The sequence below is a fragment of the Paenibacillus sp. FSL W8-0187 genome, assembly GCF_037969755.1.
Classification (GTDB): domain Bacteria; phylum Bacillota; class Bacilli; order Paenibacillales; family Paenibacillaceae; genus Paenibacillus_AQ.
Map to the genome: position 1 here is coordinate 5,180,401 of NZ_CP150206.1, position 57,671 is coordinate 5,238,071.

Genomic DNA, 57,671 nt, shown 5'->3' on the forward strand with positions numbered 1-57,671 from the left:
CTTTGGCGCCTGTGTTTTTCTCCTGCGAAGTACCAAAGCGTATGGCTTCTGCAGCGGATATGTTCCGAAAACGTTTCAACATTGCGCTTACATAGGCGATGATGGCAAGAAATACAAGCAGTATGCCGATGATTCCGAACAATAAAGCATAAGCTGAATTTTCGCTTTCCCCCATATACAGCCTTATATTTTCAAGAAGCATGCCTTGGAACATAACCGACAGTGCAAAACCGAGCATACTACCCGCCGCGGCAATCGCTGCGTATTTCGCAAGATACATCTTCTTTATGTCGGAAACACGCAGCCCTATTGCCTTCATCACGCCAATCTCGCGGTAGTCGTCTTCGATTTTCGCCAGGAGCGTAAAACGTATGCACATCAATGCGATGGCCACGACAAGCGCGCTCACAAGAAGTATAACCGCGATCATCAACCCATCGGAAAGTGCGTTCATCATTTTAAAAAGCTTATATGTAACGGTTGGTCCATTTCCTTCAAGTCCTGCGGAAGCATAAGCCGTTTCAAATGAACCGAGCTCAGATAAATCCTTTAATCTAAACTCAATCAGATACTCCATGCTGCCGAGGGCCTTGATTTCCGCGTAATCATGTTCATGTACAAGAAATCTCTTGGATGACGAGAGTGTAGAATTCATTTGCGAATCCCGGAGGAATCCCGCAACGATAAACTCCTTCCCACTAATGACCGCCTGATCACCGACCTTGGTGGTGCCATCCTTCATATAGCTTATTGGAACATACAACTCGCCGATGGCGGGTTTAATGATGTTACCGTCGAGATCAAGAAGATAATCGAATTTTTGACTCTGCATGCTAAATCCGTTATCCTGGACACTATTCGCAAGTGAATGTTCGCCTAATCGTATCCGCGCACCATCCATATTGAGAAATTCTATCACTTGTACATCATCCACATTGCTATGCTGCTCCGCAAAAGCCGAAAGCCGCGCAGTATCTATTTCACCGGAATGCATCTGCATAAAATGCGGGGTTTTAGCTTGCGTCATCAATGTGTTAAGCGCACCCGAGAGATTGACGACGAGGATCGCCGCTAGCGAAACAAGCATTGCCGCAGCAGCGACAAATACCATAGTTGTTAGCGTAGTGGCTTTGCTTTTTAAAAGATCATTGCGGATTATTCTGGAGTACATAAGACACCTCTGTTTTCAAGCATTTTTACCGACTTTAATTTATACAGAATGACCGAAGTTACACATAACAGCATCCCGGCGATGATAATGAGAAATCCCATCCCTCTGCCGAGTCCCGTACCGATGATTTTTCCCACACTGTCAGAAAGCACGCCACCTTCAACTAAAAAAGGGGTGAACACATAATCCGCCAAAACACCCGAAAGGGCATAAGCCACTACAAATCCAAGCTGGGAAAGGATTCCGATCAGTGCCCAGGCTCTGCCTTGAACGGAATTATCAATGTTGGTACGAACTAGAAAATCCAGGCTTGTGTTGGCAAACGGAAGCATTGCAAAAAACAGAAATCCCGAAATACAGATCAAGGCAATATGTTCTCGAAATCCGAACGCCATCATAAACACGCCTACACCAAACAAAGAAATCGAAAGAATGTTCACATAACCCTTTTGAATGGGAAGAAATCCTATAATGACACTGGATACGAGCATTCCCGAAGCGATAATGGTTTCTATCATCCCTACGACGGAGCTGCTTGTAAACGTCAGCAGCATAGGAATGGAGAGTGTTTCAATAACTCCAAGGTAAAATGTCAGCACCGATGTCATAATCACAAGAACAAGCACACCTCTGTTAGTAGAGACAGCGTTCCAACCGGCTTTGATTTCGTGGATGAACGATTGCGTGTGTTCGTATGTCTTGGAGACAAGGCCCCTGCGGACGGCAAGCGTAGTTGCAACGGTGACAAAAAAAGTGCAAATGTCGATGACAAGCAGCAGCTTTATATCCGTAACGGTGAGCAAAAATCCCGCAAGGATCGGCGAAATCAGAAATTTTGCCGATCCTGCCACCTGAACAAAACCGCTTGCCCTTGTATACTGCTCCTCGGTCAGCAAATCCGTAACCGTAGCCTTGTATGCGGGGTCAAGCAGCGATGAAAACACCGAGCTTATGGTAACACCCACACAAATTTGCCATAGCTGTGCTTCTCCGCGAAGCATGCATATGAGGATGAATACAAGACCGATCGCAGAAAGACTATCGCCTAGCACCATTAACAGTCTGCGGTCATAGCGGTCCGCAAGCACTCCGGCAAATGCGCTTAAGAGTAACGATGGCATGAACGCAAGCAAGGTTACAAGCGCCATGGCCGAAGCCTTTCCCGTCTGTTGGAAAACATAAATCCCAAGCCCGAACGATGTGAGCCCGTTTCCTATGGTTGAAATAAGCTGTCCCGACCACAGTAGGAGAAATTTCTTGAAAGACTTCTCTGGTTTATTCATGGCCGCTCTCGTCTCCTCCACCAAACATCTGCATGACGTCCATCAGACTTCCGCTTGCTGCACCGAGCAGCCTTTCTACGTTGCAAACAAAGGCCAGCATTCGTGAACCGCGCTCCTCATTCGTCAAGGTAATCATATCGTCATCAAAAACGGTATTCGCATAGATCACAACCATTTCCATGCATTCATACGGAAACGGTGTGCTGAACATTCCCTGCTCAATGCCTTCGAGGATGATTGCTGTCAGGATCGGCGGAAGGCCGTTGATGATGACCTTTTGTATTTTTTGATGCATCAGCGCGTTCTGCGGCTTGTGAATATGCTCCATAATTTCCTTGCTGCTTCCGCCGCTTAAGTTCATTGCCATCACAACGCGGATAATGCGTTCGACTACGGGTATCGTCTTGTCGGCGGCAATGACCTGTGCCGCATCCAGAAGAGCGTCACTATACCGATCAATCAACGCATCCATAATATCCTCCTTCGACTTGAAGTGATGATACAAGGTTCCCCGCGCAATCCCGACCTTTTCGAGAATATCGTTTGTACTTGTGCCGTCAAAACCCTTCTGACCAAAGAGCTCATCCGCGGCTTCAAGGATTTCGTTCCTGCGTTCTTCCGCTTTTTTTACAACTCTCATTGTTACACCTCCTCTACACCGACCGACTGACTGTCGGTTATAGAATAACAGGTTTCCTGTTATTGTCAAGATGTTGTTAGCTGAAAAACAAAGCAGCCCATCCTCTATTGAGGAATGAGCCACTTTTAGTTATCCATTTCACCCTATTACTGTCTAATGACGAGGATGTCTTGAGGTGGTCTGGCGGTGCTTTGGATTTGGGATATTTCAGCGTCAGTAAGATTGCGTCCTACAACAATGAACGAAGATGTTACATTGTTAAAGTTAAAATTCCCTAAGTTCGCTACGTTTTGGCTGCCGCGGAACACACGGAACGATCCCTGAAAGTTAATTCTCGAAAATAATACAAGCGTTATTTCAGAGCTCTGCACAACATTTCGGAGTCGGAAACTCGAGAGAATATTGTCAAACCGAAACGCACCCAGATCACGGACCGCAACGCCTCCTCGTCTGAAGAGAATCCGACGAACTGAAAAATTAGTGCCTGACCAAAGTGCAAGACGTATATCACTGTTTGCCATCTATATCACTCCTTGTATGAGAATGATATAGTATATTATTAGAGTAATAGAAAGGTGAAAGACAAAAACACCTGAATAATCGTTTGTTTTTCGGATTCTACTTCCCCTGCGATTTCTTAGCTGTTCTCCGAAATATATTCATCCCTTAAAAGGCCATAATACACGAGGTCTTCATATTGGTTCCATTTCCTTACATGCTGTCTTAAACGACCTTCATATTTCATTCCTAACTTTTCCATGACTTTACCCGATGCAGGGTTTTTCCCCAGATAACGGGCAAATATACGGTTCAACTTCATTTCGTCAAACGCATACCGTACGATACCTTTTGCCGCTTCCGTACAATATCCATTGTTCTTATACTGTCTCCCAATCCAATATGCAAGTTCACCATGATCAAAATTCCTATTACATCCAATACAGATAGCGCCTATTACATGCTGTTCTTCTTTATGTACGATAGCTAGTTCCAGTGATCGGTCTTCATTAAAGTTATGAGCATGTGTTTCTATCCATTGTTCTGCCATCCCATCCTCATACGGATGCGGGATATATAATGTTGTTTCCGCAATATATGGATCCCCTGCTAATTGTTGAACAACTTTGGCATCATCTAGACGGAAAGGCCGTAATGTCAATCTTTCCAATTGAATGGTCGGCAGTTTCTTCAAATGGTTCTCCCCCTTAGTTTTTCGGCAATCGAATCGTGAACGAAGTTCCTTGTGAAGGCTCACTTTCTACACTAATTGTGCCGTCATGAACCTGAACCAGCTTGTAGACAATCGCCATTCCGAGTCCCGTGCCCTCAGAGGTAGAATCCGTGGTCGTGCCCCGGTAATATTGCTGGAATAGGTGCTCCACCATATGGGCCGGCATCCCTACGCCATTGTCCTTGATGCGGATTACAGCATGCTCTCCTGTGTCCGCAATCTGTACATATATATTCGTATGTTCAGGATTGTGGAGGATGGAATTCATCATCATATTTTGCAGGATGCGCTGCATGAATTTCAAATCAAAATCAACATAAATGGCAGGTGGATCCGCTTGAAAATGCAAATGATAGCTGCTCGCTTGCGGACTATTGCTGATATCGGCAACTACCCGTTTTGTAAATTCTACGATATCTTGATTCGTCTTCTGTAATGGCAAAGCGCCGTCAGCGCGATTGAGCTGTGTGACGAGGCTTAAATCTTGAATCAATTCCTCCATATGCTTTCCTTTGTCGTCCATTTCCCGAATGAAAGAGATCGCCTCTTCTTTCGACCACTCGTACTGCTCATTCAATAAAAGCGCTGAGTAGCCTTTGATATAGGTTAACGGCGTTTTCAAATCATGAGAAATCCCCGCAATCCATTCCTGCTTGGCTTCTTCGATTTGGCTCCTCTCGATTTCGTTCGCTTGCAGTTTGACTCTCAAGGATTGAAGATACTCAAGCACCTCCTGATACAGGCGGAACCGCATGCGAAGTTTCCCTTTACGGGTATATATTTGAGGCAAATCGGCAGGTTGCTCATAGTTGTCCTGCGAGAGTCGATGAATCCAGGCCATGATGAATCCGATCGGTCCGCCAAAATACCATCCAAACAAGACGATGCACAGCAGCGTACTCGCACCAAAGATCCATCCGACAAACAGTCCTTCATCATCTAGACTGACATGGATACCGAGCAAGGGAAGAAGGCCTTCAAGGATAATAACAACGAGTACACCCGTGCCAAGCATCCATAGAATAAGTCCTAATGCCAAATGAATCGTAAATCGAGTTTTTATTCGCATGACAGTGCCTCATTCGGGGGGATGAATTTATAACCGATTCCCCGCAAATTCACGATAATTTTTGGTTTTCGGGTATCATCGCCGAGTTTTTTTCGCAGCTTGGCGATATGGATCGTGACCGTTTTTTCTTCCCCGTACACATCATTTCCCCATACCAATTCGTAAAGCTGAGCCGTCGTGAAGATATGATTCGGATGTTTACAAAAGAAATGCAGCAGCTCCAGCTCCTTCGCCGTGCATTCTACAGGTTGACGCTTCACGGTTAACGTTGCCGATTCCGGATGAAAAGAGAAGTACCCGTAATCGAACGCCGTGTTTTGTTGATGAGCATTCTCCATAAACCTTTGCCGGCGAAGGATCGCCTTGATTCGGGCAATGACCTCCAGTGGATTAAACGGCTTGGTAATATAATCGTCCCCGCCGATCCCTAGACCCGTTAATTTGTCGAAGTCGGTGGAGCGTGCGCTAATAAAAATAATCGGTGCATTCGTATGTTTCCGAATCTCCGCACATAGTTCAAAACCGCTTAGATCCGGGAGCATAATATCGAGCAAAATCATATCATATGCCTTTTCTTTGATGCGCTGCAGCGCGCCTTTGCCCGATGATGCGGTGTCGATATGCGTAAAATTCTCTTTGCGAAGCGTGATCTCCAATAGCTTCAAAATACCGATTTCATCATCGACAGCTAGTATGGATGCAGATTCCATTGCGATTTTCCCCTCACTTCAAGCTTTATCCTGTGTATTCACTTTTCTATCTTACTCTATTTACAAGATCCCGAGTTTACTCTAGTTAAAATGTTACGAGCTTTTTCCATTGTGTTTACTTTATTTTTACTTTCGTTCCCTAAGCTTAGTGTAGCACATCATTAAGGGAGGAAATGACAAGTGAACGCCGCCATTCAAATCAATCAAGTAAGCAAAGCATTCAAGGGCACGGAAACCATTACAAACGTCAATATGAGTATCAGCAGAGGGGAAATTTACGGATTTTTAGGTCCGAATGGGGCCGGTAAAACAACCATTATGAAAATGATCTTAAATCTGGTAAAACCGTCTTCCGGTGATATCCAAGTATTCGATCAGCTGGTTCTGCCAACATCGGTTCAATACTTAAAAAGAATCGGCAGCATCATTGAATACCCCGTGTTTTACGACCGGCTGACAGCGGAGGCCAACTTGGAGTTTCATTGTAGATACATGGACTATCGCGATAAGACAGCGATCAAGGAAGCGCTGGAGATCGTAGGTCTTCAGGGTGTGGGGAAGAAAAAAATCCATGAATTCTCTTTAGGGATGAAGCAGCGATTAGGGATTGCGCGCGCGATTGTTACGAAACCCGATATTCTTATTCTGGATGAACCTATCAATGGGCTTGACCCGATCGGGATTAAGGAAATGCGGGAGCTTTTCTTGCATTTAAAGGAGAGATACGGAACGACCATTTTAATTTCGAGTCATATCGTATCCGAAATCGAATCGGTCGCCGATACGATTGGCATTATTCATCAGGGAAAACTATTAAATGAAGTCAAGATGAATGATATTCGAAGACAACATGCCGGATCATTAGAAGAGTACTTCATCAATCTCATTCATGGAGGCAAACGCTATGCTTAAACTTATACAGCTGGAATGGCAAAAAAGTAACATATCCCGTTATTTTAAAGGATTGGCCGTTTGTATCGTGGCTATTTTCTCCGCCGCTGCATTGATGTCCCAGGGCCCTAGCGGTGATAGTGAACCGCTGTTTCAAAATTATACTGAATTCATTACTTTAACGGATCTTTTAATGCGCATCACTTATATCATTTTCGCGAGCGTTATTTTATCACGTTTAGTGATTGAGGAATACAAGAGCAACATGATCCAAGTGTTATTTACCTACCCCTTGCAGCGAAAAAAAATCATTCAAGCCAAGTTATCGATTGTGTTTGGATTTAGCTTCTTCAGCATCATCGTCTCTACGTTTGTGATCAATTTGTTAGTGTACTTCTTGAATCCGATGATCGGTTTATTCGAAGACCCGGTGCATATTGGTGACATGACGGCTACCCTTCCAGCAACGCTGATCCATGCATTTATGATAGCTGGAATCAGCCTGATTCCTTTATCTTTTGGCATGCGAAAAAAATCGACGGCTTCCACGATCACCTCGGCTGTCGTCATTGGATTCGTGGTTAACACAACGGTGTCTGACGGGGGAAGTTCGACCAGTCTGTTTCATTTCATCGCCATCCCGATTGCTCTCTGTCTGCTTGGCCTTATCCTTGGCTATCTTTCTTTTCATAAAGTAGATCGAACCGATGTAGCTTAAAATTTCACCGTATATGAATGGAGGACTAGAGCATGAGGAAAATCATAACCTCTTCGCTTGTTTTGCTTACCGTTGGCGGGTTAGTTATGGGCTGCCAAGGCATAGGGAAATCAACAAGTTATAACCATGAATCTTCCTACGAAGCTAACCGCATTGAAGAAATTGAAGTCAACAACGAATCTTGGGACATTGAATTCAAGCGTTCCGATTCCCCGAACATCACCATCGCTTGCGAAGGCAAGCGGCAGAACAATAAGAGCGCCCCTGTAACGATTAAACATGACGGGAATAAAATTGTTGTTACCCAGGAAGACCAGGGTAGTGCCATGGCAGGGTTCACTTTTGGCAAAAAAGGGACGATTTATATCTCGATTCCCGACCGTGAAGTCGATACGATTACATTGAACAATCATGCAGGTGACATCAAGATGAAGAATGTAGCGGCGCAAAACATTGTCATCGCCAACAATTCGGGGTCTGAGAACATCGAAGGACTTTCAGCAGAAAAGGGTGTGTTTACTTCCAAAGACGGGGATATCAAATTGAAAGACAGCTCGCTAAACGAATTAACGGTAACCACAGGCAGCGGCGCCAACTATATGACAGACGTGACCAGTCCCGTGATGAAGATCACTTCAACCTATGGGGAAGTATCCGTCAAAGAGATCGAAGAGGGAACGTTGCTGCGAGTAGAAACACAATCGGGAGATATCGCCGTATCTTATAAAACACCCCCTGCTTCGTTAAAGCTTACCGCAAGCAGCGACTCATCGGATATAAGCGTTGGTTTAAATGGCTTCAAGGTAAAACAGAGCACGGAAAAGATAGTGGAAGGCACGATTGGGGATGCATCCAATACAATGGAGCTTCTCAGCCGTGTCGGAACGATTGCTGTAAAATAGCTGCATCCATACGAGTAGCAACATATTTTTGTCGTCAACCCTTAATAACGCAGAAATCCCCCACGCTACCTTCGGTTGCAAGGTCAACTGAGTATATCCATAGCTTTATCATATTGTTGTGTCAGAGCCCTCCATGCTACAATATCCAAATGGAGCTATAACGCCTACAGGAGAAACTTTCATCCGCAAAGTTCTGGTGATAAATTCCGTTTCGTCCGGAGCATGCGGGTTGCTGTTGTTATTATTTCCCGGGTATGTTGCTGAATGGACTGGATTAGACAGTAGAACCGGTTTGGTATCAACTGGTGTTTTCCTGCTCGTATTCGTCGCATTTCTCGTAGGGATCGCATCCAGGAGCATTGTTTCTCCAGCGGCCGTGCTTGTTATTACAGTGCTAGACTTCCTCTGGGTTGTCGGCAGTGCGCTTCTGCTGGCGGATAAAGGAACTACAGTGACGATGACCGTTTTCGGCGTTTGGGCGGTTATTCTGGTCGCCGCAGTCGTCGGCGTATTCGGGATTTTCGAGGCAATATATTGCTGGCGCAACCGTGCTTTTGGAAGAGATCAAACGATCCGGTAAATGGCGCGGACTGTCGGATTTCTTCTTCGACTAGTGCTTTACAGCAAAGAGCCTTTGTCTTGCACGGGCTCTTTGCTCTTGGGTAATGAGATTGGCTTATTCAGAGTGCGTAAAGATTTTCGATGTCACCGCTTAGCTACAACAAGTGAATTAACGAGCTTCCGTTCATCATTTGGAAGCTGGGTACATCCGTAAATAAACACTTATTTCGATAGCTTGGCATCTGCAGCATGAATTGTACTCCTAATATTCCCCTCCCATTCAAATATCCTCTTCTGTAGAGCATGAATCTGGTTAGCATCATCAACGATCCGTTTCAATTCTGCAGCAGCCTTCACAGCATCTCCCTCCTTGACAGCTGCTTTATAACGTTTATTCACTTCATTTTTATTTTTATTGAAGTCTGTTATTTTTTTGTTCTCGGCTGTGATTTGTTTCTTTAGCGTTTGCACTGGTAATAAAGCATCTTTGACGATTTTGGCTTTTGCGGCAGCCTGCTTCTTCGCAGCTGTTAGAGCATCCTTTTTCAATTTGATTTCCTGTCGCGCCGTATTAACAGCACCCTTTATACGGTTTCGCTTGAGATCATACAGAAGAGCGGACTTTCGATCTTTGCGTTTCCTTGCTTCTGTCGCTTTCTTGCCGAGATCAGTATATTCCGCAAGCATAGGAGCGTATTTTTTCTGAGTCTGGTCTGCTTCTGTCTTTAACTTGTCGAGCTTTACCTTGTCAATGAGCTGTACTTTCGAATTAATTTCTTTAAGTTTGTCATTGTTTTGTTTGCGCAGCACCTGTATTTGCTGCTTATCCTGTTTATTGGCTAATTCCAATGAGGTAAGGCTGTCATGCAACTGATCAATTGTTGTTAATGCAGCATCCCACCCTGTATTTGAAGCCTCTGCATAAGCTGGTCTAGCGACAAAAAGAAAACACATGACTAGGACGGCTAAAGCGTTTAAATACCATTTAGTTCTTCTTCGTTGCAGCAATACAATCATCTCCCTTATCCATATCATCCTCAAAGGAAGAGCAAAAAGCACCCCACAAGAAAGGCTTCATAGCCTGTCCTGCGAGGTGCTTCTCCCGCTCTTCTTCCGATTTGATAATAGTATATATTTGATCTATTTAGATGTCAATCATTTCCTGGAACGTTTGTTCTCATCCCAGCCTCTAAATCGTTTATTGATTTTGGCATAGATTTCTGATATAAACGTGACTTTGAAACAACAAGTCATAGTTCCCAAAACACTCTTATTATTTGTGTTGCCAATATCAATTTCTCCTGCTTCAAAGAAACTGGAGTTGCATTCACTGGTAATGGTAGCAAGCTCCTTTGTTGATTCTAACGTTGTATCCTGCGGAAAAAGTGTTGGTTTATCAATCCTTCATTACATACAGCGCAGCAGATTATCCTGGACGATGCGGGTACCCGCTCCTCCTTCCAGAGCGAGGTCAGCCTGATCCAGGGAACAAATGATAGCAATGCCGCCCTTTTCTGCAAAGCCTATGGCTGATTCCATCTTAGGGCCCATACTTCCGACACTAAACTGACCCTCATCCGCATATCGCTTGGCTTCTTCCAGAGATATCGTTTCCAGTGATTTTTGATTCGGCTTTCCGTAGTTCACATATACATTGTGAACATCGGTCAGAATCATAAAGATATCCGCCTGCACATCCTGGGCCAGCTGATATCCGCTGCGATCTTTATCGATGACGGCTTCAACACCGACAAGGGTCCCGTCTGTCTGCCGGGATACAGGAATACCTCCTCCACCTGCTGCAATGACAATGGCTCCCTGACTAGCCAGGGACTTGATTACATCAGCACCAACAATGGATTGAGGCATTGGAGATGGAACAACGCGACGCCAGCCTCTGCCTGCATCTTCTTTGACAACCCAGCCTTTGTCTTCAGCAAGACGTTTGGCCTCTTCTTCACTGTAGAACACACCAATAGGTTTAGTTGGGTTTAAAAATGCAGGATCTTTCAACGACACTTCCGTTTGTGTCAGGATGCTTGTAACAGCCTGATTTAGTCCCAGTTTTTGCAGTTCATTTTTTAAGCATTGGTCCATCATGTACCCGATAAAGCCTTGGGATTCCGCACTGCACACATGCAGCGGAAACGGCGGGACCACTTCTTTGGCTTCGTCCTGCTGACGCAATATATTCCCAACTTGAGGACCGTTCCCATGCGTAATAATGACATCATAACCTTGCCTCACTATGCGGGCGATCACTTCACAGCTTTTCTGGATATTCTCAATTTGATTCTCATAGGTTGCCTGTTGTTTAGGTTGTAAAATAGCATTGCCGCCAAGAGCAATCACAACTTTTTGTGCCAATTTGAATTCCTCCTAATAATCAGCATACCGATCAGTATGCCGAATGCTGTATCCAGGCCTGAGCTGTGTCCTACAAGCAGCAATTCCCTGGTCCGCTTAATCAAGCTGTCTGCATCTCGTTGCAGAAGAGCATTCATGACACCTGTCACTGCTGAACTGAAGTTTCGCTTCAGCGCGTACTTTAGGTATTCCCGGCTGATATCGGTAGTTAGTGTTTCTTTCTCCACCAGTTCAGATAATTGTAAACGGAACGTATCCGTGAATATCCCTGCTGTTGCATCCACCGCGAGCATTCCCGCCAGTATGTCATCACCGGCAGGGGTTAGGCCTTTTCCGCGTCCAATCCAATATCTGAGTATTTCATCTATCTGTGACAAGTTCCCGGCTCGTACAGTATTTATTAGCTGCATCATTTTTTGTTCACTAACCGAACAAGTTGCATGTGCTTCGTTAATGAAACATTCAATGAAATGATCTATCGAAATCCCTGTGCCTGTCGGCTGATTATGGATAAGCAGCTCGGTTGCAAACGCATTCAAAAGATGAAGCAGCGATTCCGGCTGCTCCGTTCTCGGTCCTATCCCAGATTGATAAGTTGCCTGAGGATCTAATTTTATACAGAAGGAAGAGAAGAGAAGAGACGATGTATCGCTGTCATAATGAATCATCTGATCTTCTTCATCTTGTTGGAGCATAGAAATGAGCTTTGGCACTTGTTTGTCTTCCAGATGGATGCCGAAAGGAAGCTGCCCGTTCTTTGTGGTGCCTATAAAAATAAGCCCATCTCCCATCCGGATATTTCAGCCATTGTGAAATATACTATGCACACATCCAGGCTTACCGCCATGTAGGAGAGGGAGAACAGCTGCGCTGCATACTCCATCTACTTGGATTAAATATTTCATGCGACTGCCACTCTCCTCTGTTCCTTCGTGTTGTTTAGATTAGACCCAATTTTTGGGCATACGCTTCAAGCGCTTTTTCAAAACAAGCTAGAGGTGCGCGAACTGTACCTGCCCCGATTTGACCAACTCCTGGCTCTTTGTGGGCAATCCCGGTATTAATTACCGGTGTGATGCCTGTTTCAACGACTTTTCTTGCATCAATACCGAGACAGATTCCCTGGAAGTTCCAAGTTGGAATCGTAAAGTTAGGGTTATGGCCAATACAAATTTCAGCCATTTCGCTGCTGGTTGCCAGTGCATCGTCAAAACCGCCCGCACCTACGAAGCGGGTCACACCTGGAGCAGCCACCATGGCCATGCCTCCTACACCGAATGCCTCCGTAATGGCGCTATCACCGATATCAGGATTCGCCATGTCTTGGGAATAACCGGTGAAGAATAAACCTTGCGGCGTATTAACTGGAGCGGTAAACCATTCGTCTCCCATGCCGCTGATTCGAATTCCGAAGTTTTGGCCATTTCTCGACATCGCCGTTACGACAGTACCGTGCTCAATCATTCTTGCAGCATCCAGTACCGCTTTAGAGGTTGCCATAGCAACATTCAGGAAGAACTGATCGGTATCAGCCAGAAATTTCACTACAGCCAATTTGTCTGTTTCGGTTGCATCGGTTTGTAAAATATAAGGACTTATTTCTTTTAGAAATACGAGAGAAGCTGCGATATTCCGCTGATGGAATTCGTCACCCATTGTGATTGCCTTCGCGATCATCACATTAATATTCAGACCTTGCTCAGTCTGGCGTAGAGCTTTAGAAAGTATAGGGCCCAGCACATCTCTCATCCATTGCAGACGCTGAATGACCTCTTCGGAATAGGCTCCGAAGCGTAGCACTTTCCCGATCCCTTCATTCATGGTGCAGAATGCGCGGTTACCATCCGTCTGATTTTCTACCACTAGCAGCGGCATGTTAGCGGAGGTGATTCCGCCCATCGGCCCCACAGCTTTGACATGATGGCACGGAATGAAGGTTACCCCTCCTTGCTCCAACATCTTCATCGCTTGTTCTTCGTTGGCTGCCCAACCTTCAAACAAGACCGCCCCGATACAAGCGCCCTGCATGGGGCCTGTCATGTTTGCGAATGAAATGGGTGGACCAGCATGCAGAAGCACCTGTCCATTTAATTGCTCCACAACTGATTTGGCAGGAACGACATCCACCAAGAAAGGGGCACCGGCTACAATTTTTTGAATGACTGCCTGATTGGCTTCATCGATCGTTTGATATGGTCCATACATGCTGCATATCTCCTTTTATTTAAGAGGTTGTTCAAACTTTAATTTATTTGAGCAGGCTCAGAATTTTCCGCATCTTCTCATTGCCTCCAGCTATCGGGCGCCAGTCAAAGTGAACGGCATTTCCGCCGTGGCTGGTTACTGCATTTACAAATTTCTTAAGCCCCACATTCACAACTTCTGGCTTTCCGCTCAGCAGTTTAACAATGGATTCAGATACGTTGATGTTTCCTTGTTCGGTCTGCACTGCAGGAATGAATGATTTATCCTTATCCTGAAGCTGGATGCCCATCATCGCCAGAGCGGTTCGCACAGCCTGATTGTTACTGTCTTTAACAATAACGCCTGCTCGTTCAAGTTTGGCCTTTTGCTCTTGATAATTTTGCGGGTCTTGTTCGGTGCCACACACCGTTGCTACGAAATATAAGCTTTTGCCTTGTGCTGCAGCTTCACTCTGTGTTTTCTCAATGACAGGCAAAAGTGCGCCAGCCATATCTTCATGTGAACCGTACCCTAGAACGACATCCAGCATAATAATCGCTGTGGATTTATCCTGGGCTGCCTGCTCGATGTAATGGATTCTCGTTTCTGGATCAATCATCGGGTGTGGTTTACCTTGTGTATATTTGTCATCTCCCAGATCAATCACTTCATGACCTTTAGCTTTTAACATGTATCCATCTTCATGAATCAACTGTCCCAGTTCCAAGCCTTTGGACATAAGAACCGCAGCTTCGTAAGCGAGTGTACCACCGGAATACAGACCTTTAATCGTTGTCTGCTCCGGTGCCAGCTTCGTCTGTGGAACCTCAACGTTCAGTTTATTGTAGTTCGCTCTAACTTCTCTGCCTTTAGACAAATCCACGGCTATCATGGCAGTCTCTTCCAGCGTATAGGCATAATGTACTGTGCCTTCATGTGTTTCTGGCTCTTCGCCGACGAAGATAGCGACTACCGGTTTGGATATACGATGTAACAGTCGAACGACCTGATTCCGTACTTCGATGGCAGGCGGTTTGGAAATAACGACGATCACTTCAGTAGCTTTGTGATGTTCTAGTCCTTGAATCGCATCCAGCATCGTAATCGCTCCAATCGGTTCAGACAGATCGCGTCCGCCTGTCCCGATTGCCTGGCTCACGCCGCTGCCCAACCGGTCAATGAGGGTGGTAACTTCTTGAATGCCTGTGCCTGAAGCACCGATAACGCCAATGTTGCCTTGTTGTACTACGTTGGCAAAGGCTACCGGAACACCGGATACAATTCCGGTTCCGCAATCTGGACCCATGACCAGCAAGCCTTTGTCATGCGCTTTCTGTTTCAGACGCAGTTCGTCCTGGACGTCAACGTTATCGCTAAAGATAAAAGCGTGCAACCCACGGTCAATTGCTTGTTCCGCTTCTTCCGCTGCGTATTGGCCAGGGACAGAAATAAGAGCTAGAGTGGCATTCGGGAGCGCTTGCAGCGCTTTGTCCCAAGTCCGTACGGATTGGAATTCCTGCTTGTTACTGCTTACCGCCTGATTTTTCAGTTCCGCTTCAATAGTATCTAACACCTCGGATACGTGTTCTTGACTATCGGTCTTGATTACGATACACATATCATTAGGGCCCGCTTTATCGAGTTCATCCGTGTACATGGCGGTACTATGGAAAATATCTTTATTCGCAGGTGTCCCCATCATAATAGAGGCTTGCTCTACTCCGTCCAGCGTGGAAATTTTGTTTGTTAAGAGCATGAGGTTAACGGAATCTTGATAGGAATTTTCTTTAATGATGGAATATAACATAAGTACAAGCTCCTCTTCAGTCAGAATAGACAATTGGTGAAGTTACTTGGCAAATGGATCTTTGTTGTCATACTGATTTCTATGAACGACGTCTGATATCAGGTATTCATAAATATCGTCTACCATTTCAATCCCGTTTTTCTCGTATTGTTCTTGAATCAGATCATTATTTTGTCCGGGGAACAGCACTTGCTCAAAGCCAGGCGCCGGTTTGATCTGATTCAAATCGTCCATGGTATTCGAAATATGTTGTTTAAACATGTCAGGGTCCGTAAAAAATGCGGGGTTAATGACAAGATGAAACTGACCAAGATTTCGGTATTCGGTTAGATCATGGTACATCGATGAAACTTTATTCCCAAATGGCAGGCCGAGCAGAATACCTGAGAGCACATCCACCATCATCATCAGACCGTATCCCTTTGGACCGGCAATTGGGAGTAAGGCATTGACTTTAAAAGGATCTGTCGTCGAATGGCCTTCTTTATCGACTGCCCATGAATCCGGGATCGACTCGTGTCTTGATCTGGCATGAAGGATTTTGCCCCAAGCTTGTATCGTCGTCGCCATGTCCAGCGTCATGATCCGTCCATCCTGGCTAGGAGCGGCAAATGCAATCGGATTCGTCCCGTAATAAGGTTCTGAGCCGCCGAAGGGTACGACCATCGGATCGGATTGACACATCGAAATACCGATCATTCCGGATTTGGCTGCTTGCCGTACAAAATAGGATAGGGCTCCGCTGTGTCCGATTCTTCTGACGCCAACAGCTGCTATCCCGTGTTCCTTGGCCATCTCGATGGCTTCATCCATAGCTAGTTTGGCAGCGACATGACCTACTCCATTGTCCCCATCAAATATCGCTGTGCTGGGACCCGTTTTGTTAAATTTAAACTCGGGACTTGTATTTAATCCGCCTTTAGCGATTCGTTCCGCATAGTATTCCACTCGCATAGCGCCGTGAGAATGAATGCCCCTTATGTCGGCATGGACCAGAACATCTGCTACACCGGCGGCATGTTCTTCTGTTAAACCCGCCATGTGCAGCTTTGTTGTGATTAACTCGTGTAACTGTTGTCTGAATATTTTCAATGCTAACACCTCTGTTCATTCGATTTTCTACATGGCACGAGTTTAGAGATCCGCATCCCGATTGCAATCTTTAGAGTAAACATAAGCCAGTTTCTCGCGACCAACTGCATAGCAAGCTTGTTGTACATATGGACCCATGAAGATATAGTCGCCTTGTTTTACCGGAATCCACTTGTTATCCAGATTGTACAGTCCTTCACCAGACAGCAGGTAAGCTCCATGTTCTTGTACATGCGTTTCGATGAATGGATGACATGCGCCCGGATCGAAGGTTAATATGTGAAAATTCATATCGAAAGCAAGATCTTTCGGAAGTAAATCCTGAATTCTCATATTTGTCATTCCGTCATAATCTTCTTCAGGAATGTTGCCTGAATGCCCGGATACGACCCATGGTTTCAAGTCTTTTAACGGTTTATGCTTTTGTTTGTACAGGAACAGTTTGCTGTCGCCGTCTACCAAGTTGTTCAGATACATCTTCGTTCCTGGCGGACAGTACAGGTATCCACCGCTTGTCAGCCTATACGACTTGTTAGCAGCAGATGCCTCGACTTCACCTTCCAGCACATAAACGAAAGTTTCGATCTGTTCTTGTCCGCCAAAACCATCTGTATTTGCGCCGCCTTTGTGCATGGTAACCATATAATCGACAAAGCTTGCTCCAAGTTTTGGGGATGCCAGAATCGATATCGTGCAGTTGTCAAAGCCCGGTACTACGTTATTAACCAGGCCTTCCGGAGTGATTAAGGCATATTTGCCATGTTTAATGATAGAACGGCTGGACAGCAGATCAGTTGGATAACCCATTGTGTGTATCTCCTTTTTCTCTTAAGTTTGTGTGTGAAATAAATGCTATTGTTCTTTTACAGCGCAGGGCGCTTCCTTAAATTTGCGAAGAACAGGAATACAGTGCCTACAATAATGATGCCGATAGCTAGGTAAAAGCCCAAAACCTTACTGCCTGTAGCGTCTGAAATCAAGCCAGTTACGAACGGAGCGATGACCGAGGACATCATTCCGAAGAAGTTAAATACGCCGAATGTTGTACTATACCCTTGCTTAGGCGCAATATCTGCTACGTAGGAGATCATGATCGGATCAACAGCCAGTTTACCGAAGAAACCGTACATAATCAGGAACAACATCAGCAGTTCGTTGCTTTGAATAGCTACTGTTAGATACAAGGTAACTGCGGCAATCACTTGCAAAATAATTACAACCATAATCTTCTTGTTCTTGAACTTGTCGGATAACCGACTGAACAACAGCGCACCTGGCACAGATGCAAAGGCAACCAGTGCTGAGGCAAAACCGATAGCAGCACCTTGGAATCCGCGCTCCATTTGCAGGTAACTTGGCAGCCAAGTCACAATCATGTAATACCCGTAACATATTGCAAAGTAAATTACGTAAGCGGAGATCATTCGGATATCCCCAAAGAGCGTCTTCATCGTTGCTTTATCATCTGCATCTTTTTCCTTGTTAGCTGCAACGTTATTCGATGCCGGTTTTTCCTTAATTACTTTGGCAAAGGCGATCGCCATAATAATAATCAGGACAGTTGTGACAACGAGCAGCGGTCTCCAGTCCCAACCTAGCCCTTTCACCAAGTAAGAGGAACCGATATACCCGATAGCCATTCCGAGCGCTGAACCACTGTTGATAATAGCGGTAGAGAAGCCCCGCTTCTCGGCCGGGATTGTGGACGATGAGATCGAATAAGCAGGTCCGTAGTACGTTCCTTGTCCAAGTCCTGCCAGGAAGCTGCCTACCAGGAGGAAAATCAGAGACGGTGCGATTCCGACAGTAAAGACTCCGAAAGCAAAGATAAGGAAACCCGGAATTAACATTATTTTTTTTCCGAATTTATCAGCCATAAAGCCGGATGGAATCTGCATTGAAGTGTATGCCAGAAAAAACAAACTAGAGATCAGACCCATGCTGGCATCCGATTCAACGCCAAGTTGTATTTTGATTTCCGGTAAAATCGGATTCAGTATTGTTCTGTATATCCAGATGACAGTCCAACCAAGGCAAAATAAAATGACGACCTTTTTCCAATATTCAAGTCCACCTTGTTTAGGTGTAGTAGGGGTTTGTACCTTCATTTTTTTCTGCTCCTTATAATAAGGTTGTAGGCAAGTTATTTGCCAAGACGTCGTTTATTCTTTGTATGCCAGATTATACAAAGTTCCGATCAGAACCTTCACACCTTCGGCTAGATCATAAGGCTCGGTATATTCAGCCGGATTGTGGCTAATTCCTTGCCTGCTTGGTACAAAGATCATGGCCGATGGTACAAAAGGAGCCAGAATCTGGGCATCATGCCCTGCCCCACTATGCATCAGTTTATAATTCAAGCCTTGTTCCCGACACTCGCGTTCAATGACTTCTACGACATGTTTATCCATAGGAACCGGATTTGCATCCATCCACATATCGATTTTCAGTTCTACTTTCCGTTCTTCTGCAATGTTCTTAATGGAATTCGTAATTTCTTCCGTAAATTGAACAAGTACGTCTTTCTCGGTATGACGAATGTCCATCGTGAATAAGGCGTATCCTGGAACGACGTTAACTACATTTGGCTTCACTTCGATTTTGCCGATCGTTGCCACTAACGGATCTCCGTGTTTGTCCGCTCGGCTTATGACGTCAAAGATCATAGCGCTTGCAGCTTGGACAGCATCTTTGCGGTAACTCATCGGGGTCGTACCTGCATGGTTAGCCTCACCTATCACTTCTACGGTAAATCTGCGCTGGCCTACAATGCTGTGGACTACACCAACGGGTTTTTGCTCTGTTTCCAGAACACTGCCTTGCTCGATATGGATTTCTACAAACGCTTTCAGGTCTTTGCGAAGTTCTCTAGATTCCTGGCGGAAATTAAAGTTGCATTCTCTCATCGCATCCACGAAAGCTACGCCATCAAAATCAACAATGCTCTCTACTTCTTTGCGTTCTGCTGTGCCTACGATGTTTTTTGACCCCCAGAATGTATATGGGAAACGGCTGCCTTCTTCTTCAGCCATCGATACAACCTGAAGATTGCGCAACGGCTGACCATAGGTTTCTTGTAAATATTTAACCGCAAGCAGACCTGCGACAATACCGTATTGTCCATCGTATAAACCGCCATTGCTTACTGTATCCACGTGAGAACCGGTCAAAATCGTTTCATCCGGATACTTCGTTCCTTGTAGACCTCCAAACAGGTTGCCCACCTCATCAAAGTGAGCATGGAAGCCTTCTTTGTTCATCCAATCTTCTAGAGCTTTCTGAGCGTTGAGCCATTCTTTAGAATAAAGAAGTCTGGTAATACCTCCTTCAGGATCATTTCCGAAATATCCGAGCCATTCTAACATCTGCATGATATCTTTACTTAGTTCTCCCATACTTACCGTTCCTTTCTACGATGATAAAAGTGCTTCAAAAGTGCTGATTAACTTTCTTACACCTCAATTGTAAGCGCTTACCGATATAGGCGTCATTAACAGAGGTGGATAAAAGATTAACAGCTTCTTTATCCACCTTGGCTAAAAACAGGGGCTTTTTAGTTAAAATTTTTAGTGTTCTTCTTCGTTATTTATTAAATTCAGAATTTTTAGACCAACCCGGGTTTCCAGCATCTCTTCAGAATTATCGAAATCCATGTCGCTAATTTCTTTGATCCGTTCCAGTCGGTACATGACCGTTTTGTAATGGACAAACAAATCCTGAGCTGCTTTGGCAGCATTTTGGTTATGCTGCAAAAAGACCTCAAGCGTATGCAGCAAATCTTTTTTGATGGCACTTTTGCTTTGAACGAGCCTATTTAAAGAAGCGGGAATAAACGAGGTCAGTACGGCAGGATCTGGATACTGACAGAGCAGGCGGAATAAACCAAGCTCGGCGAAGGCGGTAATCGATTCGCTACCGTAGAGTGTACCGCCGAGGTTCAGGGCTTCTTGCGCCTCTTGATGGCTTCTCGAAATATCCATGACAGTTGCCACCACATTGCCGATGCCGACCTGTACTACAATATCTTTCGTTTTCGTGCGGATGTTGTCTTGAATCCCGCGGATTTTGTCTTTAACTGCTGGCAACCAGATTTTCTCTTTCCCTTCCTGCGAATCAACAGGCAGTAGCAGAATGATGGTATCGCTTCGGCTACGCGTAATAGCATCCGCAAAATGAGAGTCAATTGCTTCGTGTAAGTAAGTAAACGTTTTACTCTGCAGTCTGCGCAAGTTTTTAGGTTTAAACATTTCTTGTTGGTTGAACGAGATGAACTCTTCTTTCACATGAAACAAAAGCACGGCATATGATCGATCTAAATCCCAGCCGATCAGGTTAGCTCGTTGATACACCGTCTCCGACATCTGACCTTTACCTGAAAGCAGATCATCAATGATATCATTTTTATATTTCCGCTCGACTTCCGCCACAGCAAATTGCTTGACCAGTTCTAGAGACAGAGCAGTAGCGGCATTCTCTATTGCAATGAAATCTAATTCTTCTAATTGTTTATGGATTTCGGTGATAACGAGATGCACCTTAATACGGTTTACTGTACGAATAGGCACGACTACATGGTGGAGCGATTTCATCTCCGGTTCGGTAACTTGCGTAGTTATCCAATAATAAGGAAATTTGGTTTCGAATATTTTCTCGCGTTCTACAATATGCTCCTGTTGGTGTGTGGGAATCGTGTACAAGGAAGTATGAGTCATACAGACAAAATTTCGGTCATAGATGGCAACAGGGTTTCCGATTAATTGTTCCAATGTAGTGATTATTGGTTCCATACCGCTATCTGTTAAGGAGAGTGTAGTGAAGCGATCATGCACCTCTTTAAAATATTTGAGCTTCATTACCTGGTTATTAAACAGTTCTTCCATAACCGGATAGAGCACATCTACATAAGGGATGTCCTGTGGGATTTGGATAATTGGCAGCCCCGTCTGTTCGCCTATTTCTATGATTGCCTCGGGAATCTTCTTAACAAAACGGTGGTTTTTGATCAATATGGCGCTGACGCTTTTGTCAGCCAAGCGGAAGATAAATTCGCGCTGCTCTGCTTCTGTATAATTGAGGATCGGATATAGACTGGTCAGCAGCATCTCTCCGCCTTTCAGCCAATCTGCGATGTCGGGAGCTTCCATAATTGTGATGCCTTTTATTATATTCGTAAGCCCTTTGCTGCCCCCTAGCACTTTTGCATGCTGCAGTCGAGCCATCTTCAATACATGTTCTACTCTGAATTCCATATCTTTAACTCCTTATGATTGCAAGTCTGACGTCTTCTTAATTGTATTGCGTCGGAGTAAGGGTGGAGTATAGCATAATGGTGTATTCGTAATGGGTGTATTCGCTTACACTCATGCCCGATGGGTTGCCTTTGAAGTTGATGCGCGCGGATCAGCTCCTTTATATCTATGTATAAAGGATAAACAATGTAGAAAATGAAGTCAAAGATAGGGGGATTAACGATGAGAACGATTTGTTATAAAACAGTTGAAGGTGTTGATTTGCTTGGAGACTTTTACAGTGCTTGTCAGACTAGTTCCGCTGTGATTGTCTATATTCATGGAGGCGGATTAATATTTGGTTCAAGAAAAGATATTTTGCAAGAACAGGTGAAGCAGTACAATCTGGCTGGTTTGCACGTTCTGTCCATTGATTATCGACTAGCCCCTGAAACGCGGCTTCCAGCTATTATTGAAGATATTCAGGATGCTCTTCGCTGGCTACGAGAGAATGCTTTCACTCAGCTTGGCTTTGAGCCATCCGCTATAGCCGTCGTAGGGAGTTCCGCAGGTGGATACCTTGCTCTTCTCGCCGGATCCAGGGAGCCGGCTTTGAAAGCGGTTGTGTCTTTTTATGGCTATGGGGATATTCAAGCCAGCTGGTCTTCGCACCCAAGCTCGTTCTATCTGCAAAAACCTACTGTGCCTAAAGAACTGGCCGACCGGTTGATCACAAGGCGAACGCTTGCCGAAAGCTCCATCCAGCAAAGATTTGGGCTCTATTTATACTATCGTCAACAAGGAATCTGGGCTCAGGAGGTTACAGGGTTAGACTTTCATAAGGATAAGGAGAAGCTGGACTTGCTATGTCCGGCACAAGTTGTGAACGACTCTTTCCCGCCTACTATGCTGCTGCATGGGGAGGATGATCAGGATGTGCCTTGTGAACAATCTATCGGTATGGCGCGGCGGTTGCAAAGTGCGGGAGTTGAGCATACGCTTCTGACCCTTCCAGGTGAGGACCACTTATTTGACATGCAGCTGGACAAAGAAAATGTTCGGCAGGCATTTGCGCAGGTTCTGGAGTTTTTGCGGCGTCATTTTGTTTAATAATGGAGCTTTAAACTATGGAATGATTAGAAAAACGTCTATCGACGTACTTTCTACGCACAAAAAAGTTGATAACTTCCCGCATTCAAAAAAATCGCTCCGTGCTGTCATTGATCCAAGATTTAAAATGCCCAGTTTCCATTCCGGAATACCGCTTCTTTGCGGCCATCCTGCGTTATTCCATCAATGGAAAGCTTAGCGGATCCGATCATAAAATCGACATGAATCAAACTGTTATTTACTCCATGCTTTGCCAGTTCCTCTTCGTCCATATTCGTACCGCCCTTAGGGTTACAGGATAGGCTTGGCCAAGCGCAAGGTGACAAGATGCATTTTCATCGAACAAAGTATTGTAAAAAATAACATTCGAGTTTGAAATCGGAGAATCATAAGGAACCAGCGCTACTTCCTCCAGAACTCTTGCTCCTTCATCCGTATCCAACAGCTTCTCTAGCGCCTCAACTCCCTTTTCGGCACTGAAGTCAACGACTTTGCCATCCTTAAACGTCAGCGAGAACCCATCGATAATGACGCCGTTATTGTTAAGCGGCTTTGTGCTGCGCACGGTTCCGTTTACGCCATCCTTGCTTGGAAGCGTGTAGACTTCCTCAGTCGGAATATTGGGATTAAACCAAACTCCGCGCGTATTCTCTTTGGCTCCGCCAAGCCAAACATGTCCTTCCGGAAGATCAATGGTCAGCGATGTGCCCGGAGCTTCATATTGAAGCTGCTTGTAGCGTTTGTCATTCAGGAAGGTCACCATTCGCTCAGCTTCGCATTATGTCTGCCCCATGCTTCAACCGGATTTTCCTGGTCAATGCGGGTTGCATCGATAATACGTTCCCACAGTTTCTGTACCGCCGACTCCTGGCTTTCGCCCGGGAACACAATGCGGAATGAGAGTCTGATATCATAAAAAACCCACCTTTTTCAAGATGGGCTCAAACGAGAGGATTAGATAGAAACCTGCATACGTAAAAATAATATTCTGAAAAAAACCGCTATTATGACTCCTGAAGTTCTTCCTTCGGTTCCGGAGCCATCTTCTTAGCCAAAAACAGGGCTACAATAACCGCCGTAATTCCGCCGACAAGCTTCCCGACAATCATTGGGAAAATCATTTCCTTCGCGACCCCGGCCGTAAAACCAAGATGATCGCCGAATACAAATGCGGCTGACACGGCAAATGCGACGTTGATGACCTTGCCCCGCGCATCCATGTCTTTCATCATGCCAAACATGGGTATGACGTTAGCAAGCGTCGCAACCAGCCCGGCTGCCGCAATCTCATTCATGCCGAGCAACTTGCCCAGCTTCATAAGCGGTTTATTAAATACTTTCGTAATTACAAATACCATCGCAAAAGCGCCGGCGAGTACAATAGCAATATCGCCAACGATCTTGATTCCGTCTTCAACCGGAGCAAGCCCTGGAATGATGGTAATCCCCGTCAACTGCTGCGTGATGCCAGCTGCGAGTCCCAAAGTCGCAACGACAACGATGAATTGTCCAAAAACCGTGAACCCTTTGATCATACCCTGCGGAAATTTCCACAATCCTAGCACGATAAGTACAGCAAACAAAATAATTGGAACCAGGTTGGACAAAATCATTGTGATCGAGTAACCGGCAACCAATCCGCCAATCAAGCAACCGAGCGGTATAGTTACGATACCGGCCAGCACGCCGGTAGCCAAAAATTTCTGGTCTTCTTTTTTAATAATGCCAAGTGCAACCGGAATGATGAATACAATCGTAGGGCCAAGCATAGCCCCCAGAATCGTTCCTGCGAATAATCCCGCTTCCGGACTCTGCGCGAGTTCCTGTGCCAGCGAGAAGCCGCCCATGTCGTTCGCCAGCAATGTAGTCGCAAACATGGCGGGGTCTGCTCCCAATGCGCTGTATATCGGAACGACGACCGGACTTAGCACTTTGGCCAGGACCGGTGACAGGCAGATGATCCCCACCATGGCGAGCGTAAGCGAACCCATGGCCATAATCCCTTCATCGAATTGATGTCCCAATCCGAACTTGTACCCAATGCACTTATCGATGGCACCGAGAATCATGAAAATAACCATGCCGTATATGATAATTTCATTAATCTCCACGTACATGCTCCCCCATTCTATCGCTATATGATCCAAAGCAAATGGTTTTCATTGACCATCGTGCCCTGAAAACTCCCTACCGGAAGTGTTGTATAATTTCTTCGGACGGGGAACGAAGCACCGCATGATGAATGATCCGCTTTGGATCCATGGAGGATACAAACACCTTCATCCCCTGCTCCACATCGCTGACACTTCCTGTGAACACGGCGAGAAATTTGCCCCCAATCGCCATGCCAAGATTCATTTTTTTCACATGAATGTCGCATTGCTTCAAAGCTTCATTTAATGCAAAAATGCCGGGAGACACCGTAGCCGTCTCCACAATGCCAAGCGCATTCACAGGCAGGGAGGAAGGACGGCGTTTCAATCCATCGATGATATCGGGATGTACGCCATGCAGTTCAAAGTCGCTGATCCGGAAGTCGCCGGCTTCGACCTTGGCTGTCTCCATCGCTGCCTGTACGTCTGCGGTATCCCCGCTCATGACGATCAGAAATTTGCCCGGACAGATCGGCTTCATATGATGCACTTCAACAGGCGAAGTCTTCAGCATTTGGTCCGCTGTTTCGTAACCTTTACTAATGCTGCGCATCTCAACAACGCCTATTGCACTAATCATGTGTCACCTCGATCGAATCGACGATCCCTACGATGACCGCATCAACGGGTACGTCTCCATTGGCAAACGATGTTCGGGCCGCACTTCCGGTCGTTACCAATACCGTATCCCCTATGCCCGCCCCGGCATTATCCGCAGCGACAAAATATTCACGTGTGACGGGTTCTTTGGCATATGATAACGGTTTGACCACGAGGAAGGCCATCCCGTTCAGCTTATTATCCTTGCGGGTAGCCCACAGGCTTCCCATAACTTGTCCCATGATCATAAGTTCACCTCGCCCGTTATCTTCTACGTATCTGCATCTGCTGCATGCGTAAGTAATCCTGAGCAAGCGGCGTAATGATACTATGCCGGTCTATCACGATCTCTGTCCGGTTCTGCAGACGGTGCTTTTTCACTTCCGCTTCGGTAATGACTTTGCGGCTCAATACTTCCGCATCATGCGGTGCATAAACGGATTCGGTATGAGGCTCAACCTGAGTCATATCCTTAAGCCGCCCTTCCTCCATACAAGCCGCAAGCATTTCCGTTTCTTTGACCATCCGGATTCCGTAATCGCTCAGCTTGTCTGTAAATTCATCGTACATTTTGTACAACAATACTGGGGCCGTTGACTTGTATTTGCGGTAAAGCAATCCTTCCTCGAACGCAATCACCTTTCGTCCCTTCAGCAGCATCGTGAGCACGAACCGTTCACGCGGGCCTGCGCTTATGCCGTTCGCAAGGTGGGATAACAGCTGAATACATATTGTAGGAATAATCAGCACATCACAATCTCTGAGCGCCTCATCGTAATAACGCACCTCATAATATGGCTTCAGCTTATTTTCCAGTTCCGGCAGCGGTTCCACAGTCAGTAGAACCGCTTGCTTTTTCCATACATCCGGCTTCTCCGTCTGTGCCAGTTCCAGCCGTTTCATCACCTCAGCCGTTACGGTTTCGATAATCGCTGCCCGATCCAGAGCTTCTATGTTCATTTTTTCACGCTCCTAAACCTGGATGCCCTACTTCAAAATTTTCCCCTTCGTACCTTTCGTAAAGCCGCATGCATTTGCTTCGTCGTAGTCAATATGCATGTAGGTCTCAAAGTTCGGGCTCACTCGAACCAGCACATCGTCAAAAATAAGCGGACGTTTGCCATACACTTTTACCTGTACGATTTCGCCGTTTTTTACGTTGTATTTCTCCGCATCCTCCGCTTTCACGTGAATATGACGTTGTGCTGCGATTAATCCTCGATTGAGCCGAATCATATTGCTGCCCGAAGCGATGACGATTCCCGGGGTTCCTTCCAACTTACCGCTTTCTTTTACCGGAGCGGATATTCCGAGCACAACCGAATCTGTGAGCGATACCTCTACTTGCGATTCTTTGCGTTCCGGACCAAGCACGACGACATTATGCAAAGAGCCCTTGGGCCCGATCAGCGTCACGCGTTCTTTGCAAGCATATTGCCCCGGCTGGGAAAGATCCTTGGCTTTCGTCAGCTGATATCCCTTGCCGAACAAGACATCGATCGTTTCCCGATTCAAATGCACATGTTTGCCGGATGCTTCGATTTCGAAACAGGTTTCATCCTGCACCCGCTTAACCACTTCATTAATGATGCTCTCTACCAGTTGGTTATCCACCTTAGTCACCTCATCAGTTGTACTCTCCAACACGGATGCGGAACATGATAATCCAGAACAAGGAAGACAGCCTGTTCAGTGATCGAATGATATCTTCACGCTCTACATCTCCATGTTCCTTCTTGAAGGCTTGATAAGCCAGCAGTTCCGTCTCCCTCGTCAATGTGCGTAACGCATTTATAACAACAACCGCTTCGCCCATATCATAGCTGGGTTGAAAATGTTCCAGTCCAAAGTATTTCTTGGGAAAATGGGATTGCTCCCTGAGTTCCTTGGGGTTCAGCCCAAGCAAATGGAATTCTTCAATGCTTTCGCTAAGCACTTCGCACCGTACGATCCGCCTAACGAATTGCAAAATCTCTTCCAAATCGTTGACCAGCTTGGTCATATTCAGCTTGAAGCAGCTGATTTGCGCTTCCAATATTTTTGTTTCCAATGAGTCCAGCTTGCCGCGGAATAATATCCGTGGATGATCCTTAAAAACGAGCATATTTCCATACAAATGGGTCATATGCTCAGGCTTCGTTTCCAAAAATCCGCCGTACAGCGTCCGAAATCGCTTTTTCCCGCCGGTTGCTGGTTCAACATCCAGGTTGGTCGTCACTTGAAGCTTAACTTCGTTTTGCAGCGTCGATTCTTGCGCTGGTGCCGGTACCGGTTCCTTTACCGTATCCTTATCCGTCTCAGAAGCTGTCACATACCGCAGTTCAATCTGATGATCGGTCAAAAAGCTTTTGGCTGATGGCGTCAGTATCGTTCCCGCAGCCGTCTCATAAACGGCAACATCCTTCAAATTCCGATTTCGAAAATACTTGCGCAGCTCGCTTTCCGTAATCACAGCCATGTTTTCACATCCTTCTAAGGCGAATGCGTGTTCATATTTCCTTACGCGATCGTCCGAACTGTTACAAGCCAGGATAAATCGCCATAGTCAGAAGTGGAATGCGGGCGAAGTGCCCGCATTCTGCTGTCTTCCTCGTCCGGCTTGTCAGAGTAGTTTTATTCTGCTTTTGTGGTTTTAGGCAGGATTGCGTCCACTTCAGCATGAGGTCTTGGAATCACGTGTACCGAAAGCAATTCGCCAACGCGTTCTGCTGCTGCTGCGCCTGCGTCGGTAGCTGCCTTAACAGCACCAACATCACCGCGAACCATAACCGTTACGAGACCTGCACCGATTTGCTCTTTGCCGATCAGCGTAACATTTGCTGCTTTCACCATTGCGTCTGCTGCCTCGATTGCTCCTACCAAACCTTTAGTTTCTACCATTCCCAATGCGTTTGCGTTTGCCATGATAAAATTCCTCCTAATAATTTGTATTTATAATGAATTTTAGGGTTACCTATAATGGGTTGCTCGTCTTGCCGATGAAATCTACGAAAACTTACATTTTTTCAAGAATACGTGCCACAATCATGTCGATAAGTTGTTCTTTGTCTTCCGGAAGGCTGCATGCGGCTTTCGGCTGCGATTCTTCCTTTCGGTCTGCCAAATCTTCCATTTCTATTAGTCCATAAGCGATTCTGCGAATGTTAAGCAGATTAAAAGGACTGATGTTGTCGGATGTGGAGCTTCCGCCAACCGCACCGCAACCAAGCGTAAGCGCTGGTGCAAGTGCTGTCGTTGCGCCGATGCCGCCAAGCGTACCCGGCGTATTGACTAACAAACGGGATACCGGTTTTTTCAAAGCGAACTGGCGTACAATCTCTTCATTTTCGGAGTGAATGCACATCGTATGGCCTGCGCCTTCTCCATTCAGAATTTCGATGCAGCGTTCGCATGCAGCTTCCCAGCTATCCTCTGTGTAGAAAGCCAGAATTGGAGCCAATTTCTCTCGTGAATATGGAACATTGCGTCCCACGCGGGTTTCTTCGGCGATCAGCACGCGCGCTTCTGCAGGAATATTCAGATTCGCCAGTTTTGCGATATGATCTACGCTGCGTCCAACGATTTGCGGGTTCATGGTGCCATTGGCCCGCATAATGAATTTGCCAAGCTGATCGGCTTCCTCTGCGGAAAGGAAATAAGCTCCTTGCTTTTTGAATTCAGCCACAACCGCTTCCTTGCTGCATGCTTCGACGACGACGGATTGCTCCGAAGCGCAAATCGTGCCGTTATCGAAAGTTTTGGAGTCCATGATGCGTTTGACTGCAAGCGGAATATTCGCGCTCTTCTCGATAAAAGCAGGGCCGTTGCCTGGACCAACGCCGATTGCCGGCGTACCGGATGAATAAGCGGCTTTGACCATCGCCGTTCCGCCTGTTGCTAGAATCAAGGCGACATCGTTATGCTTCATCAATTGATCTGTTCCTTGAATTGTCGGAACCGTCATGACGCCAATGGCACCCTCCGGGCAACCTGCTTGCACAGCTGCCTCGTTAATGACCTTCACCGTTTCCAGAATACTCTTAAGCGCATTCGGATGCGGGGAAAACACGACACTGTTTCCTGCTTTAAGCGCAATGAGCGTTTTGTAGATAACCGTCGAAGTCGGGTTGGTGGATGGAATTAGACCGGCAATGACACCAACTGGGACAGCTACCTCCATCAACTTATTCTCTTTGTCATCTTTCAAGATGCCAACGGTGTTCATGTCCTTGATGGACTCGTAGACTTGCTGCGAAGCAAAAGCATTCTTGATGACCTTGTCCTGCCAGCGGCCGAAGCCAGTTTCCTCATTGGCCATCTTCGCCAGCTTCTCGCGATGGTTGTATCCGGCATCGGCAACCGCTTTGACGATCGCGTCGATTTGCTCTTGCGTCATGGCGGCGAGCTTAACTTGCGCTTCCTTGGCTTTGTTGATCAGATCACGGACTTCTTGAATGGATCTCAGGTCTTTATCCAATGTTTCCATCAATATTCCTTCTCTCTACTGCGTTTTTACATCGATAGATGTGTATTTGTTTTCTTTAGTAAAAGCGGTCGGTCTTCTTTGCATTTTCATCGATAGATGTTTCTCCTATGAGCTTGCCTTTTTTGACTTATTGCCGGATTTGGCTGCCGATTTGTGCTTCGGCTGCTCACGGAGTTTACCGTCATTGTGCTTGCTCTTTGGCGCATCGGCCTGCTTCTTGTCCGGAATTGCTGCCTTATCAACGGCATCCTTCTGCTCAGGGACAAGTTTTACTCCGGCTTTTGTTTCTTCTGTTTCCTTGACCTCGGGTGTGGATTTCTCCTCCGCCTGAGTTTGCATGTTCTTCATCAGTGAAGGTTTCCGCTCCGGCTGGGACCCAGCAGCATTCGCTACATTTGTCTTTAATGCCTGCGGCCAAGCCGTATCTGCCGCTTTGAGGTCTTCTGAACTTTCCCCTACTTCCGACAAATCTTTAGAAGCTGCGGTTTCTTTGATGGCATGGTGTACGGCCTCATCAGCACCGTCGTTGGGTACAACGATTTGTTCAGCACCGTCTTCAGCTGCTTCTGTCGTTTGTTCCTGCGCCTGTTCATCCATGGTTGCGACTGCCTGAAGCGGACTTTCGTCAGAATCATCCTGTTCTTCCACCAAAACTGCCGTTTCTTCATGCATTCTAGCAATCACATGGCGGGTCAGCAGCACATCTAATTGCTTCGCCATCTCCGCTCCCGCCTCAACAGCAGCCTGCACCGCTCCGACATCTCCATCCAGTTTGAGGGTCACCAGTCCACCACCGATGATCTCCATGCCGATACAGGTAACGCTTGCCGCCTTTAATGCGGCATCCGCTGCGGCGACTGCACCTAGATACCCTCTGACTTCAACTAGCCCTAACGCGCTATATCTCATGGTCCGCTACCTTAATAACTCGTTGGGTTATCCGCAACGAATTGGACAGCGTCTGCGAAAGCGTCGCATGCTGCCTTGCAGGCCGATTGACTTCCTGTCAGCAGTGCGCCAGCGAAGTTGGTCTCGGACGGTGGGCCAAAGAAGGTTGCAATCGTAACATCGGCTGCTTTCAGTGCTGCATCGATCGCATACATCGCTTCCAGCGGCGGAGCGATCAAATAAGCGAGCGCCTCACCTTCTTGGATCCCCGCAGTCTCGGATAAATAGGAGCCTGTTCGGGATACGCAGTGGGCGAAATAGGTGATGCTGTCATCCTCATTGGCGCTAACGAAATGAGCGCCACTTTCGATGAAATCAACGACAGCGTTCATGCCGCTGCGTACTTCCTCGGGATTTGGCCCAGCCAGAATCCCAATGACTTCACCTGCCAGCTTCGTTGAAGCATTAGCCGATCCGGCATACATGCTTCTTGCATACACAACATCCACAGCGGCTGCTTTCGTTGCTTCATCCAGTGCTGCGTAAGTTACGTCATCAATGTCAGCAGTAATGATACCCAAACTTTTATGGTGCGGCTTCAGCTCCAGCTTGTTTGCCATATCCAGGCTTACGTTGGAAATGAGCTTCATCCCGAGCACTTGTGCATGAATCGGTTCGTTTCTCATACGTGCCTCCAGCCTTTCCTATAGTTTTAAATCAATACCTGATGCTTTGCGATCAATCATGGTCTTGATCAATTCGGCAATATGCGCCCCTGCTTCTACGGCAGGGGTACCGCCGGAATGTATGTTGGAAATAACGGTACGTCTTGCTTCAGGCATGCCCACCGTAGGTTTATAAGCAATGTAGGCACTCATGGATTCTGCCGTTACAAGCCCCGGACGTTCGCCGACCAGCAGGCAAACCACATCTGCTTCCGTTACATCGCCAATGACGTCCATGGAAGGAACACGGCAATGCTTGACGAACAGGATATTGCCTGCATCGATGCCATACATCTTAAGACCTTGCGTAATGGATGGAATGATATCCCGCAAATTGGCTTCGATCGCTGCCGAACTTAAGCCGTCTCCAACCATGATTTGCACTTTGGCCTGCTTGGTCGTGTGCTGCTTGATGTACTCGATGGTCTCATCCGAGAATTGACGTCCCAAGTCCGGACGCGTAATATATTCATCCTTGTCCTGACACTTGGTGGCGATAGGCACAAGGTGCATCTCCTTGACGAAATCTTCGGATACATAGGAGAACACGGCGTCTTGAGCAGCGGCATGGTCAGCACGGAAACGCAGCGATGTAAACGTCTTGTACCGCGGACCTGCGCGCCAAACGCCAAGACGGGCCGGCGTTTTTGCTTTCATTCTCATGTATCCTTCGCGATCCGCCGGATCAGGCACGAGCAGCAGCTTGCGAAGGTTAATTTCCGTGATATCATCCAAGCATTCACCGTCGTCCTCTTGTACTTCCTCAGGTACAGTTTTATGTACGAGTCCACCTTCGTTCGGCTCCGCGCTATGCGCAATCGGTGCTGCAACTGTCACAGTTTCAACAGGCTTAGCAACTTCTTGCTCTGCCTTGTTTCCTACCATCTCGTTCAAAATCGATTCAATCATTGATTTCAGATCTTTTTCGTTCATGTGAGCTTCCTCCTTTCCTTACTTGAGAAATACTGACGCATCCCCGGCTTTTTTGGTCAGTTTGCCGTTTTCGATAAAGCCCATTTTCTCCATCCACTGCTCGAACTCCCGAATTGGACGCAAACCGAGCAATTCACGCAGCGTTGCCGTTTCATGATATCCGGTCGTCTGGTAGTTGAGCATGACATCGTCGCCATGAGGGATACCCATGAAGAAATTGCAGCCTGCTGTAGACAGGAGAACCGAAAGGTTTTCCAAGTCGTTCTGATCCGCCTTCATATGGTTCGTATAGCAAGCGTCGCAGCCCATCGAAACGCCTGTCAGCTTGCCCATGAAGTGATCTTCCAGGCCGGCACGGATAACCTGCTTCGCGTCGTACAAATACTCGGGTCCGATGAATCCGACAACCGTATTGACAAGGAACGGGTTATACCGCTTCGCGAAACCGTAACAGCGTGCTTCCATCGTCACCTGGTCGATGCCATGATGAGCTTCGGAAGACAGTTCGGAGCCTTGCCCCGTCTCGAAATACATTACATTTGGCCCAACCACCTGGCCTTGATTCAGCACAAGCTGCTGCGCTTCCTCAATCGTGGCCGCATTGAAGCCAAACGCCTCATTCCCTTTCTGCGAACCTGCGATTGATTGAAAAATAAGTCCTGTCGGCGCGCCTCGCTTAACAGCTTCCATCTGGGTCGTAACGTGAGCGAGCACGCAGGTTTGCGTAGGAATTTCCCACTTCTGCCGGAATTCCTCAAACCGTTTCAGGACACGCGTCACGCTTTCTACGGAGTCGTCGACCGGATTAAGACCAAGCACCGCATCCCCGATCCCGAAAGTCAGGCCTTCCATCAGGGAAGCCATGATACCGTCGGGGTCATCTGTCGGGTGATTCGGCTGCAGCCGTGCCGACAGCGTGCCCGGACGTCCGATCGTCGTGTTGGCATGCGCCGTAACCCGGATTTTTTTGGCCCCGTAAATCAGGTCAAGGTTCGTCATGATTTTCGCAACCGCAGCAATCATTTCCGCTGTCAATCCCCGGGAGATGCGTTTGATGTCGCCTTCCGTTGTGTTCTCGTTCAAAATCCACTCCCGCAGTTCTTCTACGGTCCAGTTTTGAATTTCACTGTAAATGCGCTCATTCACGGCATCCTGAATGATACGTGTTACTTCGTCCTCTTCGTAAGGAACCGCCGGATTATTGCGCAGTTCCGACAATTTGATCTGGGAAAGAACTACCTTGGCGGCTACGCGTTCTTCTGCCGAAGCGGCTCCCAATCCGGCCAGCGTATCCCCCGACTTTTCCTCATTGGCTTTTGCCATGACTTCCATGAGTGTTTTGAATTGATAGACTCGGCCAAACAATTTCGTTTTTAAAATCACAAAAGCTCCTCCTTCCAAATGCAACTCGCATCGTAAATGTGCAACTTCTAATGAAAAACAAGGGTTTTAATGACAACGGGCAGCACCTTGCCATCCGCAATCGGCTTGCCAATGTCGATATAGTCGCCATTGTCTACCTGTACGCTGTCGATGCAAATGACATCTTTCTTATAATCCAGCAGCGCGTACAGGGTTTGTCCCAGCACCTTCGCCAGATCGTGATGAACAATCACGATGAGCGGATACTGCAGTTCCAGCAGTTCAGACATTCCTTTGTGCAAACCTTGGGCATATTTCTGAACCTCCTGAAAGCTCGCGTTCTTCTTTCCCTCAAGCGCAATGGCCACCCGCTGCAAATCATTATTCAGCTTGAACCAATTCAGCTTATCGTTGATGGCCTTGGCCAACTGTTCGCTACTTCCCGACTCGTCGTCTGTTGCAAGCTTCAGAATCGGAATATTCTTGATTGGAAAGCTTTCATCCGTATAGGTAATCGTGCTCCCACTGATCTCCGTCGTATGGGATCCTGCTCCGACAACGGTAGCCCGGATGGTCTCGGCTGAACGGGCAACGGTCAGCTGCTGCGTTAGCGGAGAAGAGGCGATTGCTCTTCCAAGCAATATACCGATGTCTCCGAACTCGAATACGTCTCCTGTGGATTCATGATAAATGTAATCTGCAACCCCTCCTGAGAAGGAAATACACGGAATCGCAAGGTCCAGCTTCAACCCTTTGTTGGTGACGATGGTGTTATAGAAGTCTCCCGGTGGCCTGAGGCCGACGCTTTCTTCGAGCAGCTTGACCATTTCCCCGATAATCGGCTGAAGATCATCTGGAGTGACCCGCTGGCCTATAGCAAGACGGAATCCCCTTCGCTCGGCAAGCTGCTTGATTTTAGGCGCGATATACGTGATTTCATGCGAACTTTGATCAACCTTGATCAGGCGCCCCCCAATATCGAGGCAGCCCGTATCCAACAGTTCGCCATCGGCGAATAATGCCAAATTGCTTGTACCGCCGCCAATGTCGATGTTGGCGATGCAGGTGGAATGCTCTTTGGAATACGAATGTGCACCCGCGCCTTTGGCGGCAATAATGCTCTCCAGATCCGGCCCTGCGGTTGCGACTACGAAATCACCGGCAAAGCCGCTTAGCGAGAGCACGACTTCATTCGCATTCTCTTTGCGTGCCGTCTCACCCGTGATGATGACCGCTCCTGTCTGGATCTCATCCTTGCGGATGCCTGCCTTCTCGTATTGCTCCTGCACGAAGGACTGAATCTTCAACATATCGATCCGGTTATCTTCCAACACGGGTGTAAAACAAATGTCGCTTCGATAGACCACTTCTTTGTCTGTAATAACCAAGCGGGGCACCGAAAACGAAGAAGCCATGTTTTGAATATGGAGCTTAGACAGCACCAGTTGGGTCGTAGAAGTCCCCATATCGATGCCAACGCTGAGCAATTGTTCTTCCACTTTGTTCACCCCCTGGCTTGATTTCTGATCATTCGGACTACAAAAAGGCTTAAAGTGATAACCTTCCAGATATACCGGAAGGTTTACTTTAAGCCTCATTGCTTCGAAGACTACGCCCTTGTAGTCCGATGATATTATTTTTTGAACGTAAAAGTCACTGTTGTGCCCGTATCGCCGGATACGATCGAAAGCTTACCTTTCAGCTTGTCTTTAACATAGCTGTGGACAATCGTCAGCCCCAAGCTTTTATGCGAAGTTTCCCCGACAACGAACCCGGCTCCGTCATCTGCCACGATGACCGTCACCAGCCCGCCTTCTACTTTTGTCTTGACGGAAATTCTTCCCTCCGAACAATCGCCGAACGCATGTTCATAACTGTTATGTAGCAGTTCGCTTACAATCAGCGCGACAGTTACGGTCCGATCACTGTCCAAGCAAATGTTTTGCTCTGAAGCAATCTCCACCTTGACGGCGCGGCAATCAACAAAACAGCGTTCGATATTGGATGCAATCAATCGTATAACATCCATGAGATCCACTTCGGCTTCGATCTCCGTCGACAGCAATTCATGGGTTGCGGCGATCGCGAGCACGCGACTGACACTGTCATCAAGGCATTTCTTGGCCTCAGGGCTTTTGCACTGCCGCCCCTGAATGCGCAGCAGAGACGCTACCATCTGCAAATTGTTTTTTACCCGGTGATGAATTTCGCGGATGGCAACCGATTTAGAAACGATCTCAGCTTCCTTGTTTCTAATCTCGGTTATATCATGCAGAATAACGCCTACGCATAAATCCTTTTCCTCAATGAACAAGCGTTTCACCTGATAGTAACGTCCGGCGGCTTTCACTTCCACCGTAAGCGGACAACATAGCGAGGATGAATGCTGGCTCATGACCTCGGAGAACATCGTCTGATCAAGCGACAAATTATCATAATGCAATCCTTGGATATCTTCCAAATAACCAAGCTGTCTGTAATATACGTCCGCCTGTTCATTTTTCAGCTTCAAAAACCCATATTTATCGAACACCAGAACGGCGTCTTCCAATTGATTGATAATCGAATCCTTGAACTGCAGCATAGCCCCCAGCATCGAGGACATCTCCCCATCCTCGCATGACGCTCTCTGCCTGTTGAAGTGGGCTTGTATATTGTCGCGGACATCTTTTTCATAGATCAGAACGGCAATGACGCCGCTTTGATTTTTAATAGGATATACCGTTTGCCGAACCAGATGATTCTCCTGCGTCCTGGCGACGAGCCCCTGCGACATAATGCCTGTTTCAAGCGTCCGCAGGACGCCAGGTTCATTCTCGCGCAGCGCCTTCTCCCCCGTAACCGGAAAATAATACACCGATTTGCCTTCACATGGACGACGATGATAGACCACGATGGCTTCGCTTGCCACGCTCGACAATACGTCGATGAACACATCATCCTCTACCTCGGTCATTTGAAAAGACTCCGCTATTTCGCAGATCCGGGCTATATCCTCTTCCGACAATCCGGTGTGAAGGCTGCAAAGCTGCCTAATCCGTTCTTTGAAATCAATCATAGGAAATGACGATGGTACTAGCAATTTCAATCAGAGGACATCGCCGATCCATGCTGAGTTTTCGCAAGATTTGATAGGCTTCCTCTTCCGTGTAGCCATTTTCTCTCATCAATATGCCTTTCGCTTTCTCGACCGCTTTGCGTTCTTCCATCTTCTGCGTCAGCTTTGAGAGATCTTGTTCCAGCTTTCGGAATTCCTTGCCTCTGGCTATCGTGACTTCCACCATAGGAATGAACGACTTTTCATCAAGCGGCTTTACCAAGTAACCAAGCGCACCGACAGAAGATGCTTTTTCAATCGTCTGTTTGTCGCTGTAGGCGGTCAAAAGGATGATCCCGCCCGCCAGCTGTTCTGAAAGAATTCTTTTACTCGCCTTGAGCCCATCCAAAATGGGCATTTGAACATCCATGATGACGAGGTCAGGCAGATGCTTCTTGCATAATTCGATAGCTTCAAAGCCATCGGAAGCCTCGCCTACTACATTGTAGTTAGCCTCTTCTAGCATCTCACGAATATCCATTCTTGTAATAGGTTCGTCATCGACTATTACAATTTTTCCATTCATGCGTCATGCACCTCATTGTCTGTCGTTATTTGCTTGTCGCTTGTCTATCGATAAGCCCCGCTTGCATTTGAACTAGAATCCAAGTCGTTTACGCCCTCAAATAATCCCGAAGAGCATCCACTCCCACGTTCTCGATCGTCGAGACTTCAAAAATCCGCTCCACGCCGGCCGCCATTAAATGCGCTCTGGCCTGCGCGATTTCTTCTTGCGACTTGGCCAGTTCCACCTTTGTTACCACTCCGATAACCGGCTTGGCGAATACCGTTGCAAAAGCCGGCGGGAAATAGCTGTCTTCTTTCGTGCAATCCTGAACCAGCCCAATGACATCGGCATCTACACTGGATACTAACAACATTTTGTATAAATACCGGTTCTCGATGCATTCGCCCGGCGTATCGATCGCCTGATCGAAATTTTCGACGGCTTGCGTTTTCTTATAGGCAATCTCCTCACCGTGCAGCCATTGGCACAGCGTGGTTTTGCCCGATCCAGTACTTCCGGCAAAAATAATTTTCTTCATCATAAGCTTCTCCTACGTTCTCGTAATGTTCGTATTTGCCGAGAAGCCCAATATATTCTGTAATCCATGCAGCACTGCGCTGATCGCAGATTCTACTGATGATACATCGCCCGTAATGACGAGTGAACCGCTGAAACGGTCGACAAAGCCGATTTGTACGCCAGCCGCCTTTGTAGCGATATCCGCTGCAATGATGGAGGCTTCGCTTGGCGTGATCGTCATAACGCCGATGGACTGATGCGCTTCGTTTCCGAGTCCCAGCTTCTTGTAAATGTCCGGGTTCGGGTTCGCGATAATGTGAGCGAGCGTGACCTGTTTGCCAGGCACATACTCCTGAATCACACGTTGTTTCTCGGCTCCTTGTTCCATACTCCTCATCTCACTCTCGTATCGAAAACACTAAAAGAGGTTGTTCAAAAAGTCCACTTTTGATAAGAAAACCTGCAAAAAAAACAATAAAAGCCCCTTAAAAGTCCATGCGGAATTTTTAAGAAGCCACTTTGCTTTGATTTGTATGCAACACGCCATTGTGTTACTTTCACTATATTTGAATATTGCAAGCGATGTCAATACGAAATCCGTCAAATTTCGACTCGATCTTAGAATTGAAACATTTTGTTCAAAATTTGAAGCACGTCCTCTGCCGTAGGAACGCGTGGATTTGTTGCCGTGCATCCGTCTTTCAGCGCGCCTTCGGCGATCGACTCTCTCATCTCTCCAAACAGCGATTGATCCACACCGCATTCGCGCAGCGTTTGCGGCATATTCAATTGCTTCTGCAGCTGTTTGATTGCCTGTACGAGACTACGGACGCCGCTCTTGGCATTTGGTGCGGATAACCCCAAGCTTTTGGAAATTTCGGCATACCGAACCGCCGCTCTATTGCTTTCTTCCTTGCCGTAACCCGGCTTGTAATCGGCATTAAATTCGATGACATGCGGAAGAAGAATCGCATTCATGCGTCCGTGGGCAATTTTGAATTTGGCTCCCGCCACATGCGCGATCCCATGATTCAATCCCAGAGACGCAATATTAAACGCCATACCCGCGATGCAGGATGCATTATGCATTTTTTCACGCGCCTCAAGATCATTTCCGTCCTTATAAGCTCGCGGCAAATAAGCAAAGACCAGCTTCATCGCCTTCTCCGCCAGCGCATCGGAGATATCATTGGATTTGGTGGATACATACGCTTCAATGGCATGCGTCAAAACATCCAGTCCGGTATCGGCCGTAATGAAGTCCGGCACGCTTTTGACGAGCTCAGGATCGAGAATCGCTTCTTGCGGCAGCATGTCATCGGATACAAGCGGATATTTGATGTTTTTTTCTTTGTCGCTGATAACGGAGAATGACGTAACTTCAGAACCCGTCCCGCTTGTCGTCGGGATTGCAATGAACGGGATATCTCGCTGGTCAAGCAGCTTTTTCGTAAACAGCTTCATCGCTTTAGCGGCATCAATGGCAGAACCGCCGCCAATGGCAATGATTAGATCGGTGTTGAACGCACAGAGCGCCTCGACACCTTCCGTGACGACTTCAATCGGCGGATCAGGCACGATATTGCTGAAAACATATTGCTCGTTACTGCTGTGCAGGCGATCAAACACCATGTTAATCATGCCCGACTTCACCATAAATGGATCCGTGACGATGAACATACGTTTGTTTTGCCACTCTGTTAGACGATCCATCGCGCCTTGCCCCATATAGAGGTCGGCTTTAATCGAAAGTTTATCCATGTAAAGCACCTCCAAGAAGTAATTGCAACAAAAAAAGAGGCCATTCAAAGGGAAATCCCCTTCAAAAGCCTCTTTGCTTGTTATCATGTATGCACGCCATTGTGCAGCTTCTTATCATTTAGTTTTGCATATATACTGTACACCGTCATTCCGATCTTCGTCAACCGCTTCCGGAACTTGTCCTTAGATCAGACACATTAACGGCACGAATTTATAAGTGCCTGTTTAAAAAGGTCGGTCATCAAAAGCGGACTTTTGGAACAACCTCTATCAATAAAAAAAAGGGATATGCACCCCATAGTGCACGTGCTTCTTCGTCCTTGAAGAATCTCCCCGTTTGCGAGCTATACCTCATTGTATATATTCGGCGGCGAACACCCGGCTGTGGCCGACAACATCGTCGGCAGCCTCTGCTGCAATTAAAAAAAGCCTAGCGAGGCGAGAAACGTCACTAGACTTGTAAACCAGCCATTTTCGCCTCGAAATGACTGGTCTCTCCAAAGTTATTAGGCAAAAGACCTGACTTAAGACCGATCATTCGGTCTATCACAGTGGCGGGACCGTGTTGGATTTGCACCAAACTTCCATTACCTATAACTTTTTCTATTGTACATGACGCGAATAGTTGCCCATTCGACATCATTATAGCACAAACGACGCGTTTGGCGATATAAACCTTAAAAAAATGATTGACCGAATGAAACTCAAATAAAATAAAATGCCTCGGGCAGACCAAGGGACGAACGCTGCAGCGTAGATACGGTGAATTGTCTCAGAAAGACAAACAAGGAAATGGTTTTCCCATTCATTTATTCATGATCCATGTCTTCTTCTGCTCAGAGTACCACTTTCTAAGCTGATTAATATGGGCTTGATGATAACGGTTATGGTCGGCCATATGCCATAAACCCCACCGGATGGTGGCTTGCTTTTCATTCTCGTGTCCGAATGTAACGATGCGATCCAGATCGGCATCCGTTAACTGCGTACATACATCCTTCAACATACTGAGTACAACTTCATATTTAGATATAAGCGTGTCCAGAGACATTCCTTTGACCATCGGCAGCCTGTTATGTTCATCGATCATTGGGCCGTATTCATCTATGAATGACTGGGGAAGCGCCTCACCTTTAATCCTATATACCCAGTTCAGGTCGACGTACATGATATGTTTTATTAACTGAGCGGCACTATTGAAATTGTCACAAGGTCCCTTGAAGTCTATTTCCTCTTGGGCCATGCCCTCTGATATGGACTTTAGCCGTTGGCTGTTCTCTCTGACAGCGCTATATAACATTCCCACGATCGTTGACATATTCTCTTCGCCTGGCAAATCGTACAACATCCTAGCACAACCTCCCTTGTTAAAATAAATAGCATCCCAGCCTCACTATTTGGACTTTTGAATTCTTTGTTTCAGTCGTATCGATTTATTCAAGTGCAGAAAAATATGCCTTGTCGCCGGCATGAGCACTAATCCCGCAATCGTTTTGTTTCCCCAGTATTCAAGCAACCACGATGCTTCTTCCTTAACCGCATGCTGTACTTTAAGTTCATGAATTCTTGCCGCTTCAACTTTTTGCTTAAAGTCGCCTGGCAATAAACGGGATATGACTTCACGAGTGTTTCGCCCAACTTCACTTCGATAAGCTAATAAAGAACCAATATCAAGAGCCGCACTCAAATTAGCGATTTCTGCTTCCGTCATTTCATTTCCAGAATGAACATCATCAATGTGGAGTTTCTTGTTCCATTGACCTGAATGCAATACTTGGACATCGTTATTTACGAGCACGCTCATCGTCATGTCTTCAATACGCGTGATATGCCACATATGCCATATTATTGAGTTTTTTGTATCAGGAGCCTTAACTGGATATTGGCGGGATGTTTCCTCTTGTAGATCTTTAACTAACTCATCCTCAAGGGTCGCAATGGGTGAGTAGCTCATGCTTGATGAATGTAACAAGCGATGCTGCTGTAAGAATAGGTCAACCGCACTTTGATGCTTAGCCGGATCCAGAATTATCTGGGTTAGCTTTTTGTGATTTTCATTCCACTGTTTTCTTTCACTCAAATCCATGGAGAACCCTCCCTTTATAGCCTCTTCCTAATATCCATGTAACGGCTTCATTAAAGTCTGTCGCGATAAAATCAGGATACGCTTCTTTCCATTTGCCGAAATACTCGTTGTTATTATATTTTTCCAGTTCTTTGAGGCCAGCTCCCGTCTTCACTAGCACTTTCTTACAACCGGCTTCTTTGGCAGCAACCATATCCGTCCATCTATCCCCTATGACAAAGCACTCCCCTAAGTCCAAATTATTTTCTTCCGCGGCTCTCATCAGCATCCCTGCGGATGGCTTTCTACACGGACAACCCGCTCCATGCTCATGAGCACAAAGATAGATCTTATCAAAACCAAAGGCTAATAATTCCGATTCGAATTCGTCCTGTGTTACTTCGCCACGAGCAATTCCAGGTTGATTCGTAAATGAACAAACAAGCATGCCTGCGGCTCTGAGTGAACGAATCGAATCCTGTACTTGTGGAAATAGCTCAAATTCACTGGGCAAAACAACCCGATCGGTTCCTCCAAGTGTTCCGTCCCTGTCAATGAAAACAGCTTGTCTTGAGAGCTCTAGCAATTAGTTATGCTCCTTTCCTTATTCATTTTTTGCGTTGGATAGTACAGGATGTACAGGACGATTTAAACATCACTGATTGGCCGATTCATATCGCTTTCTCACTCAATTTCGTCGGTTTCGCTCCAAATAGCATATGCGCCGTAGCCTAAATACTCGCGCACCTCAAGAACCTTACTGCCCCGTATCAGAATTTCCATACCATTTTCGGAGTCCCACGCTGTACCTCCACCCAAGATTGCTCCGAATGTATTATCGTTTCGATCATAAGGATTTCGATAAAGGTCAACTTCCCCTACGGACATAAACTTCAAAATATCCTCTCCATACACTCCCTCTAAGCCGGGAGAATAATCAGCCGTATCGCTAGACATTTTGAGATTTTTCCACGCGCATGCTTTCTTGCATATTTCGTTTATGTTTTCATCCGGCAGCTGATTCAACAGATCTTGTATGTAAATTTCCGCTTCTTCCACACTCATGTCTTCCGTGCTAAAACGATATTCAACTTCACATTCGAACAACGCAAGATACCCAAACCCAGACATGCCGGTTTCCTCTGAAGGATCTTCTATTCCTACGTGTTTTAACTCAAATCTTTCGCTCACGCTATCTTCCTCCCGAATAATCCGTTTATTCTTGATTTATAATTCAATTGCTATATTCTTCATTCTCGACTGCACGGCAAAAAACCTTTTGCCACTGACGCTTCGCATGTACCGGGACACTCCATGGTCCCCCAGGCTAGGCACTGGCTGAAGGAAGTTGACTTTTATCCACAACCATACTACGATATGTAGTATGAGGTGGAATAGGAATGAAGATTAAAAAAATGAATATCGATGGTGAAGGCCTGAATCGATTTTTTGGACCACTGGAGTCTCGAATTATGGATATTCTCTGGTCTTCGGAAGCGCTTAGTATCAAGGAAGTCCAGTCGATCCTGAATCAGGAGAGTCCGATCTCGATCAATACGGTGATGACCGTCATGAATCGTCTTCTGGATAAAGGCCTGCTGACAAAGACGATGACGGGAACCGGCCGGACACGGGCAGCCAAGTTCAGTCCGCTGCAGTCAAGGGAGCAATTTCTCACCGAACAGACAAAGGAAGTGTCGCAGGGACTCATTCAAGAGTATGGGAGCTTGGTCGTGAACCATATGATCGATGCGCTGGATGATGTCGATCCCGAGGTGATCGCAAAGCTGGAGCGTAAATTAAACGATATCAGACACGGGAAAAAGCAATGAATCCCACCACACGGCTAAGATGTACCTATGCACTGATGATCGTATTCGTTTCTGTTGTTATCGTACATATGGGAATATTCATTACCTACCAGGTCCGAAGCGGAATATTTCAAGGTCCCGTTCTGAATTACGCCTTAATCGACATTGTCATTGTATATACAATTGTTCAGCTCATTTGGCGAAGTACCCGGCAATTGGTTTTATCGCATAAATGGTTAAAGCACTTCCGTGCCAACAGGCACGATAAATTATCCAAGCGCCTGAATTACAAGTACCGCGGCTGGGGAACGGAAATCATCGTTGTACAGGACAATGCCTTTGTGGCTCTGACAATTAGTCTTCTGCGACCGAAAATTGTCGTGTCCACTACGGTTTTAGAGATGTTTAATGACAAGGAAGTAAAGGCAATTTTACTGCATGAACGATATCACTGTCGCAATCATGATGGTTTAAAATCGTTCTTTTCGACCCTGCTGGCAGACGCCTTTGGTTATTTACCAATCGTTAAACCGATTCTTCGGTACTATCAGACGTGGCAAGAGCTGTTTGCTGACCGATTCGCCATCCGAAAGATGGGCACGGAGCTGTATTTAGGCAGTGTCTTATTAAAATTAGCCCAACTTGGTAAGCTTCGGCGTTATGAGGCTGCCGTTCATTTTACGGATACGACATTGCAATACCGGGTCATGCAGGTTCTTGAGCCTGACAGAGGGGTGAATGTTCCGCTAGCCCTGCTGAAGCCTTTTCTGAGATCCTGCTCCATTTTGCTACTCTTTATGTTGACCGGGGATTCGTAATCCCTTTTTTTGAATTATTATACTACATCATGTAGTTTGATCACACCGAGCATAAACAGAATATTTTATCCGGGAATCTATGAGGGGGGTATGAACATATGCACAATGAACTCATTCGTATCGGACCTGTGACCATTTATGGATATGGATTGATGATCGCAATCGGAATCCTTACCGCTTACAAGATCGTTGTTAATAGAACCGCATCTAGGCAACTGGAACTTTCTCATGTTTCCTCTCTAACTTTCTGGAGCTTATTAGGCGGATTGATCGGAGCTAAGCTTTTGTTTTGGATAACCCAAATAAATAATATCATCCATGATCCTTCATTGGTTCTGAATTTTTCGGAAGGATTTGTGGTATACGGTGGAATTATCGGGGGAATTGGGGTTGGTTATGTCTATAGTAAGAAGAAAAAGATAAACTTTCTAAAATACCTTGACCTTTTTGTACCCTCCCTTGCATTAGCGCAAGGCTTTGGAAGAATTGGCTGCCTTCTCGCCGGCTGCTGTTATGGTGAAGAAACGGATGGTTGGTTTGGAATTACGTTTCACGAATCCGAGCTTGCCCCGAATGATGTCAAACTCATTCCTACACAAATATTAGAGAGCTTACTCAGCTTTTCCATTTTTTTTATATTAATCTACATTGCAAGAAGAAAAAGGCCTAACGGCCTAATAGCAGGTCTATATCTCATTTTTTATAGTTCAGGGAGATTTATTATCGAATTTTTCAGAGGCGATATCATCCGAGGACAGTTCGGTGCCCTCGCTACTTCGCAGTGGATCGCACTAGCTGTTATTTTGGTCACTTGCATCGTATTCTTGACTAAGGCTCCCAAAAAAGATCACGATATAAGATACGGACAATCTTGAGCCCTTCACTATATCGTGTTTTCTTCCCTAGAGTAAAAGCGTTAGATACATGGCGGGGCTCAGCCTTAAAAAATGAAAAAACTGAGCCCCGATAGTATATCCTGTCTTCTTGTAGAAACTGATCTTGATCTCTAATATCACGTAATCTTAATCCAATATCTTTTAATTACGTTTCCATCTTCCTCTATGTAATCTGTATCCGGCCTCCCACCGTTCTTGATAATAGTTCTTTCCGATCCCACATTACCGGCATCACAGACAACTAATACATCGTTTATCCCCAGTTTCTTAGCTTCAATCAAGGACAATTCCAATAGTTTAGTCGCATAGCCTTTCAATCTTTCCAACGGGCGGATTCCATAGCCAATATGCCCGCCAGCATTATATAAATGTTCGGTTAATTGATGTCTAATATTAGCCGCACCTAATACTCTATGATGATGATCGACCAACCAAAAGGTTGAATCGGAGACCCAGCCTTCCTTTACACCAATACCCTTCTCTTGATTAGAGAGTTCCTTCAACATTCCCTGAAAATCACTTGGATCCTTGCTTATGACCCAGGGGATCATATTCTCACCGGATTCTTTCCATTCTTGATAAAATGATAAATATTCTTCTTCAAGCTCTAGCTGAGGCTTAACTAATCTTACATGGTTCATATGTTGAACGTCCTTTCTTGGCATTTTATGTCCTTCAAACGGGAACATAGTACAAAATAGGCTGCCCCTAAAGGCAGCCTATTCTAGTTACTGTGTTTACTTGCTGGCGGAGAGAAGGAACTTCTCAAGTGCCCCTGTATCGGTAATACTGTGATTACATGCTTGGCTATCCAAACATACGTATTGGCCAATGAAAGAAAGATTATCTGGTGAAGCGACGGCTGGCTTGGTCTTGACCGAGAACAAGGCAAGCTCTTGATGCCGGTTGCAGAACAGACAGTACCCTTTCTTGTTGGTTGGGGTGATTCTCCCCTCGATCCCGATGAATCTTCCTTCGAACGGATATACGATAAATAACTTGTTAGTGGCAATGTCCACCCAGCCTAAATACGTTACATATCGAAAATCGATCGATTGCAGATCCGGAACTTTCAGTTTCTTATTTTTAGGAAATAGCTTCTGAATCTGTTTCAGCGTAATCGTCGGATAAGGCTCCAGATAGGGTTCTAATGCGTTAAGATATTTCTGGAAATCCTCGGCCCTCTCGATGGTTGATATTTCGCTCAGCATCCGCTTCTGATCCTCTGTCAAAGACGGAAATGCTTCCATAGCGTTCGTTACGGCACGATATCTAACCGTTTCCAAAACCTTTCGATCCGCGACCGTGCGCAATGTTTTCAGAAGGAACTCCGATTGTTTTTTAATCACATTAAACTGGTGGTTTCTAATAAATGGTGTACTCATAGCTTTCAGCCCCTTATTTTTATTAAAAATGAAGGTGCAAAGCCTGTTATTAGAAACGATAAAGTTAAGGTTGGGCGATCGAATTCATCTATCGCACCCCACGCAAAGTATCGCCCCAGATCAGGCTTTGCATGAGGACTTCCTAGCTAATGAGCAATTCGGTATTGCCATCAGTATAACCCCCAATCACATATCATACGCAAAATTATAACAGCAAGTGCCAGATGGCGCAATTTATTCCGTTGGAATGAAACACCGTCTTTCTCAAACTTCAAATCTATTTAATGGTGTCATACAAGTCTGCTTCAATATCATCCACTTTCCCTTGTCCCCATTCATCCGAAATCTCCAGATGCCAGGATCTCAGCAATCGTTCATGGTTATTTTCTCGTATCCAGTGATGGAGCTTTTCATATGTATCTCTAATTTCATAATTAGGCCCCTGATGTCGTTGGACTGCATATTTTTGTTTTGGAATGACTAAAGAAACCATCTCTTCAGGAACCTTTTTGATTTCATTTACCTCAACACATACCCAATAACCATCTTCTTCTTCTGATACTTCCTCAACGAAGAATGCACCGACAAGTCTTGCCGGTGTTACAACGTCATGAATCTCATGCAATCTTTCTTTAAGTTTAACAGAAGCCTTGGGGATCTCATTGACATACTGGTCACCTGAACATACCACTCTTATTCCGACTAACTTCAATTCATGGAGCTCGACTACTTTCATAGGGCTCACTCTCTTTCGTTGAATTGATTACCTTCACGCTTCGTCTTTCTAGAACTCATACCGGCTGTTTTACTCACAGAGCATGTTTTGCATTGGTTCTTTGCAATGCTGGTATCCATTCTTTTTGTAAAAATTAACCCCTCCATCACTGGGCCATACTATAATAAATTCATATTTGTTCTCTTTTGCCCATTCGTTGATTTTTGATATTAATTTACTTCCTATTCCTTTACCTCGATAATCAGGTTTCGTATATACATTCGTCATATATGCAAATGGATGTGTGATTCTTCCTGGTCTCGGTACCTTGTGAATGAGTTCAATATATATGTTGGACACGACCATTCCGTCTTCTTCAGCAACCCATATTTCCCAAATATCACTTTGAAAAGCACCTAATAAAAATTCATAACACTCCTCGTAAAAGTCACTATAGATTTCATTTTGTAATTTTCCATCTAGATCGTCCTCAAGTGTAAAATCCCATCTCATTTGAATGAGTTGATCCATATCTTCCTTAGTCGCAATTCTTATTATCATTGAAACACCCCAGAATTCATTAAAATCACTTCACCTTTCAAATAACTCCACACACTATCTGATGTTACTTCTTTGTACTGAATTCTTGAATGTATTTCTTTGAATCTTCCTTGTATCTCTCCGTGTAATTATTCTTGGAAAATTCACTGATTACTTTTCTCCAAAAAGATATGGCAGATAGATTACTCTCCATCTGAGCTACTTTCCAATTTGCTTTGAATAACCCAAATGCCTGTTTAGCTGCGGTGCGACCGATCCCGTTTCTTCTATATTTCTTCAAAATCATAAAATCATAAATTACATGCGTTGGGTCTGGATCCGTGTCTAAGTTTTCAAAAAGCACAACCAAGAATCCTACAATTGCTCCTGACGATACTATGAAATACGGGTTCCATCTAGGGTCATCTTCCCAATAGAAATCAATGTTCACCCCGTATGTTCCATCATCATTTAAATCCTCATTAGTATATCGACTAAAATCATAATGATAAAATTGATACATGTTTTGATAATCTTTCTTTCTCTTGAACTGTAACAGGAATAAGTTCGATATCCATAACGTCTCCTTTTTTATCTACCTACTATTTCTGGAAGTTTCATAGATTCAGCCTAAAGATCCGGTTTACTTGGTTTCCAACTTCCTTCCAATCTATGTAACAACATATAATTGGGGTTTGCTTCCCAAGCTTCAAAGGGCACAAAACATGCTGCATTCATCGCATCTAATAATCTAGATCTTTGCTGCGGTCTCGTTATGTATTCCTCGATATTAGATTGATCAATTTTTATATATCTAGCTTCGAGTATCTCATCTTCTTGTATTTTAATTTCTCCACTTATGTATTGAGCTCTAAAACATATAGACAAAACTTGTTTTGTTGTATTCATATAAACACCGGTTATACCAATTGGCTTAATAACGATGCCCGTCTCCTCAAGAAACTCTCTGCAAATTGCTTTATCAAGGGGTTCCCCTAATTCAACATTGCCACCTGGCATTTCCCATGTATCTGAACGCCAATGTGTTCTAAGCAACAATACCTCACCACGATCATTAGTGACTAGAGCTGAAACCGAAATACATTGTTTAGGTATCTGGTATTCCAAACTACTCACTTCCTCTAATTTAACTTTAGACCCTTTCATCAACTGAGATGTTTTCTCTAAAATGCCATTAGGATAAACCATAATAGGATATTTGGTAGTCAAAATCAAGGGACATTCCAACTTTCTCTGCAAGTCGAATAGACCCTTTATTATCCGGAGTACAGTCCCAGTAAGGATGAATTCCTTGTTGTAGGCATTCCTGAACAAATGCTCGAGCTACTGCAGCGCCATAATTTCTTCTTTTATGCTGTTCAAGAGTTTCGATATCAATTGCATGCGTTTTATCCACAACAAATGCTGAAAAACATAAACTCACCACATGGTTATTATCCTCAACAAAGTATCCGAAGCCTTGCTCTAAGAAAGAGTCTGTAGAATCCCAAAACCGTAATATTTTGCTTTCTAAAAACGAATGGTTTTCCAATCGTCTTGACTTCAATAACTCACAACTTATCCGTTGAATATTCACCTCTTGATCTTGAAATTCAATAGATTGAGGATTCCCTCTTAATGTAAACACATGTTGAGTATCGCTCGAAATGTTACGCTGCTGAAAAATGTTTTGTATCGTTTTATCCCAAGGATCAGGATCTAAGCCAATCTCGACCCAATTAATATTTTGCTTCTGTAGTTTGGGTTCTATATGCTTTCTCATGTATTCTTCTAATCCTGTTAAAAAAGATATACTCTGCGGATCTCCAACAATCTGAAAGCCTTTTTGTCCTTCAATCCAAATGAATGCTGCTGTGGGTTCTGTTGAATGATCTACATAGACCCCACCCGGGTTATTTCCACTAACCACAGCCCTAACCTCGATATTCTTACACTTATCCGTAATGTGCCTTATTTTATAAAACTCTGATTTATTCAGTTCTGTTATCATTGTTACATCCCCGATTCTATGATTTATTGATTAGACTGAATTAAGGAGCATATAAGTTTCTTGTATTACGAACCGAAGAGGATTCTTGATCCATATCGTCAATTCCGTTTTCTTTTTATTACAAATGCTTTATCTGCCCTTTCAAATCCGATCCTCTCATAAAATCCTGCGGCTTTCGGTGCTGAAGTGAGGACATATTGAATTTCGTCTTCTCCTAATTTGTCCCTCAATACTCTTATTAGTTCTTTGCCAATTCCTAATCCCTGATAGTCCATATCCACTGCAATATCTGAAATATAACAGCAATATGAATAATCTGTAATTGCCCTTAAAAATCCCACCAGTTTACTTCCTTCTCTTACCGTTATAATCTCATCTGCATTATCTATCATCCTATGAATTCGATCTGAATCGCCTACCGGTCTCCTGATCCCTGATCGAATAAATACTTCTTCAACCTCGCTGACAATACAGTTATCATTGATTTTATATTCCAAATTCACAGTCAAACCCTCGTTTATTTTATTTTTCACTTACTAACTATGTCTTGGCCTCCATAACGCTTAGCAAATTCTTGATCCAATAATTCAGCTTCTTCTATTGTAGTTAGTCTCTTTATGTTTATGATGTGCCTCATGTTTAATCTCCTTGTTCGATATAAATGTTAAATATCCAATGCGTAAATACTATGTTATCTGATGTCATTAACTCTAGATTCCATTTGAAATAACGTATGCACAAAACGCCCCATCCTAAATAGCTTTTATCTTAGGTTGAGGCGTTTATTGTTTGAGCTGCTTGAATACTTTCTACTTATAGACCGCTTACTCCTTTTCAGGCTAACTTAAAGACTGTGCCGCAAAATGGTAAAACGCCATGGCATCCTCCCCGGTGGCAAAACCGGCCTGTGCCATCTTGTCGCTGCCCCCGCCTTTACCGCTATAATCAGCCAGATACTGCTTGAAGAACGCACCGCAGGCGAGTCCGCTCTTTCCTCCTTGAGCGAGGACTACCTTATGGTCCGCGTTGGACACGAAGAGCACGATAAGTTCAGCTTCTTCGGTAAGCTTGGCCGCCAGGTTCTGCATATCCTTCAGCGGCTTGTCCGCAAAAACGTGTTTGATCAGGCTGCCTTGACGGTCTGCCAACAGCTTTCCCGCCAGGTAAGCATCATTCTCGGCCTTCACGGTGTTCAATTCAGCCTGGAGCTGCTTCTGTTCTTGATCCCATTTTGCAATCCGATCTAGAATCTCTTCCTTTCCGGTATTAAACCTAGCCGATAGGCTGCCGAGAATCTCCATTCCGGCATTAAATTCATTCAACGCTCGATATCCGCATTTAAAATAGATGCGCATATGCCCCTTCTGCTTCTCGGCTCTCAGCAGTTTAATCATTCCGATCTCACCCGTTGCGGAGACATGTGTACCTCCACAAGCGTTATATTCGATACCTTCAATTTCAACGATCCGGATATCGTCGGTTACCTTCGGCTGCTTCACAAGCGGCAGGGCAGCAGCCTGCTCCCGGCTCACAAAATAATTCGTTACTTTTCGATTAAGGTAAATCTGATCGTTAATTTCCAATTCCAGCATCATCAGTTGGGCCTGAGACAGGTCAGATCGGGCGATATCAATCGTAGTGTAATCTTGACCCAGGTGAAAACTGAGTGTTTCCGCCTGGCATACTTCCAGACATATGGCAGACAGGAGATGCTGGCCGCTATGATGCTGCATATGGTCGAATCTTCTATTCCAATCCAAACGACAGCTAACCTCTTCCTTCTCAGGCAAACGCTCGACTCTATGCAGAATTTCTCCTTCTTCCTGAACAACATCAAGAACGGGAATCTTATCGATCCACCCTAGGTCACAGGGCTGCCCTCCACCGTGCGGATAAAAGGCCGTTTCCTCCATTACTAGATAGGTCCCGTCCTCCCGCTCCAGTCTGCGTGTGATTCGTGTCTCCCACTCCCGAATATAAGCGGATTCGTAATATAGCTTCTTCGTCATCTTCATGTCCTCGCAGTTCTCAGGTTAAATTTACTTCAGGCTCAACTAACTACTTAATAATAAAACAACAAAAAACATATACAAGGTAATTGGATCTCCACAGATGGAACTTCATCTGCTATATATCCCGTGACAGTCATATTTACTCCTGATACGGAACTAGAAAGTCTTCTCGAAAATATATAGATCATCTTCTTCTCTGACTTTGGTGAATCCACACTTTGTATAGAAGTGATGATTTTTAACACTCCACCTAGGAGTATCAAGCCACCATTTTGTACTATCCGGAAAACTTCCTTCAATTTTTTTCATTACTTTCTTACCGATTCCTTGATTCTGATAGTTTGGATCAATAAAAATCCGCCCTAGATTATGTACTTGATTGCTTTCTATAAATATCATAGCGCCCCCAATGATTTCTCCATTATAGAGCACTTTAAAATATTCACAACTATGCATCATCTCTTCTTGCCAACTTACGGAATCGTATCCTAGTGGGCCACAGATTTCATTATTATTAAAATGTTTCGATTCATCATCAAAGCTGGCCTTTTGTATTTCAGCAAGTTTTGGTGCATCACTTTTTATTGCTCGTTCTAGTATCAACATGAGATACAACTCCATTATGTGATTTATTTGTCCTTCACAGGTTTTCTCCTAGTAGCTCACGTGGATATTAACGAAACAACCCAGCCTTAGACATTTCTTATCTTAGGCTGAGTAATGAAACCAGATTGTAAAACATCAAAATATTCTTTCAAAATAGAATCAAACTCAGCATCCTCGGAGACCTTCTCTATATTTCCAAAGAATCATTTCTTCCGTTTCCATCATGATTTTATCATACTAAGAGTCGAGCATTCTCATTGTGTTTCGTGTATTCTTTATACTAAATTCCCTACTGTGAATCACATTCATCATCTTATCTACGATATCGCCATCTTCAGATACTTATTTAGTTCATTCAGCCATCTCTCTTCTTTTTTCCATACCTGCAGGAACCATGACATATAACGTAATCCCATATATCGTGAAGCTACATTAAAATGTCTCGTAAAAATATCCTTTGATAAGTTCAGCCCCCGCGAATTTACCAATTGCCTATAATTTTCCGCTTGGGAAGCTTCTCTAAATCTAAGTGAAATATCTAAGTACAAAGACCCATATCTCGCTTCTTCCCAATCAATAAAATATACTTCTTTATTGTTATAAATTAATGTATTTCCAGGATGTAAATCATTATGTATGAGGGTAAGGGAACTTTGGTCTAAAAGCACTTCCTTGATGTCTTTAACAATATATTTTGCTGATTGTTCAACTTCAGAAATATATTGACCAAATGTACTTATAAAATCTGCATCCAGCTTTGCCTCATCCCAACTTGGTCTCCACTTTTCGTTTAATGCATATTCAATATGATTGGGGTCTGCAAAAGGGAGCCAACTCAATTTATCCGACTTTTGATAATTAACCGCATGAATATGAGATAATGCCAATAGTTCATTTGATTGAAGCAAATGATAATTCAAATGACTGTAATCTGTCTTATAGTCAACATCTTGCATGCAAAGATACACTCTACTACTACTTATTAAATCAGGTGTGTAACTAAAAGGTACATTTGCTGATTGTTCGAAAAGATGTGAAAGCACTCGCCTTTCAATCAGAGTTGCTTGCTTTGAAATAAGATTAATAGTTCTTTCATCATTAGTATCTCTCAATCGTATTTCATGTCTCTTTAGTGCAACGGCTGATAAACCGTAGGCTAACTCAAGATCATTAATACTTAAAATTTCAGCGGTTGGCGATATGTATCGTTCAATGGTACTCTGAATTGTTTGTCTGAGATCAATATTCATTTCTCCTCCTTGAAACTCGTTACAGTGATTGCATATAACGCTTTTATATCTACGAGTCCATAGTACGATGCCCTCCAATCATATTGAATTTATTAATTTCGGTTACTTCATTTAAGAAACCTTTAATCTCGATATGAGGATCTTCTAAGTCAATATTATGATTTCCTTCATACTTTCCTTAGGAGCAAATACGGTGAGAAGTAATTCTTCTCCTGGATTAATATTGAGTTTATTATTTCTAGCTTCAATCTTAAAATCATTGCCTCTAAAACCGTTTTCAACTTTTATGGGAAAACTTAAATATACAATATTCTGTACTATAATATGACTGGATTTGTTATGTAATTTTAATGTGAACACTTTTCCATTTGCTTCTTCTGTTTGTTCTATTAATTCTAATTTAATATTGTCAATGTCGTCTGTAGTAACTTCTCTCTTATTACTACAACTTACGCTAATTAGTAAGCACAAGATGACGAAAATAATGAATACTGGTTTTCTATCCACTTCCTGAATCCCTCCCAAATGTATAGTAATCTGGTTACTGTCGAAATTATTTCACTTTGTAAAAATACGGCCCACACATGTCTTCATGGGTATTCACATACGTCCAAGTAAAGTTTTTATCAAAAATATATATATCTTGTTGAGAATCAAAATCCTCCGCGACTATGGCATTTGCGTTACTGTATAGAAATACATCGGGGGAGTCTTGGTACATTACATATAATTCATCTTTACTTTCTGTATTAAAAGCATTTCTTGCTTCATGTTTTTTCAAACAATCTTGTATTTCATAACTAAAAATATGCCACTTATATTGACTGTAATAAATGCTTTCTTTTACATCTTCACTAATGTTTAGTGTAAATGTCTTATCCCATCTATTAATAATTTCTGTTGCTCCATCAAATACATCTGAGATGTTTACGGCTTTTTCAATTAATTTTTCCCTGTATAAATAGTTTTCTTGAAATATTTTTATTGACCAATATATTTTTTGCAATTCTCTTTCTGGTAAGCTATCTAAAATCAATTGAATCTCTTTTCTGATCAAGTTCTCTCCCCCTAAATAAGTGTAATCCTTTATTATACTTATGGGCCCTCTTCTCGACTTGCTAACAAAAGGCTCTTTCCTAGCATCGGTTCAACTTGTTCTATCCATTTATGCTCTTTATCTGCTAACAAGGTTTTCCATCCAAGTTCGATAACCGGGTTTAAGTTTTTTTCCTGATCATCAATATAAACAACCGTTTGGCCTGGTTCAAATTGTTTCCCGACATGTTGATAAATTCGGATATCAGGTTTTCTTAACCCTACTTGATTTGAAATCGTTATGCTCCTTGTATAAGGTTCTACTCTTTCTAAAATCGGTTCCAACCATTCCTTACAATGATTACTTAATATATGAATATCTGCGAATTCACTCCATTCAGCCAAGTAATTTAATCCTGGCAGCGGTTCCAGTGATTGCATCAACAACGCTCTGGCCCGCTCTTTGTTGATCTGCTTCATTCGCAGGCTCATCCATTCCCAAAATTCATCTTCTTTAAGCTTTCCAGTCCATAGATCCTTTCGAATCTCATCAAATTGTTCTCGAATGTCTTGGAATGAGATTTCGGAATCCTCAGATAATTGCAGCCAAACCGCAGATGAAAAATTACTAATTAATACACCAGCTAAATCTAATACCAGTTGTGGCTTTGCAGTCACTGAATCATCTCCTAAAATCTTATACACAAGCTTTACCGAGGGGTTAAGCGAAGTGGAAGGCATCATTGAAATACTAAGAATCGTCACTATTCTTTATGTCAATTGAAATATGTTTTCTTAAATCAGTAATGTATGCGTATGCATCATTAATCTCAGTAATTCCTTCAACAACATTGTCCCTTAATTCTTCAATAAAAAATTTAAGCTCACTCTCACGTAAATCTATATCCTTCAAATAATTCTCATTATAATCCTTGATAAAATCTGACTTGCTCATATAAAGTTTAAAACGTTCTATAACATAAAGTTCCTTAAGGGTGATGAATAAAGCTAGAAAATCCCTAAGGTTTCTCGCAACCAAGTTTACTGCATTTCCAAAAAACATGGGTTGTATAAAAATAATTGGGGCCTCTTCTAAATCTTTAATAGATGGATTAAACGTGTAAAAAGCGAAGTGGTCCCCACCTACCCCTGTTCCCATGATTAAAGCTAATATAAAAACCTATATAATGATCGACAGTATGCCCATTTCGTTGATGAAGGTCCTTTTATCCAATTGAACAAACTTTTCTAAGGTTTCTGGCATTTTGTAATTTAACGGCATCTAAGGTTCCCCTGCTATTTAATATCTGTTATATCGAATAACCTTCTTGCATACACGGACTACTTATTTTAGAAATTATTCATTGATCTTATTTAATTCTTGATTTAGCCTATCTATTTTGTCTTCTATTCTTCTCAAGCTTTCTTTTGTATTTTTTGTGTGTAAAATTAATCTATTCACAAATCGAAATAATCCTACAAAGAACAATATAACTAATAATATAATGAATATTTGAGATAACGCTGCCATCCAAAAAAAATCCAAGTTATTAGCCCCCTTAATAAACTAAAACTAAATTACGGACCATTGTCCCTTAAATCGATTGTTAACATTAATATTTTCAGGTGTTTCACATAAGATTCAGATAACCTTTCTTCCATCATTATACATATGGCAATCAAGCGGTGGTAGTCCAATAGTTTGAATACTGTGTTATCGGATTTCATTCCTTCCACTAACCAACTATCATTCCTCGCTAGTTCAATCATTCAATAAATATACACTCTAACATCTTCTTTCATCTAAATTATCTACATAAAGGATTTTTCACTACAATGTTGAGTTGACAGATGGAGAAGTAAAAAAGCCCTACTGCGTGTCTTCAAACTTACGCATTGTCCGTAAAGCCAGTCTCCGTAATGCCTCTTAGTTCAATTTTGAACGGGATATAAAATTCTTGTTAATATTCATATGGTTAACAACCGATAATTACCTCAAGGGAATATTCACCATTTCGTTATAAGGGACGTGTTTAAATGCCTCAAATTACAAGCGTATCAAGCAGATCACAGTCTACGCCGCCTGTAAAGTCCAGAACAAATATTATGTCTCCTATTGACCGGGAGATTGAGCAGCTAATCAATCAAAAAGGAATTATTAATGAAAAAATCGCGAGTATTAAATCAGACGAAAAGCTGGACTCTAAACAAAAAGATGAAAGAATTAAACTTTTAACCACGGATATGCAATTACTTGAATCTCAAATTATGCAGAAGAGAATGGAGAAGACTGAAGAGAATAAGAATAACAATAGTGCTTCTTCTCAAAAGGAGAATTTGAGTAATAAAATCGAAATGGATACAAGTAAGCAAGATGTGTCAGGCATATCAATGGAAAAGTTTTTACAAGCTAGTAATCTACATGACCAATTGACCAAAATGGCAAGTGTACGTAGATCACTGAAAGTGGAAACTGACACTCTTAGGCATGAAGTAAGAAAGGGAAGAGCTCTTCTTGGAGGTGAGAATGAACCCGGCGACCCAGGCAAATC

The 57,671-nt window shown here is 44.5% G+C and carries 64 protein-coding genes, 1 pseudogene and 1 riboswitch (2 of these 66 only partly in view); of the genes and pseudogenes, 9 read left to right on the top strand and 56 right to left on the bottom strand.

The window, feature by feature from the left end:
- The 7 genes from MKY48_RS23340 to MKY48_RS23370 all read right to left on the bottom strand — a co-directional run.
- On the bottom strand, nt 1-1,171 hold the 5' portion of the coding sequence (locus MKY48_RS23340; RefSeq protein WP_339291124.1) for an ABC transporter permease. 1,148 nt of this gene lie to the left of the window's left edge; the window shows 1,171 of its 2,319 coding nt (coding positions 1-1,171); its start codon is at nt 1,169-1,171; its stop codon lies beyond the left edge, outside the window.
- Nucleotides 1,156-2,454, bottom strand: a complete 1,299-nt coding sequence (locus MKY48_RS23345; protein ID WP_339291126.1) for an MFS transporter — start codon at nt 2,452-2,454, stop codon at nt 1,156-1,158. The genes MKY48_RS23340 and MKY48_RS23345 overlap by 16 nt, the downstream gene beginning before the upstream one ends.
- Nucleotides 2,447-3,094 carry a TetR/AcrR family transcriptional regulator gene (locus tag MKY48_RS23350; protein WP_339291128.1) on the bottom strand — a complete coding sequence of 216 codons (648 nt, stop codon included), beginning with the start codon at nt 3,092-3,094 and terminating at the stop codon, nt 2,447-2,449. Before MKY48_RS23350 ends, MKY48_RS23345 begins: the two co-directional genes overlap by 8 nt.
- 146 nt (nt 3,095-3,240) lie before the next feature.
- Entirely contained in the window at nt 3,241-3,615 is a 375-nt protein-coding gene (locus MKY48_RS23355) for a hypothetical protein (RefSeq protein WP_215155536.1), read from the bottom strand.
- 116 nt (nt 3,616-3,731) lie between these two features.
- Nucleotides 3,732-4,286, bottom strand: a complete 555-nt coding sequence (locus MKY48_RS23360; protein WP_339266636.1) for a GNAT family N-acetyltransferase — start codon at nt 4,284-4,286, stop codon at nt 3,732-3,734.
- Between the two features lie 13 nt (nt 4,287-4,299).
- A complete protein-coding gene (locus MKY48_RS23365; RefSeq protein ID WP_339291129.1) occupies nt 4,300-5,394 on the bottom strand; it encodes a HAMP domain-containing sensor histidine kinase in 1,095 nt (364 codons plus the stop codon).
- Nucleotides 5,385-6,104 (bottom strand): response regulator transcription factor, encoded by a 720-nt coding sequence (locus tag MKY48_RS23370; protein WP_098747698.1) that lies wholly within the window; start codon nt 6,102-6,104, stop codon nt 5,385-5,387. Before MKY48_RS23370 ends, MKY48_RS23365 begins: the two co-directional genes overlap by 10 nt.
- 180 nt (nt 6,105-6,284) lie before the next feature.
- On the opposite strand from MKY48_RS23370, the gene MKY48_RS23375 reads away from it, so the two are divergent.
- The 4 genes from MKY48_RS23375 to MKY48_RS23390 all read left to right on the top strand — a co-directional run bounded on the left by MKY48_RS23375 (nt 6,285) and on the right by MKY48_RS23390 (nt 9,195).
- Nucleotides 6,285-7,016 (top strand): ABC transporter ATP-binding protein, encoded by a 732-nt coding sequence (locus MKY48_RS23375; RefSeq protein ID WP_339266640.1) that lies wholly within the window; start codon nt 6,285-6,287, stop codon nt 7,014-7,016.
- Complete coding sequence (locus tag MKY48_RS23380) at nt 7,009-7,713, top strand: ABC transporter permease (RefSeq protein WP_339291131.1); 705 nt, start codon at nt 7,009-7,011, stop codon at nt 7,711-7,713. Before MKY48_RS23375 ends, MKY48_RS23380 begins: the two co-directional genes overlap by 8 nt.
- A 32-nt stretch (nt 7,714-7,745) precedes the next feature.
- On the top strand, nt 7,746-8,615 hold the full coding sequence (locus MKY48_RS23385) for a DUF4097 family beta strand repeat-containing protein (protein ID WP_339291132.1): 870 nt from the start codon (nt 7,746-7,748) through the stop codon (nt 8,613-8,615).
- A 229-nt stretch (nt 8,616-8,844) separates the two neighbouring features.
- Nucleotides 8,845-9,195 carry a hypothetical protein gene (locus MKY48_RS23390; protein ID WP_339291133.1) on the top strand — a complete coding sequence of 117 codons (351 nt, stop codon included), beginning with the start codon at nt 8,845-8,847 and terminating at the stop codon, nt 9,193-9,195.
- Between the two features lie 203 nt (nt 9,196-9,398).
- On the opposite strand, the gene MKY48_RS23395 is transcribed toward MKY48_RS23390, so the two are convergent.
- The 10 genes from MKY48_RS23395 to MKY48_RS23440 form a co-directional block, all read right to left on the bottom strand.
- Nucleotides 9,399-10,184 (bottom strand): hypothetical protein, encoded by a 786-nt coding sequence (locus tag MKY48_RS23395; protein ID WP_339291134.1) that lies wholly within the window; start codon nt 10,182-10,184, stop codon nt 9,399-9,401.
- A gap of 399 nt (nt 10,185-10,583) precedes the next feature.
- Nucleotides 10,584-11,543 (bottom strand): carbamate kinase, encoded by a 960-nt coding sequence (arcC, locus tag MKY48_RS23400; RefSeq protein WP_339291136.1) that lies wholly within the window; start codon nt 11,541-11,543, stop codon nt 10,584-10,586.
- A complete protein-coding gene (locus MKY48_RS23405; RefSeq protein ID WP_339291138.1) occupies nt 11,525-12,256 on the bottom strand; it encodes a DUF2877 domain-containing protein in 732 nt (243 codons plus the stop codon). Before MKY48_RS23405 ends, arcC begins: the two co-directional genes overlap by 19 nt.
- A gap of 226 nt (nt 12,257-12,482) precedes the next feature.
- Nucleotides 12,483-13,748: a DUF1116 domain-containing protein gene (locus MKY48_RS23410; protein ID WP_339291140.1), complete on the bottom strand. Its 1,266-nt coding sequence runs from the start codon at nt 13,746-13,748 to the stop codon at nt 12,483-12,485.
- Nucleotides 13,749-13,791: 43 nt separating this feature from the next.
- A complete protein-coding gene (fdrA, locus tag MKY48_RS23415) occupies nt 13,792-15,534 on the bottom strand; it encodes an acyl-CoA synthetase FdrA (protein ID WP_339291142.1) in 1,743 nt (580 codons plus the stop codon).
- A gap of 42 nt (nt 15,535-15,576) precedes the next feature.
- The gene (gene allD / locus MKY48_RS23420; RefSeq protein ID WP_339291143.1) at nt 15,577-16,626 is read right to left on the bottom strand and encodes an ureidoglycolate dehydrogenase; all 1,050 of its coding nucleotides are present in this window, start codon (nt 16,624-16,626) and stop codon (nt 15,577-15,579) included.
- 42 nt (nt 16,627-16,668) lie between these two features.
- Nucleotides 16,669-17,433 (bottom strand): (S)-ureidoglycine aminohydrolase, encoded by a 765-nt coding sequence (gene allE, locus MKY48_RS23425; RefSeq protein WP_339291145.1) that lies wholly within the window; start codon nt 17,431-17,433, stop codon nt 16,669-16,671.
- A gap of 56 nt (nt 17,434-17,489) precedes the next feature.
- On the bottom strand, nt 17,490-18,734 hold the full coding sequence (locus MKY48_RS23430) for an MFS transporter (protein WP_339291147.1): 1,245 nt from the start codon (nt 18,732-18,734) through the stop codon (nt 17,490-17,492).
- Between the two features lie 54 nt (nt 18,735-18,788).
- Nucleotides 18,789-20,021 (bottom strand): allantoate deiminase, encoded by a 1,233-nt coding sequence (gene allC / locus MKY48_RS23435; protein ID WP_339291149.1) that lies wholly within the window; start codon nt 20,019-20,021, stop codon nt 18,789-18,791.
- A 171-nt stretch (nt 20,022-20,192) separates the two neighbouring features.
- The gene (locus MKY48_RS23440; RefSeq protein ID WP_339291151.1) at nt 20,193-21,875 is read right to left on the bottom strand and encodes a PucR family transcriptional regulator ligand-binding domain-containing protein; all 1,683 of its coding nucleotides are present in this window, start codon (nt 21,873-21,875) and stop codon (nt 20,193-20,195) included.
- Nucleotides 21,876-22,097: 222 nt separating this feature from the next.
- Here MKY48_RS23440 and MKY48_RS23445 point away from each other — a divergent pair, with 222 nt between their 5' ends.
- On the top strand, nt 22,098-22,964 hold the full coding sequence (locus MKY48_RS23445) for an alpha/beta hydrolase (RefSeq protein ID WP_339291153.1): 867 nt from the start codon (nt 22,098-22,100) through the stop codon (nt 22,962-22,964).
- Between the two features lie 122 nt (nt 22,965-23,086).
- Here the strand turns inward: MKY48_RS23445 and MKY48_RS23450 are convergent.
- From MKY48_RS23450 to MKY48_RS23560, 23 genes and pseudogenes are all read right to left on the bottom strand, one after another.
- Nucleotides 23,087-23,837 (bottom strand): annotated as a pseudogene (locus MKY48_RS23450) (aminopeptidase); the annotation flags it as partial.
- A gap of 131 nt (nt 23,838-23,968) precedes the next feature.
- Nucleotides 23,969-25,075, bottom strand: coding sequence for an ethanolamine utilization protein EutH (gene eutH / locus MKY48_RS23455; protein WP_339291155.1), 1,107 nt, complete (start codon nt 25,073-25,075; stop codon nt 23,969-23,971).
- Between the two features lie 76 nt (nt 25,076-25,151).
- Nucleotides 25,152-25,697 (bottom strand): BMC domain-containing protein, encoded by a 546-nt coding sequence (locus tag MKY48_RS23460; protein ID WP_215155574.1) that lies wholly within the window; start codon nt 25,695-25,697, stop codon nt 25,152-25,154.
- Entirely contained in the window at nt 25,690-25,965 is a 276-nt protein-coding gene (locus MKY48_RS23465) for a EutN/CcmL family microcompartment protein (protein ID WP_076325832.1), read from the bottom strand. Before MKY48_RS23465 ends, MKY48_RS23460 begins: the two co-directional genes overlap by 8 nt.
- Nucleotides 25,966-25,981: 16 nt before the next feature.
- Entirely contained in the window at nt 25,982-26,677 is a 696-nt protein-coding gene (locus tag MKY48_RS23470; RefSeq protein WP_339291158.1) for an ethanolamine utilization protein, read from the bottom strand.
- Between the two features lie 27 nt (nt 26,678-26,704).
- A complete protein-coding gene (gene eutD / locus MKY48_RS23475; protein ID WP_339291159.1) occupies nt 26,705-27,331 on the bottom strand; it encodes an ethanolamine utilization phosphate acetyltransferase EutD in 627 nt (208 codons plus the stop codon).
- A 13-nt stretch (nt 27,332-27,344) separates the two neighbouring features.
- Nucleotides 27,345-28,175: a cobalamin adenosyltransferase gene (locus tag MKY48_RS23480; protein WP_339291161.1), complete on the bottom strand. Its 831-nt coding sequence runs from the start codon at nt 28,173-28,175 to the stop codon at nt 27,345-27,347.
- Between the two features lie 155 nt (nt 28,176-28,330).
- Complete coding sequence (locus MKY48_RS23485) at nt 28,331-28,621, bottom strand: BMC domain-containing protein (RefSeq protein ID WP_076325828.1); 291 nt, start codon at nt 28,619-28,621, stop codon at nt 28,331-28,333.
- Between the two features lie 91 nt (nt 28,622-28,712).
- Nucleotides 28,713-30,182, bottom strand: coding sequence for an acetaldehyde dehydrogenase (acetylating) (locus tag MKY48_RS23490; RefSeq protein WP_339291163.1), 1,470 nt, complete (start codon nt 30,180-30,182; stop codon nt 28,713-28,715).
- A 105-nt stretch (nt 30,183-30,287) separates the two neighbouring features.
- Nucleotides 30,288-31,091: a BMC domain-containing protein gene (locus MKY48_RS23495; RefSeq protein WP_339291165.1), complete on the bottom strand. Its 804-nt coding sequence runs from the start codon at nt 31,089-31,091 to the stop codon at nt 30,288-30,290.
- Between the two features lie 11 nt (nt 31,092-31,102).
- Nucleotides 31,103-31,756, bottom strand: coding sequence for an ethanolamine utilization microcompartment protein EutL (gene eutL / locus MKY48_RS23500; protein WP_339291167.1), 654 nt, complete (start codon nt 31,754-31,756; stop codon nt 31,103-31,105).
- Nucleotides 31,757-31,774: 18 nt separating this feature from the next.
- Nucleotides 31,775-32,728 carry an ethanolamine ammonia-lyase subunit EutC gene (gene eutC / locus MKY48_RS23505; protein ID WP_339291169.1) on the bottom strand — a complete coding sequence of 318 codons (954 nt, stop codon included), beginning with the start codon at nt 32,726-32,728 and terminating at the stop codon, nt 31,775-31,777.
- 18 nt (nt 32,729-32,746) lie between these two features.
- Entirely contained in the window at nt 32,747-34,111 is a 1,365-nt protein-coding gene (locus MKY48_RS23510) for an ethanolamine ammonia-lyase subunit EutB (RefSeq protein WP_339291171.1), read from the bottom strand.
- Between the two features lie 47 nt (nt 34,112-34,158).
- Nucleotides 34,159-35,589, bottom strand: a complete 1,431-nt coding sequence (eutA, locus tag MKY48_RS23515; protein ID WP_215155597.1) for an ethanolamine ammonia-lyase reactivating factor EutA — start codon at nt 35,587-35,589, stop codon at nt 34,159-34,161.
- A 134-nt stretch (nt 35,590-35,723) separates the two neighbouring features.
- Nucleotides 35,724-37,148: a sensor histidine kinase gene (locus tag MKY48_RS23520; protein WP_339293548.1), complete on the bottom strand. Its 1,425-nt coding sequence runs from the start codon at nt 37,146-37,148 to the stop codon at nt 35,724-35,726.
- A complete protein-coding gene (locus MKY48_RS23525; RefSeq protein WP_076325821.1) occupies nt 37,141-37,713 on the bottom strand; it encodes an ANTAR domain-containing response regulator in 573 nt (190 codons plus the stop codon). The genes MKY48_RS23520 and MKY48_RS23525 overlap by 8 nt, the downstream gene beginning before the upstream one ends.
- Nucleotides 37,714-37,801: 88 nt before the next feature.
- A complete protein-coding gene (locus MKY48_RS23530) occupies nt 37,802-38,233 on the bottom strand; it encodes a EutP/PduV family microcompartment system protein (protein WP_076325820.1) in 432 nt (143 codons plus the stop codon).
- A gap of 12 nt (nt 38,234-38,245) precedes the next feature.
- Nucleotides 38,246-38,602, bottom strand: coding sequence for a BMC domain-containing protein (locus MKY48_RS23535; RefSeq protein WP_076325819.1), 357 nt, complete (start codon nt 38,600-38,602; stop codon nt 38,246-38,248).
- A 230-nt stretch (nt 38,603-38,832) separates the two neighbouring features.
- Nucleotides 38,833-39,975, bottom strand: a complete 1,143-nt coding sequence (locus tag MKY48_RS23540) for a 1-propanol dehydrogenase PduQ (protein WP_339291174.1) — start codon at nt 39,973-39,975, stop codon at nt 38,833-38,835.
- Between the two features lie 458 nt (nt 39,976-40,433).
- Nucleotides 40,434-40,587: riboswitch (adenosylcobalamin (AdoCbl) riboswitch) on the bottom strand.
- Nucleotides 40,588-40,780: 193 nt separating this feature from the next.
- Entirely contained in the window at nt 40,781-41,323 is a 543-nt protein-coding gene (locus MKY48_RS23545) for a DinB family protein (protein WP_339266685.1), read from the bottom strand.
- Nucleotides 41,324-41,368: 45 nt separating this feature from the next.
- A complete protein-coding gene (locus tag MKY48_RS23550) occupies nt 41,369-42,061 on the bottom strand; it encodes a DinB family protein (RefSeq protein WP_339291175.1) in 693 nt (230 codons plus the stop codon).
- On the bottom strand, nt 42,048-42,626 hold the full coding sequence (locus MKY48_RS23555; protein WP_339291177.1) for an HAD-IIIA family hydrolase: 579 nt from the start codon (nt 42,624-42,626) through the stop codon (nt 42,048-42,050). Before MKY48_RS23555 ends, MKY48_RS23550 begins: the two co-directional genes overlap by 14 nt.
- Nucleotides 42,627-42,724: 98 nt before the next feature.
- The gene (locus MKY48_RS23560; RefSeq protein ID WP_339291179.1) at nt 42,725-43,231 is read right to left on the bottom strand and encodes a hypothetical protein; all 507 of its coding nucleotides are present in this window, start codon (nt 43,229-43,231) and stop codon (nt 42,725-42,727) included.
- 209 nt (nt 43,232-43,440) lie between these two features.
- Between MKY48_RS23560 and MKY48_RS23565 the strand changes: the two genes are divergently transcribed.
- From MKY48_RS23565 to MKY48_RS23575, 3 genes are all read left to right on the top strand, one after another.
- Complete coding sequence (locus tag MKY48_RS23565) at nt 43,441-43,872, top strand: BlaI/MecI/CopY family transcriptional regulator (RefSeq protein ID WP_076325813.1); 432 nt, start codon at nt 43,441-43,443, stop codon at nt 43,870-43,872.
- Nucleotides 43,869-44,669, top strand: a complete 801-nt coding sequence (locus MKY48_RS23570; RefSeq protein WP_339266693.1) for a M56 family metallopeptidase — start codon at nt 43,869-43,871, stop codon at nt 44,667-44,669. The genes MKY48_RS23565 and MKY48_RS23570 overlap by 4 nt, the downstream gene beginning before the upstream one ends.
- Before the next feature lie 98 nt (nt 44,670-44,767).
- The gene (locus MKY48_RS23575) at nt 44,768-45,544 is read left to right on the top strand and encodes a prolipoprotein diacylglyceryl transferase (protein WP_339291182.1); all 777 of its coding nucleotides are present in this window, start codon (nt 44,768-44,770) and stop codon (nt 45,542-45,544) included.
- A gap of 137 nt (nt 45,545-45,681) precedes the next feature.
- Here the strand turns inward: MKY48_RS23575 and MKY48_RS23580 are convergent, their stop codons facing one another.
- The 16 genes from MKY48_RS23580 to MKY48_RS23655 all read right to left on the bottom strand — a co-directional run bounded on the left by MKY48_RS23580 (nt 45,682) and on the right by MKY48_RS23655 (nt 56,665).
- Nucleotides 45,682-46,206 carry a GNAT family N-acetyltransferase gene (locus tag MKY48_RS23580; protein ID WP_339266696.1) on the bottom strand — a complete coding sequence of 175 codons (525 nt, stop codon included), beginning with the start codon at nt 46,204-46,206 and terminating at the stop codon, nt 45,682-45,684.
- A 96-nt stretch (nt 46,207-46,302) separates the two neighbouring features.
- Entirely contained in the window at nt 46,303-46,950 is a 648-nt protein-coding gene (locus MKY48_RS23585; protein ID WP_339266698.1) for a FusB/FusC family EF-G-binding protein, read from the bottom strand.
- A gap of 277 nt (nt 46,951-47,227) precedes the next feature.
- Nucleotides 47,228-47,686 carry a GyrI-like domain-containing protein gene (locus MKY48_RS23590; protein WP_339266700.1) on the bottom strand — a complete coding sequence of 153 codons (459 nt, stop codon included), beginning with the start codon at nt 47,684-47,686 and terminating at the stop codon, nt 47,228-47,230.
- Between the two features lie 69 nt (nt 47,687-47,755).
- Nucleotides 47,756-48,226 carry a GNAT family N-acetyltransferase gene (locus MKY48_RS23595; protein WP_339291185.1) on the bottom strand — a complete coding sequence of 157 codons (471 nt, stop codon included), beginning with the start codon at nt 48,224-48,226 and terminating at the stop codon, nt 47,756-47,758.
- Nucleotides 48,227-48,290: 64 nt separating this feature from the next.
- Complete coding sequence (locus MKY48_RS23600; RefSeq protein WP_339291186.1) at nt 48,291-48,728, bottom strand: GNAT family N-acetyltransferase; 438 nt, start codon at nt 48,726-48,728, stop codon at nt 48,291-48,293.
- Nucleotides 48,729-48,835: 107 nt separating this feature from the next.
- Nucleotides 48,836-49,372, bottom strand: coding sequence for an NUDIX domain-containing protein (locus tag MKY48_RS23605; RefSeq protein WP_339293549.1), 537 nt, complete (start codon nt 49,370-49,372; stop codon nt 48,836-48,838).
- Nucleotides 49,373-49,400: 28 nt separating this feature from the next.
- Nucleotides 49,401-50,216 carry a GNAT family N-acetyltransferase gene (locus MKY48_RS23610; protein ID WP_339291188.1) on the bottom strand — a complete coding sequence of 272 codons (816 nt, stop codon included), beginning with the start codon at nt 50,214-50,216 and terminating at the stop codon, nt 49,401-49,403.
- Between the two features lie 98 nt (nt 50,217-50,314).
- Nucleotides 50,315-50,719 carry a GNAT family N-acetyltransferase gene (locus MKY48_RS23615; RefSeq protein WP_076325863.1) on the bottom strand — a complete coding sequence of 135 codons (405 nt, stop codon included), beginning with the start codon at nt 50,717-50,719 and terminating at the stop codon, nt 50,315-50,317.
- Nucleotides 50,720-51,055: 336 nt separating this feature from the next.
- The gene (locus tag MKY48_RS23620) at nt 51,056-52,225 is read right to left on the bottom strand and encodes a DHHA1 domain-containing protein (protein ID WP_339291190.1); all 1,170 of its coding nucleotides are present in this window, start codon (nt 52,223-52,225) and stop codon (nt 51,056-51,058) included.
- Between the two features lie 159 nt (nt 52,226-52,384).
- Nucleotides 52,385-52,834, bottom strand: a complete 450-nt coding sequence (locus MKY48_RS23625; protein WP_339291192.1) for a GNAT family N-acetyltransferase — start codon at nt 52,832-52,834, stop codon at nt 52,385-52,387.
- Nucleotides 52,835-53,151: 317 nt separating this feature from the next.
- Nucleotides 53,152-54,084, bottom strand: a complete 933-nt coding sequence (locus tag MKY48_RS23630) for an aminoglycoside phosphotransferase family protein (protein WP_339291194.1) — start codon at nt 54,082-54,084, stop codon at nt 53,152-53,154.
- A gap of 144 nt (nt 54,085-54,228) precedes the next feature.
- Nucleotides 54,229-54,591 (bottom strand): hypothetical protein, encoded by a 363-nt coding sequence (locus MKY48_RS23635; protein WP_339291196.1) that lies wholly within the window; start codon nt 54,589-54,591, stop codon nt 54,229-54,231.
- Nucleotides 54,592-54,637: 46 nt separating this feature from the next.
- Nucleotides 54,638-55,141 carry a DUF4275 family protein gene (locus MKY48_RS23640; protein ID WP_339266714.1) on the bottom strand — a complete coding sequence of 168 codons (504 nt, stop codon included), beginning with the start codon at nt 55,139-55,141 and terminating at the stop codon, nt 54,638-54,640.
- A 38-nt stretch (nt 55,142-55,179) separates the two neighbouring features.
- Complete coding sequence (locus MKY48_RS23645; protein ID WP_339291197.1) at nt 55,180-55,797, bottom strand: HAD-IA family hydrolase; 618 nt, start codon at nt 55,795-55,797, stop codon at nt 55,180-55,182.
- Nucleotides 55,798-55,870: 73 nt separating this feature from the next.
- Nucleotides 55,871-56,278 (bottom strand): hypothetical protein, encoded by a 408-nt coding sequence (locus MKY48_RS23650; protein WP_339291198.1) that lies wholly within the window; start codon nt 56,276-56,278, stop codon nt 55,871-55,873.
- 198 nt (nt 56,279-56,476) lie between these two features.
- Entirely contained in the window at nt 56,477-56,665 is a 189-nt protein-coding gene (locus tag MKY48_RS23655) for a DUF4083 family protein (RefSeq protein ID WP_339291200.1), read from the bottom strand.
- Between the two features lie 491 nt (nt 56,666-57,156).
- On the opposite strand from MKY48_RS23655, the gene MKY48_RS23660 reads away from it, so the two are divergent.
- Nucleotides 57,157-57,671, top strand: partial view of a hypothetical protein gene (locus MKY48_RS23660; RefSeq protein ID WP_339291202.1) — the 5' portion only. It continues 307 nt past the right edge of the window; only the first 515 of its 822 coding nucleotides appear in the window; the start codon lies at nt 57,157-57,159; the stop codon falls past the right edge of the window.

Excerpts from the sequence above, each read along its gene's own strand:
- MKY48_RS23345 (WP_339291126.1), bottom strand. The coding sequence starts at position 2,454 with ATGAATAAACCAGAGAAGTCTTTCAAGAAATTTCTCCTACTGTGGTCG.
- MKY48_RS23350 (WP_339291128.1), bottom strand. The coding sequence starts at position 3,094 with ATGAGAGTTGTAAAAAAAGCGGAAGAACGCAGGAACGAAATCCTTGAA.
- MKY48_RS23355 (WP_215155536.1), bottom strand. The coding sequence starts at position 3,615 with ATGGCAAACAGTGATATACGTCTTGCACTTTGGTCAGGCACTAATTTT.
- MKY48_RS23365 (WP_339291129.1), bottom strand. The coding sequence starts at position 5,394 with ATGCGAATAAAAACTCGATTTACGATTCATTTGGCATTAGGACTTATT.
- MKY48_RS23370 (WP_098747698.1), bottom strand. The coding sequence starts at position 6,104 with ATGGAATCTGCATCCATACTAGCTGTCGATGATGAAATCGGTATTTTG.
- MKY48_RS23380 (WP_339291131.1), top strand. The coding sequence starts at position 7,009 with ATGCTTAAACTTATACAGCTGGAATGGCAAAAAAGTAACATATCCCGT.
- MKY48_RS23385 (WP_339291132.1), top strand. The coding sequence starts at position 7,746 with ATGAGGAAAATCATAACCTCTTCGCTTGTTTTGCTTACCGTTGGCGGG.
- MKY48_RS23410 (WP_339291140.1), bottom strand. The coding sequence starts at position 13,748 with ATGTATGGACCATATCAAACGATCGATGAAGCCAATCAGGCAGTCATT.
- fdrA (WP_339291142.1), bottom strand. The coding sequence starts at position 15,534 with ATGTTATATTCCATCATTAAAGAAAATTCCTATCAAGATTCCGTTAAC.
- allE (WP_339291145.1), bottom strand. The coding sequence starts at position 17,433 with ATGGGTTATCCAACTGATCTGCTGTCCAGCCGTTCTATCATTAAACAT.
- MKY48_RS23430 (WP_339291147.1), bottom strand. The coding sequence starts at position 18,734 with ATGAAGGTACAAACCCCTACTACACCTAAACAAGGTGGACTTGAATAT.
- allC (WP_339291149.1), bottom strand. The coding sequence starts at position 20,021 with ATGGGAGAACTAAGTAAAGATATCATGCAGATGTTAGAATGGCTCGGA.
- MKY48_RS23440 (WP_339291151.1), bottom strand. The coding sequence starts at position 21,875 with ATGGAATTCAGAGTAGAACATGTATTGAAGATGGCTCGACTGCAGCAT.
- MKY48_RS23445 (WP_339291153.1), top strand. The coding sequence starts at position 22,098 with ATGAGAACGATTTGTTATAAAACAGTTGAAGGTGTTGATTTGCTTGGA.
- MKY48_RS23460 (WP_215155574.1), bottom strand. The coding sequence starts at position 25,697 with ATGATTAGTGCAATAGGCGTTGTTGAGATGCGCAGCATTAGTAAAGGT.
- MKY48_RS23465 (WP_076325832.1), bottom strand. The coding sequence starts at position 25,965 with ATGATCATGGGACAAGTTATGGGAAGCCTGTGGGCTACCCGCAAGGAT.
- MKY48_RS23470 (WP_339291158.1), bottom strand. The coding sequence starts at position 26,677 with ATGAACATAGAAGCTCTGGATCGGGCAGCGATTATCGAAACCGTAACG.
- MKY48_RS23480 (WP_339291161.1), bottom strand. The coding sequence starts at position 28,175 with ATGGCTGTGATTACGGAAAGCGAGCTGCGCAAGTATTTTCGAAATCGG.
- MKY48_RS23485 (WP_076325828.1), bottom strand. The coding sequence starts at position 28,621 with ATGGCAAACGCAAACGCATTGGGAATGGTAGAAACTAAAGGTTTGGTA.
- MKY48_RS23490 (WP_339291163.1), bottom strand. The coding sequence starts at position 30,182 with ATGGAAACATTGGATAAAGACCTGAGATCCATTCAAGAAGTCCGTGAT.
- MKY48_RS23495 (WP_339291165.1), bottom strand. The coding sequence starts at position 31,091 with ATGAGATATAGCGCGTTAGGGCTAGTTGAAGTCAGAGGGTATCTAGGT.
- eutL (WP_339291167.1), bottom strand. The coding sequence starts at position 31,756 with ATGAGAAACGAACCGATTCATGCACAAGTGCTCGGGATGAAGCTCATT.
- eutC (WP_339291169.1), bottom strand. The coding sequence starts at position 32,728 with ATGAACGAAAAAGATCTGAAATCAATGATTGAATCGATTTTGAACGAG.
- MKY48_RS23520 (WP_339293548.1), bottom strand. The coding sequence starts at position 37,148 with ATGATTGATTTCAAAGAACGGATTAGGCAGCTTTGCAGCCTTCACACC.
- MKY48_RS23525 (WP_076325821.1), bottom strand. The coding sequence starts at position 37,713 with ATGAATGGAAAAATTGTAATAGTCGATGACGAACCTATTACAAGAATG.
- MKY48_RS23530 (WP_076325820.1), bottom strand. The coding sequence starts at position 38,233 with ATGAAGAAAATTATTTTTGCCGGAAGTACTGGATCGGGCAAAACCACG.
- MKY48_RS23535 (WP_076325819.1), bottom strand. The coding sequence starts at position 38,602 with ATGGAACAAGGAGCCGAGAAACAACGTGTGATTCAGGAGTATGTGCCT.
- MKY48_RS23540 (WP_339291174.1), bottom strand. The coding sequence starts at position 39,975 with ATGGATAAACTTTCGATTAAAGCCGACCTCTATATGGGGCAAGGCGCG.
- MKY48_RS23545 (WP_339266685.1), bottom strand. The coding sequence starts at position 41,323 with ATGTTGTACGATTTGCCAGGCGAAGAGAATATGTCAACGATCGTGGGA.
- MKY48_RS23550 (WP_339291175.1), bottom strand. The coding sequence starts at position 42,061 with ATGGATTTGAGTGAAAGAAAACAGTGGAATGAAAATCACAAAAAGCTA.
- MKY48_RS23565 (WP_076325813.1), top strand. The coding sequence starts at position 43,441 with ATGAAGATTAAAAAAATGAATATCGATGGTGAAGGCCTGAATCGATTT.
- MKY48_RS23570 (WP_339266693.1), top strand. The coding sequence starts at position 43,869 with ATGAATCCCACCACACGGCTAAGATGTACCTATGCACTGATGATCGTA.
- MKY48_RS23575 (WP_339291182.1), top strand. The coding sequence starts at position 44,768 with ATGCACAATGAACTCATTCGTATCGGACCTGTGACCATTTATGGATAT.
- MKY48_RS23580 (WP_339266696.1), bottom strand. The coding sequence starts at position 46,206 with ATGAACCATGTAAGATTAGTTAAGCCTCAGCTAGAGCTTGAAGAAGAA.
- MKY48_RS23585 (WP_339266698.1), bottom strand. The coding sequence starts at position 46,950 with ATGAGTACACCATTTATTAGAAACCACCAGTTTAATGTGATTAAAAAA.
- MKY48_RS23590 (WP_339266700.1), bottom strand. The coding sequence starts at position 47,686 with ATGAAAGTAGTCGAGCTCCATGAATTGAAGTTAGTCGGAATAAGAGTG.
- MKY48_RS23595 (WP_339291185.1), bottom strand. The coding sequence starts at position 48,226 with ATGATAATAAGAATTGCGACTAAGGAAGATATGGATCAACTCATTCAA.
- MKY48_RS23600 (WP_339291186.1), bottom strand. The coding sequence starts at position 48,728 with ATGTATCAATTTTATCATTATGATTTTAGTCGATATACTAATGAGGAT.
- MKY48_RS23605 (WP_339293549.1), bottom strand. The coding sequence starts at position 49,372 with ATGAAAGGGTCTAAAGTTAAATTAGAGGAAGTGAGTAGTTTGGAATAC.
- MKY48_RS23610 (WP_339291188.1), bottom strand. The coding sequence starts at position 50,216 with ATGATAACAGAACTGAATAAATCAGAGTTTTATAAAATAAGGCACATT.
- MKY48_RS23620 (WP_339291190.1), bottom strand. The coding sequence starts at position 52,225 with ATGACGAAGAAGCTATATTACGAATCCGCTTATATTCGGGAGTGGGAG.
- MKY48_RS23625 (WP_339291192.1), bottom strand. The coding sequence starts at position 52,834 with ATGTTGATACTAGAACGAGCAATAAAAAGTGATGCACCAAAACTTGCT.
- MKY48_RS23630 (WP_339291194.1), bottom strand. The coding sequence starts at position 54,084 with ATGAATATTGATCTCAGACAAACAATTCAGAGTACCATTGAACGATAC.
- MKY48_RS23650 (WP_339291198.1), bottom strand. The coding sequence starts at position 56,278 with ATGGGAACAGGGGTAGGTGGGGACCACTTCGCTTTTTACACGTTTAAT.